General features: G+C 61.0%; 56 protein-coding genes and 1 pseudogene (1 of these 57 cut by a window edge). 18 read left to right on the forward strand and 39 right to left on the reverse strand.

Annotated elements, in window-relative coordinates:
- The 3 genes from AC0WRY_RS20545 to AC0WRY_RS20555 form a co-directional block, all read left to right on the forward strand.
- Window position 1, forward strand: a 1-nt sliver of a protein-coding gene (locus AC0WRY_RS20545; RefSeq protein WP_194402602.1) for a hypothetical protein. It extends 215 nt beyond the left edge of the window; just 1 of its 216 coding nucleotides falls inside the window; the start codon falls outside the window, past its left edge; the stop codon is cut by the window's left edge — 1 of its three bases falls inside, at window position 1.
- 1953 nt (window positions 2–1954) lie between these two features.
- A complete protein-coding gene (locus tag AC0WRY_RS20550; protein WP_194402603.1) occupies window positions 1955–2497 on the forward strand; it encodes a hypothetical protein in 543 nt (180 codons plus the stop codon).
- 180 nt (window positions 2498–2677) lie between these two features.
- On the forward strand, window positions 2678–3172 hold the full coding sequence (locus AC0WRY_RS20555) for a hypothetical protein (protein ID WP_194402604.1): 495 nt from the start codon (window positions 2678–2680) through the stop codon (window positions 3170–3172).
- 498 nt (window positions 3173–3670) lie between these two features.
- Here AC0WRY_RS20555 and AC0WRY_RS20560 read toward each other — a convergent pair whose 3' ends face one another.
- Window positions 3671–4132: a GFA family protein gene (locus AC0WRY_RS20560; protein WP_194402605.1), complete on the reverse strand. Its 462-nt coding sequence runs from the start codon at window positions 4130–4132 to the stop codon at window positions 3671–3673.
- A 254-nt stretch (window positions 4133–4386) separates the two neighbouring features.
- Window positions 4387–4806, reverse strand: coding sequence for a PaaI family thioesterase (locus tag AC0WRY_RS20565; RefSeq protein ID WP_194402606.1), 420 nt, complete (start codon window positions 4804–4806; stop codon window positions 4387–4389).
- 431 nt (window positions 4807–5237) lie between these two features.
- Between AC0WRY_RS20565 and AC0WRY_RS20570 the strand changes: the two genes are divergently transcribed.
- On the forward strand, window positions 5238–6431 hold the full coding sequence (locus AC0WRY_RS20570; protein WP_194402607.1) for an NAD(P)/FAD-dependent oxidoreductase: 1194 nt from the start codon (window positions 5238–5240) through the stop codon (window positions 6429–6431).
- A gap of 253 nt (window positions 6432–6684) precedes the next feature.
- On the opposite strand, the gene AC0WRY_RS20575 is transcribed toward AC0WRY_RS20570, so the two are convergent.
- From AC0WRY_RS20575 to AC0WRY_RS20615, 9 genes and pseudogenes are all read right to left on the reverse strand, one after another.
- Window positions 6685–7386 carry a DUF4336 domain-containing protein gene (locus AC0WRY_RS20575; RefSeq protein WP_194402608.1) on the reverse strand — a complete coding sequence of 234 codons (702 nt, stop codon included), beginning with the start codon at window positions 7384–7386 and terminating at the stop codon, window positions 6685–6687.
- Window positions 7387–7405: 19 nt separating this feature from the next.
- Window positions 7406–8563, reverse strand: a complete 1158-nt coding sequence (locus tag AC0WRY_RS20580) for a DUF3224 domain-containing protein (protein ID WP_194402609.1) — start codon at window positions 8561–8563, stop codon at window positions 7406–7408.
- Between the two features lie 47 nt (window positions 8564–8610).
- The gene (locus AC0WRY_RS20585; RefSeq protein WP_194402610.1) at window positions 8611–9276 is read right to left on the reverse strand and encodes a methyltransferase family protein; all 666 of its coding nucleotides are present in this window, start codon (window positions 9274–9276) and stop codon (window positions 8611–8613) included.
- A 36-nt stretch (window positions 9277–9312) separates the two neighbouring features.
- On the reverse strand, window positions 9313–9819 hold the full coding sequence (locus AC0WRY_RS20590) for a hypothetical protein (protein ID WP_194402611.1): 507 nt from the start codon (window positions 9817–9819) through the stop codon (window positions 9313–9315).
- Window positions 9812–10744 (reverse strand): sigma-70 family RNA polymerase sigma factor, encoded by a 933-nt coding sequence (locus AC0WRY_RS20595; RefSeq protein ID WP_194402612.1) that lies wholly within the window; start codon window positions 10742–10744, stop codon window positions 9812–9814. Before AC0WRY_RS20595 ends, AC0WRY_RS20590 begins: the two co-directional genes overlap by 8 nt.
- A gap of 33 nt (window positions 10745–10777) precedes the next feature.
- Window positions 10778–11229 (reverse strand): annotated as a pseudogene (locus AC0WRY_RS20600) (carboxymuconolactone decarboxylase family protein).
- Window positions 11230–11416: 187 nt separating this feature from the next.
- On the reverse strand, window positions 11417–11848 hold the full coding sequence (locus tag AC0WRY_RS20605) for a flavodoxin family protein (protein ID WP_371746365.1): 432 nt from the start codon (window positions 11846–11848) through the stop codon (window positions 11417–11419).
- Window positions 11849–11885: 37 nt separating this feature from the next.
- On the reverse strand, window positions 11886–12044 hold the full coding sequence (locus AC0WRY_RS20610) for a hypothetical protein (protein ID WP_371746100.1): 159 nt from the start codon (window positions 12042–12044) through the stop codon (window positions 11886–11888).
- 149 nt (window positions 12045–12193) lie between these two features.
- Window positions 12194–13039, reverse strand: a complete 846-nt coding sequence (locus tag AC0WRY_RS20615; protein ID WP_194402613.1) for a crotonase/enoyl-CoA hydratase family protein — start codon at window positions 13037–13039, stop codon at window positions 12194–12196.
- 424 nt (window positions 13040–13463) lie between these two features.
- Here AC0WRY_RS20615 and AC0WRY_RS20620 point away from each other — a divergent pair, with 424 nt between their 5' ends.
- Genes AC0WRY_RS20620 through AC0WRY_RS20630 form a run of 3 tightly spaced genes read left to right on the forward strand, consistent with a single transcriptional unit; the run spans window position 13464 to window position 14721 of the window.
- Complete coding sequence (locus AC0WRY_RS20620; RefSeq protein ID WP_194402614.1) at window positions 13464–13775, forward strand: ArsR/SmtB family transcription factor; 312 nt, start codon at window positions 13464–13466, stop codon at window positions 13773–13775.
- 1 nt (window position 13776) lies between these two features.
- A complete protein-coding gene (locus AC0WRY_RS20625) occupies window positions 13777–14262 on the forward strand; it encodes an SRPBCC family protein (protein WP_194402615.1) in 486 nt (161 codons plus the stop codon).
- 45 nt (window positions 14263–14307) lie between these two features.
- A complete protein-coding gene (locus tag AC0WRY_RS20630; protein ID WP_194402616.1) occupies window positions 14308–14721 on the forward strand; it encodes an MAPEG family protein in 414 nt (137 codons plus the stop codon).
- Between the two features lie 1158 nt (window positions 14722–15879).
- On the opposite strand, the gene AC0WRY_RS20635 is transcribed toward AC0WRY_RS20630, so the two are convergent.
- The 3 genes from AC0WRY_RS20635 to AC0WRY_RS20645 all read right to left on the reverse strand — a co-directional run bounded on the left by AC0WRY_RS20635 (window position 15880) and on the right by AC0WRY_RS20645 (window position 18594).
- Window positions 15880–16119: a sigma factor gene (locus AC0WRY_RS20635; RefSeq protein WP_246776281.1), complete on the reverse strand. Its 240-nt coding sequence runs from the start codon at window positions 16117–16119 to the stop codon at window positions 15880–15882.
- On the reverse strand, window positions 16116–16685 hold the full coding sequence (locus tag AC0WRY_RS20640) for a hypothetical protein (RefSeq protein ID WP_194402617.1): 570 nt from the start codon (window positions 16683–16685) through the stop codon (window positions 16116–16118). Before AC0WRY_RS20640 ends, AC0WRY_RS20635 begins: the two co-directional genes overlap by 4 nt.
- 793 nt (window positions 16686–17478) lie before the next feature.
- Window positions 17479–18594, reverse strand: a complete 1116-nt coding sequence (locus AC0WRY_RS20645) for a glycosyltransferase family 4 protein (protein ID WP_194402618.1) — start codon at window positions 18592–18594, stop codon at window positions 17479–17481.
- Between the two features lie 666 nt (window positions 18595–19260).
- On the opposite strand from AC0WRY_RS20645, the gene AC0WRY_RS20650 reads away from it, so the two are divergent.
- The 3 genes from AC0WRY_RS20650 (at window position 19261) to AC0WRY_RS20660 (ending at window position 20567) form a co-directional block, all read left to right on the forward strand.
- Entirely contained in the window at window positions 19261–19719 is a 459-nt protein-coding gene (locus AC0WRY_RS20650; protein ID WP_491120718.1) for an Hsp20 family protein, read from the forward strand.
- 81 nt (window positions 19720–19800) lie between these two features.
- Window positions 19801–20298: an Hsp20/alpha crystallin family protein gene (locus AC0WRY_RS20655; protein WP_194402620.1), complete on the forward strand. Its 498-nt coding sequence runs from the start codon at window positions 19801–19803 to the stop codon at window positions 20296–20298.
- Between the two features lie 74 nt (window positions 20299–20372).
- A complete protein-coding gene (locus AC0WRY_RS20660) occupies window positions 20373–20567 on the forward strand; it encodes a hypothetical protein (RefSeq protein ID WP_027562110.1) in 195 nt (64 codons plus the stop codon).
- 47 nt (window positions 20568–20614) lie between these two features.
- On the opposite strand, the gene AC0WRY_RS20665 is transcribed toward AC0WRY_RS20660, so the two are convergent.
- Both AC0WRY_RS20665 and AC0WRY_RS20670 read right to left on the reverse strand, forming a co-directional pair.
- On the reverse strand, window positions 20615–22294 hold the full coding sequence (locus AC0WRY_RS20665; protein WP_194402621.1) for an ATP-binding protein: 1680 nt from the start codon (window positions 22292–22294) through the stop codon (window positions 20615–20617).
- The gene (locus tag AC0WRY_RS20670) at window positions 22281–23795 is read right to left on the reverse strand and encodes an ATPase domain-containing protein (protein WP_194402622.1); all 1515 of its coding nucleotides are present in this window, start codon (window positions 23793–23795) and stop codon (window positions 22281–22283) included. Before AC0WRY_RS20670 ends, AC0WRY_RS20665 begins: the two co-directional genes overlap by 14 nt.
- Window positions 23796–24092: 297 nt before the next feature.
- Between AC0WRY_RS20670 and AC0WRY_RS20675 the strand changes: the two genes are divergently transcribed.
- Entirely contained in the window at window positions 24093–24731 is a 639-nt protein-coding gene (locus AC0WRY_RS20675; protein ID WP_246776282.1) for a MarC family protein, read from the forward strand.
- Window positions 24732–24852: 121 nt separating this feature from the next.
- Here the strand turns inward: AC0WRY_RS20675 and AC0WRY_RS20680 are convergent, their stop codons facing one another.
- Both AC0WRY_RS20680 and AC0WRY_RS20685 read right to left on the reverse strand, forming a co-directional pair.
- Window positions 24853–25092, reverse strand: coding sequence for a hypothetical protein (locus AC0WRY_RS20680; RefSeq protein ID WP_194402623.1), 240 nt, complete (start codon window positions 25090–25092; stop codon window positions 24853–24855).
- A gap of 24 nt (window positions 25093–25116) precedes the next feature.
- Window positions 25117–25299, reverse strand: a complete 183-nt coding sequence (locus tag AC0WRY_RS20685) for a hypothetical protein (protein ID WP_194408506.1) — start codon at window positions 25297–25299, stop codon at window positions 25117–25119.
- Window positions 25300–25622: 323 nt separating this feature from the next.
- On the opposite strand from AC0WRY_RS20685, the gene greA reads away from it, so the two are divergent.
- The gene (gene greA / locus AC0WRY_RS20690; protein ID WP_491120723.1) at window positions 25623–26117 is read left to right on the forward strand and encodes a transcription elongation factor GreA; all 495 of its coding nucleotides are present in this window, start codon (window positions 25623–25625) and stop codon (window positions 26115–26117) included.
- A 79-nt stretch (window positions 26118–26196) separates the two neighbouring features.
- Here greA and AC0WRY_RS20695 read toward each other — a convergent pair whose 3' ends face one another.
- From AC0WRY_RS20695 to groES, 6 genes are all read right to left on the reverse strand, one after another.
- Window positions 26197–27291 carry a trypsin-like peptidase domain-containing protein gene (locus AC0WRY_RS20695; protein ID WP_491120725.1) on the reverse strand — a complete coding sequence of 365 codons (1095 nt, stop codon included), beginning with the start codon at window positions 27289–27291 and terminating at the stop codon, window positions 26197–26199.
- Window positions 27292–27424: 133 nt separating this feature from the next.
- On the reverse strand, window positions 27425–27760 hold the full coding sequence (locus AC0WRY_RS20700; RefSeq protein ID WP_194402626.1) for a hypothetical protein: 336 nt from the start codon (window positions 27758–27760) through the stop codon (window positions 27425–27427).
- A gap of 143 nt (window positions 27761–27903) precedes the next feature.
- A complete protein-coding gene (locus AC0WRY_RS20705; RefSeq protein ID WP_194402627.1) occupies window positions 27904–28362 on the reverse strand; it encodes an Hsp20 family protein in 459 nt (152 codons plus the stop codon).
- A 532-nt stretch (window positions 28363–28894) separates the two neighbouring features.
- Window positions 28895–29227, reverse strand: coding sequence for a hypothetical protein (locus AC0WRY_RS20710; protein ID WP_194402628.1), 333 nt, complete (start codon window positions 29225–29227; stop codon window positions 28895–28897).
- A 197-nt stretch (window positions 29228–29424) separates the two neighbouring features.
- Complete coding sequence (gene groL, locus AC0WRY_RS20715) at window positions 29425–31047, reverse strand: chaperonin GroEL (protein WP_194402629.1); 1623 nt, start codon at window positions 31045–31047, stop codon at window positions 29425–29427.
- A 35-nt stretch (window positions 31048–31082) separates the two neighbouring features.
- Window positions 31083–31397, reverse strand: coding sequence for a co-chaperone GroES (groES, locus tag AC0WRY_RS20720; protein WP_194402630.1), 315 nt, complete (start codon window positions 31395–31397; stop codon window positions 31083–31085).
- Window positions 31398–31693: 296 nt separating this feature from the next.
- Here groES and AC0WRY_RS20725 point away from each other — a divergent pair, with 296 nt between their 5' ends.
- Window positions 31694–31924 carry a hypothetical protein gene (locus tag AC0WRY_RS20725; RefSeq protein ID WP_194402631.1) on the forward strand — a complete coding sequence of 77 codons (231 nt, stop codon included), beginning with the start codon at window positions 31694–31696 and terminating at the stop codon, window positions 31922–31924.
- Window positions 31925–31967: 43 nt separating this feature from the next.
- Here the strand turns inward: AC0WRY_RS20725 and rpoH are convergent, their stop codons facing one another.
- Complete coding sequence (rpoH, locus tag AC0WRY_RS20730; protein ID WP_246776283.1) at window positions 31968–32861, reverse strand: RNA polymerase sigma factor RpoH; 894 nt, start codon at window positions 32859–32861, stop codon at window positions 31968–31970.
- A 264-nt stretch (window positions 32862–33125) separates the two neighbouring features.
- Window positions 33126–33986: an NAD(P)H-dependent oxidoreductase gene (locus tag AC0WRY_RS20735; RefSeq protein ID WP_491120732.1), complete on the reverse strand. Its 861-nt coding sequence runs from the start codon at window positions 33984–33986 to the stop codon at window positions 33126–33128.
- Window positions 33987–34085: 99 nt separating this feature from the next.
- Here AC0WRY_RS20735 and AC0WRY_RS20740 point away from each other — a divergent pair, with 99 nt between their 5' ends.
- Together AC0WRY_RS20740 and AC0WRY_RS20745 are read left to right on the forward strand one after the other, a co-directional pair.
- A complete protein-coding gene (locus AC0WRY_RS20740) occupies window positions 34086–35018 on the forward strand; it encodes a LysR family transcriptional regulator (protein WP_194402634.1) in 933 nt (310 codons plus the stop codon).
- 488 nt (window positions 35019–35506) lie between these two features.
- Window positions 35507–36616, forward strand: a complete 1110-nt coding sequence (locus AC0WRY_RS20745) for an IS630 family transposase (RefSeq protein ID WP_194402635.1) — start codon at window positions 35507–35509, stop codon at window positions 36614–36616.
- A gap of 412 nt (window positions 36617–37028) precedes the next feature.
- On the opposite strand, the gene ftsH is transcribed toward AC0WRY_RS20745, so the two are convergent.
- Window positions 37029–38870 carry an ATP-dependent zinc metalloprotease FtsH gene (gene ftsH / locus AC0WRY_RS20750; protein ID WP_194402636.1) on the reverse strand — a complete coding sequence of 614 codons (1842 nt, stop codon included), beginning with the start codon at window positions 38868–38870 and terminating at the stop codon, window positions 37029–37031.
- 508 nt (window positions 38871–39378) lie between these two features.
- Between ftsH and AC0WRY_RS20755 the strand changes: the two genes are divergently transcribed.
- From AC0WRY_RS20755 to AC0WRY_RS20765, 3 genes are all read left to right on the forward strand, one after another.
- A complete protein-coding gene (locus AC0WRY_RS20755) occupies window positions 39379–39831 on the forward strand; it encodes an Hsp20 family protein (protein ID WP_194402637.1) in 453 nt (150 codons plus the stop codon).
- 117 nt (window positions 39832–39948) lie between these two features.
- Window positions 39949–40356 carry a hypothetical protein gene (locus tag AC0WRY_RS20760; protein WP_491120735.1) on the forward strand — a complete coding sequence of 136 codons (408 nt, stop codon included), beginning with the start codon at window positions 39949–39951 and terminating at the stop codon, window positions 40354–40356.
- Between the two features lie 7 nt (window positions 40357–40363).
- Entirely contained in the window at window positions 40364–40561 is a 198-nt protein-coding gene (locus AC0WRY_RS20765; protein ID WP_194402639.1) for a hypothetical protein, read from the forward strand.
- A gap of 1085 nt (window positions 40562–41646) precedes the next feature.
- On the opposite strand, the gene ggt is transcribed toward AC0WRY_RS20765, so the two are convergent.
- The 12 genes from ggt to AC0WRY_RS20825 all read right to left on the reverse strand — a co-directional run bounded on the left by ggt (window position 41647) and on the right by AC0WRY_RS20825 (window position 55952).
- Window positions 41647–43269 carry a gamma-glutamyltransferase gene (gene ggt / locus AC0WRY_RS20770; RefSeq protein ID WP_194402640.1) on the reverse strand — a complete coding sequence of 541 codons (1623 nt, stop codon included), beginning with the start codon at window positions 43267–43269 and terminating at the stop codon, window positions 41647–41649.
- An 18-nt stretch (window positions 43270–43287) separates the two neighbouring features.
- On the reverse strand, window positions 43288–44772 hold the full coding sequence (locus tag AC0WRY_RS20775; protein WP_491120738.1) for an amidase: 1485 nt from the start codon (window positions 44770–44772) through the stop codon (window positions 43288–43290).
- A 5-nt stretch (window positions 44773–44777) separates the two neighbouring features.
- Complete coding sequence (locus AC0WRY_RS20780) at window positions 44778–45788, reverse strand: branched-chain amino acid ABC transporter permease (protein ID WP_194402641.1); 1011 nt, start codon at window positions 45786–45788, stop codon at window positions 44778–44780.
- Window positions 45789–45791: 3 nt separating this feature from the next.
- Window positions 45792–46658 carry a branched-chain amino acid ABC transporter permease gene (locus tag AC0WRY_RS20785; protein WP_194402642.1) on the reverse strand — a complete coding sequence of 289 codons (867 nt, stop codon included), beginning with the start codon at window positions 46656–46658 and terminating at the stop codon, window positions 45792–45794.
- A 10-nt stretch (window positions 46659–46668) separates the two neighbouring features.
- Window positions 46669–47367 carry an ABC transporter ATP-binding protein gene (locus AC0WRY_RS20790; protein ID WP_194402643.1) on the reverse strand — a complete coding sequence of 233 codons (699 nt, stop codon included), beginning with the start codon at window positions 47365–47367 and terminating at the stop codon, window positions 46669–46671.
- Window positions 47354–48082, reverse strand: a complete 729-nt coding sequence (locus AC0WRY_RS20795) for an ABC transporter ATP-binding protein (protein ID WP_194408342.1) — start codon at window positions 48080–48082, stop codon at window positions 47354–47356. The genes AC0WRY_RS20790 and AC0WRY_RS20795 overlap by 14 nt, the downstream gene beginning before the upstream one ends.
- Window positions 48083–48113: 31 nt before the next feature.
- Window positions 48114–49439, reverse strand: a complete 1326-nt coding sequence (locus AC0WRY_RS20800) for an ABC transporter substrate-binding protein (protein WP_246776285.1) — start codon at window positions 49437–49439, stop codon at window positions 48114–48116.
- Window positions 49440–49484: 45 nt separating this feature from the next.
- A complete protein-coding gene (locus AC0WRY_RS20805) occupies window positions 49485–50537 on the reverse strand; it encodes a CobW family GTP-binding protein (protein WP_194402644.1) in 1053 nt (350 codons plus the stop codon).
- Window positions 50534–52207 carry an amidohydrolase gene (locus tag AC0WRY_RS20810; protein WP_194402645.1) on the reverse strand — a complete coding sequence of 558 codons (1674 nt, stop codon included), beginning with the start codon at window positions 52205–52207 and terminating at the stop codon, window positions 50534–50536. The genes AC0WRY_RS20805 and AC0WRY_RS20810 overlap by 4 nt, the downstream gene beginning before the upstream one ends.
- Before the next feature lie 87 nt (window positions 52208–52294).
- The gene (locus AC0WRY_RS20815) at window positions 52295–53083 is read right to left on the reverse strand and encodes an SDR family oxidoreductase (protein WP_194402646.1); all 789 of its coding nucleotides are present in this window, start codon (window positions 53081–53083) and stop codon (window positions 52295–52297) included.
- A 2-nt stretch (window positions 53084–53085) separates the two neighbouring features.
- Window positions 53086–54474: a transaminase gene (locus AC0WRY_RS20820; protein WP_194402647.1), complete on the reverse strand. Its 1389-nt coding sequence runs from the start codon at window positions 54472–54474 to the stop codon at window positions 53086–53088.
- Entirely contained in the window at window positions 54471–55952 is a 1482-nt protein-coding gene (locus AC0WRY_RS20825) for an aldehyde dehydrogenase family protein (RefSeq protein ID WP_210347021.1), read from the reverse strand. Before AC0WRY_RS20825 ends, AC0WRY_RS20820 begins: the two co-directional genes overlap by 4 nt.
- Window positions 55953–56110: the final 158 nt, after the last annotated feature.

The following is a 56110-nucleotide window of genomic DNA, read 5'->3' on the forward strand; positions in this document are numbered from 1 at the left end:
ACGCAAATGGCGAGGGCGCTTCCGCGACTCCATGCAGCGGATTCGCAACTCAAGGCATTTCTGATCACTTCGCTGCCTGGATAGAAGACTAACGCGGATGCGCGGCCTGTTCTCTGGGACTCCGCGAACTGCTGGAGCACACTTCCTTGCGACATCACGCTTGATGGCTCGCCATTCTCTATTCCGCCAATTCGATCGCAACGATTGGTGTCCAAAGCATCCGTCGCTCGGTGGACGTCGCTTCTTTGAACGTGACCGATCAAATCTTCCATCTTGAAAATGAAGTCGCGAGCCGCTGCCCATTGCGCACGATGGTAGATTCGACATGTCGGCGCGCGCAGATCGCGCTGGTCTTCGGATGAGTTCCGCGCGCGCCATCGTGACCACAAGCGCGCTGGTGGCTCGGTACGTCGGGCGCACCACTTAGGAACGATCCCCTCGAACTCTCGGTTGCACTTATGCTGGTCCACGTTGGACCCGCGGGGCGGCCCCGGGCAATGTCCCTCCCTCCAGTGCCGTACCGGGGCCGCACTCCCGCCATCGGCATCGCACTGACCATTTTCTGAGTAAAAGCCCCAAACTATGCGAGGTGCGGCTCGGATCGATGCCACATGTCTTCCAAGCTTCTTGGCTATTTCTGCCGACTTAGCGGGGTCGCTCTCCGATTCGAATTCCAATCATGCAAAGCGGAAGCACGATTTCGCGTGCCGCAGATTTGCGGATCCCGCACAACGTTTGCGATAGGAAATGGCAAATGAGCGGCCTCAGCTTCGACGGCTCAGGCCGCCGGATGTGCTGCCGCCTCAGGCGCACATCGACGCGGGGGCACAGAAACAATCGTCAAAATTGCCGATTATTCCCGATTTCTAAGACGCGGCACGAAGAATGATCTTCGCCGTGCGTTTGGCGTACGAATGCTGCTTGGCTATCCCAGCCAGTGAAGAACCGGCAGAAGCGCTCGAAGAAATTAGGTAACGAGTGCTTACTGTTAGGTTTAATCGCGATTTAATCTCGATCAGGGCACAATTTGATGAAGGTATAAGGATTCACTTTTTTACTAGCTTTTCCCGCCCGAAGGATTCAGACTTGCTTTCATTGAGAATCGTTTTTTTCGGGGAAATTCAGATGGGAAAACCTGCTGTTTCCCGTGATGCCTTCCGTGGGCTATTCGCTTTCTATGCGGCAAGGGCCCATCACGACCACGACTCCAAGGGCGAACATTGCCTCTTAAGGCTGTTCAGATCTGCAGAAGATATACCAGAAACTTTACTGCTGCAGTGGTCGGACAGAACTGAGCTACTCGGCTCCGAAACCGTCGGTCGGTTAATGGATCCGCTCGTTCGTCAAATCACAAGAGGCAACGCTCAATACGACCATGCCAGCGACTTTCTCCACACGCTACTGAGAGACCTCGGGCAAAAAGTGCAGTAATCGAGATTCGCTTCGCTATCGTCGCTGCAATCGTCAGGCGCGCGAGTTCTCCGCGCTAGCTACCTGCGCCCTCTTCGCGTGCCGCGAAATCTTCATTTTGGGATTATCGAAGTAAGGATAATTCAGTTGCTTGCTGCGAAAGTCTTCACGGACGATTTTTACTGAGCATTCGATGCCTTAGCCGCGGATCACTCGAAGGCAATCGCGGATCACAGCTGATCACTCAGCTCAGGCCGGGGCTCGTCCTGAATTTCAACATACCTGTGACTATTGCGAGCCGGAGTCTGACGTCCGTTTACGACCACCACGGAAGGGCTGCAGCGTCGCAGTGCCTGGTGGATGAGGCCTCATCAATGCGAAAGGTTCAAGGCGCACCCCCTCAACGAGTTAATCGATAGAGCGCAACGTAAGGCCGTGAGGATTGACCAAGAGCGTCAAGCAATTCCTGTCATTTTAGCCTCTTTTCAGCCAAAAAAAGTTCGTTGCTTGGCGCGGGGCAGGATCTCAGCTCGGAGTTCCTGCAATGTTCAAGCAAGTATTTTCTGCGTGTTTCCTCGTTGTCATCGGCCCAATCTGTTCAGAAGCAAGACCTTATCGCATCGTCCAAGCGCCCGAATGCAACGTCATCATGCCATGTGACTTCTCGGCCACCCAGGCGCGCCGCGAACGAACTTCGCACTACTCACTGCAGGCGTATCGCCCCAAGCAACTCGCGTTAGCCACGCCCGACAGCGTAGGCGCGGTGAGTGACCGTACTCACGGCCGGATTGTCGGCGGTCGGCCGCCCGGTTGCCCGTCTTCATTCTGTGGTTGTGGCGCAGCCCTGCGAGTGTTTGGTCGTGTCGTGCCTGAATTGAACCTTGCGGCCAACTGGCTACGCTTCCCGCGGACTTCGCCCGCGCCGGGAATGGTCGCGGCGCGGCGCGGGCATGTCTTCGTTCTGGAACAGCACCTCGAAGGCGACATGTGGATGGCGTATGACGCCAACTCAGGCGGACACGCGACGCGGATGCACCCGCGATCATTGCGTGGCTACACGGTTGTCAATCCTCGCGGTGCGGGTTGAACGGTCCCAACGACCGTTGGCCTAACGGTTGGTCGCCGCTCTAACGCCAGCCAGCAGCCATGAACGTGGGCCAGATGTTGCAATATCTGGCCCCCGAGCCCAGCCGGTGACCCGTTGCGGTCCTGGGCCGCTGCCGCTGCTTGGGCCGCTAGGACTCTGACAAGCAGCTCAATTGCAAGCGTGTCGAAGGTGAAGCAGAACTTCGCCTTCGGCCTGACGCTCAACGCCAACCATGTCTCGACCGCAGAGCGCGATGCGATCCGCGGCCGTTACATCAAGGGCCGGGCCGAGGCGAACGACTCAATCATGGCAAGAGCGCGGAAGCGATGGAGAATCTTCAGAAAGGGTCACTACAAACAGACGCCGATGGCCGACATCAATGAGTCGTTCAAGGCTCAGAAGATGCTTCACGTCCAAGGACTGGAAACGCATGTATTCAGGTGGGACCGTCACGAACTGAACTGGCTACACAATCGACAGATTTCTTCATGGCCAACGCAGGCATCAAGGACTTCACGCTGGCGAGCGAGTACTTTGATCCAGGCCTCCATTCAATGCCCATCACCTAGATATCACGAGCCTGAAGGGATGTTCGCGCCGAACACCAGTTGTGCGGCGCGCCCCAATTTCATGGACTCTGCTGTCCTATCCGGCTTGTGTTGCGCCCGCCGCTGAACACACTGTCCCTTCTGCACGCTCGACCGCGCTGCCGCACTCTGTTGTCCAGATAGCAATGGCTTGCCAATCTCAGGTGGGCTACGCCAATCTAACTATCTCGGCCAGAGCATCTGGAATGCGAGAGAAGCTCCCAAGACTACGCCAAACTACGCGATAACTGCCCGCAGCCCTACTCCCACTCAATCATTTGGGATGATCTTTCGTCGTTGATCCAAAAGCACAAATCCTCACATCTGACGGACAAATCCCGACGCTATACCCGCCGAAAATTCTCGGTCTTGAATTCACAGAATAATTTGTGCCGATCGGGATACTGGCGATATCGCTACCTATCGGAGTCAATCGGCTGAGCGACTCTGCAGGCGTTGTGGAAACGCTAACGCTAGCACCGCCGCGGCATAGTTTCATATACCGTCAGATATCGGGAAAGCGCTGGTTCGCTACGTGCTATGAGCTGCCTTTCGCCGATAACCAGTTTGACCCGAAGCAAACAGACTAAGACTGGGTGCGTCGGGCAAAATATGCCTCAATCCTCTCCTTCACTCCTTCGGCGGGTGCCTCCCTGAATTTGACGGTGCTGGGATGAAGAGGGTGCCATGAAGGTACGCGTGCGAGCCAAGTTTCAGCAGTGGGTTCAAACTTCGATGGATCATCGAGGCTGCCGACGGTAAGCAGCAGCAATTGCGGCCTTGTCGGCCAATGTGCAGAAATTTGACTGCCACAATGATTGCAGAACCCTCTCCGAAACAGACGTCCACTTTCTGCAACGGTTTCGAAGAAGGCTGGCTCTGACTTCAGATAGCGAAACCTGTCGCTCGCCACCATAATGAAGGCCGAGAATGCAGTGCCGCTTGATCGTTGGCAATCTCGGCAGTGACACATCAACTGAACAATCGGAACGTCTGTGCATTCATAGCGAACCTTTTCACACGCGCATCCGCCGGTCAGCATTTTCATCTTTCCGTACACTGAAGGAGTTGATGTAACATAGGTAAGAAGGGATCGGTCAAATGACGAGCTCCGGTTTTACTCCGGCAGACCCATCCCGTCCCATGACGCCGAGAGCCGCTTCTCGACCTTCTCCGGCTTGGGTCTCACACCTGAATGCGTTTTGCACCAAAAGGCTGCGTGTGGCTTGCTTTCGACGCCTGCCCTTCTGTCCATCGGATGCGCCGCGCATTGCGATCGATAATCGATCGCTCTACGGCGGCCTAACCGAGCGCGACTAAAAGCGTTTCGCCCGTCGCAACGAGCGACCGTTTGCCGGAACCATCCTCCGCAAACAATTCTGCCCGAGCAAAGGTCTGCTTGCGTCCGGCGCGAACCGTCGCGCCTTTCGCGATAAAACCGCGACCGACCGCGGGCCTCAAACAGTTCATGGAGAAATGCGATGCTGTCACGGGCCCGATGAGAGTCGCGGCGGCAAATCCGCAGGCCGTGTCGAGCAACGCCGCGATCGCCCCAGCATGAAGATGACCGGCATATTGTGTGAGATCATCGCTCCATGGCATTTGGAGCTCCGCCTCTCCGTCGGCGGCCAACACGACTTCGAACCTGAAGAGCCGATTTAAGTTTGCCGCAGCGTTCGCTGCCGTGAGTTCTTGGAGGTTCATTGCCGGGCCGCCTGTCATCAGTGTCTCCTTTACCAACATATCTCTTGCTCGAATTGACGAGCCCGGTGGGGGGGTCCTGCTCATCGGCAAAACCGATCTGTTCTTTGCTCGAGCGCGCATCTCCCAAAGCGGCAAGACGTCCGACGGGCCGCTGTCTCCTCCGGCTAATTCACCTCGAGACGATCGCGAGCCCCCAGTGTGACATGCACCTGCAACTACCTACGATGCAAATTTGCTCTGGCAGCAGGTACCGCCGGCACGAACAAGGTTGCCACGCTCCGTCTTTTTGATCCCGTCTGTGGAGGCCTGCGATGTCGTGTCTGCGCAGGCATCGGCCGGCGGCGCCGACGCCGTGAGGACCAAAATCAGCCGGATGAAGTGTCACAACCAGCTGCTTTAAATCGTCCTGCCTTGAGAAATGCCCGACCAAGGTCAGAAAGGGAACGAGCATGTCGAGGAATATTCTTGTCATTGGCGGAGGTTTTGCCGGCTTTTGGGCCGCGATGGCAGCCCGGCGAGTTGCGAAATCGGCAGCGGATATCACTGTTGTTTCGAGAGAGCCAAGGCTGGAAATAAGGCCGCGACTGTACGAAGCCAGGCCAGACACTCTCGCGGTCGATGTTCTTCCGTACCTGGACAAGGTCGACGTGAACTTCGTTCGTGGAGAGGCGGTCGGGCTGGACACGACTGCGAAGATCGTATCGCTCGATGACGCCACCTGCCTCACCTACGATCGCCTGATTGTCGCCACAGGCAGTCGAATGTGTCGTCCGCCAGTGCCTGGCGCCGCAGAGGCTTATTCCGTCGACACTCAAGCAGAAGCAATCGCTTTCGATCGGCGTCTGAACGAGCTCGCCCGCGACAAGAAAGACCCCACCCTCGTCGTCGTTGGTGCGGGCTTTACGGGCATCGAACTTTCGCTCGAGCTGCGCGACCGATTCGTGGCGCACGGCGCAGCCGAGGCTGCTGAACTGATGCATATTGTCTTGGTCGACCGCTCGGACGTGGTCGGACCAGAGCTTGGGCCTGGGCCGCGTTCGGAGATCGAGCGTGCCTTGCAGTCTGCGCGTATCGAGCTCCGACTTGGCGCGACAATCACGGCGCTGGCCTCAAACCGTGTAAGCTTCGCGGACGGCAGCGCTCTTTCAGCGGATGCCGTCGTGCTCGCGACGGGCATGAGAGCCTCGCCCTTCACGGGTAATGTTCCCGGCGAGCGAGATGAGCTCGGCCGGATCGTCGTCGACGCAGAGCTCCGGGCTCCCGCCGCGCCGGAAGTATTCGTCGCAGGCGACGCTGCGGCGGCCGACACTGGAGATGGACACCGGGCTCTGCAATCCTGCCAACACGCGCTGCAGATTGGACGGGTTGCCGGCGAGAACGCCGCGCGGGACCTGCTTGGGATGACCGCTGTGCCGTATTCTCAACTTAACTATGTCACCTGTCTGGACCTCGGTCGATGGGGCGCGATCAGGACACAGGGCTGGGATCGACGAGTTGAGCTGACTGGAACTGAAGGCAAGGCCCTGAAGCGAAAAATCAATACCAAGCTCATCTATCCACCAGCTAATGGCGGGACTGAAGCTTTGCTTGCAAGCTCGACCATCGATATCGTCAAACGATATGCGATCGACGGGTCGCGATAACTTACGGACGCTTTCAAAGTCGAGTTCCGCCGGGATCCAGATTCCAGGCCATAAAGAGGCCGCCACCTGAGGCGGCCTTGGCTTGTATGGGTGGCGGCCTCCGAAAACGGCTTGGTCGGGCTCTTCTTTTCATCTCCTCGGGCATCGCACCGATATATTGGTCGTTGTATCCGCAACCATTATTCATGCGACCAGTGGCGGCGGTCATGACCATCTACTCACAACGGGCGGCATTGCAGGTAACAGGATCACCTCAACCCATCCAAGAAAGGGATTGCGCGAGGAACACAGATCCGCCACTGCGCTGCCACTGCCCGTGTGCCATCACGACGCGCTCTGGCTGCCAGTTCAACACCGTCGCACGCGCTTTGCGCGCCAAACGGCGGTCGAGAAATGATAGACGGAGGTCCAGCGGCGCATGCGCACCGGTAAGTGCAGTGATGCCCGACAGACGCGCCAAGCATCGTTGCCATGGCTTCCATTTGGTCCTGAGATAATCCTCGCCAAAGGCCTGGACGAGGTCGCCGAAAATCGCCGTACCGGATGCTCTATGGAAGAATGCGACCTCGTCCAGCAGCGGCGAGCCGCGAAACCAGGCTTGATCGATGTCACGGCTCCAGGCGGCCGGCGGTTCATCTGTCAGGCCGCGTTCGAAGGTCAGGTCGGGTCGCTTGCCAATGATCGATGCCGGCCCCCACAGATGGGCCTGTGGGAAGCATTCGTGCCAACGTGACAGGAAGAGGTGGTGAAGCTTGTTCGGGCTGACGAGATGGTGCACGGGACCGAGGCTGATCAGTTTCCCGCGCAGCTCCTCGTTGAGGTCGATCGGTGACCAGATCCAGAGGTCACCACCCGAAAGTCTGACGATCACCATGCGGGTGGGATACGGAAATCCGTGGAAGCTCACGTCCGCCCCATCCGCTATCCAGATATTGTCGGCTATCGATTGAAGCATCGCCGTGCTTCCAGAAGCATTAAACGGTGAGTGAGGTCTCGAGCCAGTATGTCAAGGACGTGCTGGCACGCCATCCCGTGGGAGAGCTCTCGTCCCGCTCAGCCGAGAACTCCGCATAGCCATTCAGTCGTTCGAGCTCTCCTGTTCCCGAACCGCCCACGATCTCCCAACGGCCGCGCACGACCGGGCCCCGCTCCATGGCCCCCTCGGCCTTTAGCAGAAATGATCCCTTCAGGCCCCCGATTGAGCCTGCGATGCGCTCATAGCAGATCAAGGTGCCCGTGCCGTCGGGACGTTCGAGCCTCAAGTGCGTGGCCCTCCCTTCGCCGACGATACCGCCGATAAACTTTTCCACCAGGCGTGTCTCGACTATGGCAAGGCCGCTCGCGTCCGCCTCGCTGAGAACTGACCTGTCGTACTTCTCGACCTCGACCTTGCTCGCTACAGTGCGAGGCGCGCAGCTCCCCTCTCCGGGGGCCACCAGGCCGCCCTGAGACCTTGGAGCGGATCGCAACTCACTTTCAAGAGCAATCGTCCCTTGCCAGGCTCTCACCGTCGAGTACTCGGCGAGCACACGCAAAGCCTCGTGCATCTCGGCTGCTGTGATGCCTGCCCGAAGCGCCATACAAACGTGCGCTGCAAAGGCCTGTCCGAGAGTTCCGCTCACAACATCGATCGCAAAACTGGCAAACAGGCGCTCGCGGTGGTCCAGGCCGGGTCGTGCCCAAAGCTCAGACGATTGTTTTTCGATTGCAAGGGCAAGCTTGGGATCGGCAGATCTGAGTGCTTCAAGAGCATGTGCCGGGTATGGCGTTGCGGGATGAGGCGATGGACGGCGTGCTGCATGGCTGTCGGGGCTATGGCCGAGTTCTGCAACCACCTCCGCCAGTCGCTCGAATGCCCGCGAGACCGGATTGAGACCGGCCGCTGGCGCCACATGACGCAACAGCTCGCGCAGGTCTTCAACACACATCTCGGCCTTGCTCAAGGCCATGGCTACATGCAGCTCGAACGGGAGACCAAGCTCGTGCACCGCAACATCTCCAGCAATAAGCAGGCACGCCTTTTCACGCATTGAGAGCTGCGACAGCGACCAGATGCTGCGAGCGGCCTCAAGCCCCATGGATCCGAAAACAGGGTCAAGCCGCAGGACACGGTCGGGGGACACTAGCTCCATAACGCACTCCTTGTCGTTGATGTGACGGGGTTCGCAACGGTCTTCGATTAGTAGATGCCCGGCAACAGTCGGGCCGTGCGAACTCGATAGGTCCGGTATTGCTCACCAAACGCGCCGATCAGCAGGGCTTCTTCGGCATCCATCCGCGCGATCACCGGCACGACTGTCGCCGCTGCCAGCAACACGCCCGCAAGTGAGCGGAAGGCAAGGGCCCAGCCCAGGACACATAGAAGCATGCCGAGATAACTTGGATGACGGATCCAGCGATAGGGCCCGGTGGTGACGAGACGGTGTTCTGGCTGGATCGCGACAAGTCCACTGAAGCGATTCCCAAGGACGAATACGGGCCACAGTCTCAGCACTCCGCCCATCGTATAGATAACCACGCCACACCAGCGCGTTGTGTCGCCATCAATCGTACCCCAGTCCAATCGGTCCGTGAGAGCCGGTAGCCAGCCGATCAGAATGCCGAAGGCCGCGAAAACGGCAAGGACCCAGCGGTTTGACCGATCCTCACGCACGCCAGGGCTTAAATTGCCGGCGGTGAACATGGATGCGATCGTCAGCACGACCGTGACCACTGTCAGCACGGTGAGGGGTGCATGGGAAAAGAACGGGCGCAGCCCACCGCGCCCCAGAATGGCCAGGGCGATAAACGCGGCAGTCCCCAGCCCTGCCGTGATGAGGAGGAGCAGCGAGTGCAAATTGCTCATCTGGATCCGCTGTGAGGACGATCGAGCCTGCATTCGTCAGACTTTCCTCGTGGGTTGACTGCTCCCCCGGACTCCCGACAGGACTGCGCACAGCGCCAGCACCAACGCCAACAATGTCAGCGTCGCACTCGCCGCGTGCCCATATTCCCATTGCAGGCGGGCCACGCCGAGATTTGCCGGTATTTCGGTCCAATTCCGTGTGAGGGCGTTCATCGGATAGATAAAGCACCAGAAGATGACCTGGGCACCAATGAGTAAGGCAAGCGCTCCCAGCGAAAGCCAGCGCGCGACGGGAATGTCCCACATAGCGATGGCGTGGCCGAGCGTGCAGCCAACCGCGATGACGATCGCGACACCAAAGAAGGCCCAGCCATCATAAGCCCTTTGCATCGTCATGTAGTCGACCGACGACATCTTCAATTTGTTGAACATTTCAAAGAAGTGGGCGCCTTCCGGGATGAGGTAGATGGCAACCGAGATAACGGTCGTGATTCGAAGCAGGTCGGTCCCATATCTCCCTTGGCCGTTGGCACCCTCAGGCATCGTGGGGCCCTTTACTGTTGGCAACATGCGTCAGCTTGTCCGGATTCCGAACGACGTAAACCCTGCCGATCCTGCCGGTCACGATCTCGAGGGCGATGGTGAGAAGTTCTCCATTTGCTAAAGTTGCCACGCATCCAGGGAGCCCGTTGATCATCGCAGGACGCAGGTCGACAACAGGTTGCACGCGCTTGCGCGCCAGACCGGCGAAAAGCGCAATGATCCTGGGGCGTCCGACGATCGGATTGAGAGCGGCTCGTCGCTTGCCGCCACCGTCCGTGTACAGCACGGCGTCGTTTGAGAGGATATTCGCCAGGCCATCGACGTTGCCGGTCCGATAGGCCGTCATGAACGCCTCGAGGATTTCATTTCCTTTGTCAGGTTCAACCTCGAATCGTGGTCGCGACTCCCGGATGTGCGCACGCGCTCGCGCGGCGAGTTGCCGGCACGTTACCTGATTGCGTCCGAGCAGCCGGGCAACCTCCTCGAACTCGACATCAAAGACGTCATGCAACAGAAAGGCGGCCCGCTCGAGGGGTGAAAGCCGTTCCAGGGCCAACATCAATCCGATGGACAAATCGGAGGCATAGTCGCTCGCCGTCCCCGCGCCCAAGGTCTCGGCATCCAGCACGGGCTCCGGCAACCATGGGCCGACATAGGTCTCACGCTTTACGCGGGCGGATTTCATCTGATCAAGACAGATGCGAGTGACGACCTTTGCCAGGAACGCTCGCGGCGACTCGACCCTCGCCCTGTCGGTACCGTGCCATCGAAGGTAGGCTTCCTGCACAGCATCCTCGGCTTCAGTCAACGAGCCAAGCATCCGGTACGCCAAACCGGTCAAATAGCGACGGTGCTTTTCGAACTGGTCTGCCGCCCTGCGCCCGCTCTCTTCAGGCGAGCTTTGCTCCTGTAAGGGGTCCGTCATGGTGCACTCCCGAGGAAGTGATCGAGCTGAAACTCAGTTGGCTTGGGGTTCGTCTGGATGGTGAGCGCGCGCTCCTATGGCAAGGCGGTTGAAGGCATTGATGAGCGCGATTGCAACGGAGAGCGCGATGATCTCGTCCTGGGAGAAGCATCGCTGCACTTCTTCGAACAACTTCATCGGGCGCGTGAGTTTCTGCAATCCGCGTCAAGCTCTCCGTGCAACGCAAGCGCCGCCCGCTCCAGGTCCGAGAACAGCGCCGACTCGCACCAGGCGTCCAGCAGGAGAAGCCGGGTAGGACTCTCGCCGTGCTTGAGCGCCTCGCCGCTGTGCATGTGCAGACAGAAATTGCACCCGTTGATCTGGGAAGCTCTCACCTTAACCAGTGCGATCAGCTTCGGATCGAGAAGGCTCGCCGCCCATTGATTGGCGGCGCGCATAGCCTCAATCCCCTCATTCGGGCTTGCAAGATTGATGCGGGGTTTCATTTGGCGGCCTCCTTGACTGTCTAATGACAAAGAGACGACCGACGGCATCGATCGTGACATGTGCATTGCCTGGAAAAACAGGGCTGCTTTGCAAAACGTTCCAGGCTCATGCGGATTGCCAGGAGCCGCTTCCCTTCTCCCTCCGGCAACGCCGTCATCTTTGCCAGCGAAGCTCGATTGCAGGGTGTTAACGGATATCGTGCCGGGATCCAGCCCGTTCGGGGATCGATCTTCCCCTGGCCAATTGCCAGGCCGTTTCGGCCACCCGCCGGCCAAGGAACCTGGCCGTGTCCAAGTCTGATCGGGGCGGAGCCAGATCCGGACCCTGATCCACGTTGGATTGGGCTCCTGCTCCAAGCCAGATTCCAAGCCGGTTCCGCTCTTCGTCGGATCCCTGAGATGAGTTGTTGGCGGGAGGAAGCCCCAGATTGATCCAATGCATCCCATGCTGGGCGGCAAATAGCGATAGCTGTACAAGAGTCGAGAGCTTGTCTCCGGAACGGGCTCCAGAATTGGTAAAACCTGCAGCAAGCTTTCCGGACCAGGCGAAGCCCTTGGCCAGGACCGGCCGGGACGTGGCTTCCTGAAACGCCTTAAATTCCGCCGACGCACTTCCCATATAGGTCGGCGCACCGAATATGATGGCTTCGCACACCTCAAGGTCGATCCACCGCTGCTGCGGCTTCGATTACGTCCATGAGCAGTGCGTTGACACCCCGCACTTCCGCAGCTCCGTCTCGTACTGCTTCCGCTTGTTTTTTCGTGTGGCCGAAGCCGCTGTGATAGACGACAGCGACATTGATTGTCGATTCCATTACAGTCACCTCTTCCTGCATACTGACTGTTCAAGTACGCCGCCTTGCCGCTCTGCTTTCGTTCATCGTCATCTACGAGCTTCGGCGGATGACATTCGGCGGCGAAACTGACCAGACCGTCGGTTCTGGGCACGATCGCGCGACATGATCTATTTGCCGGGTGAAGAACCGCGTGAGGCGAGCAACTCTTCGGGATCGGCAAATTTCGCCGGCCGAACAGCCAGATTCGCAGCAACAGCCTCGATGTGATCCGGCGAGCCGATCAGGGCGTGTTGCTCCCGTCTCTCGCTCGCAAGACCCGCGCCTGCATCACAAGTAACGGCTTCGTTCAGGAGCCGCTTCGCGGCGCGGATTGCGAACGGGCTCCGGGTGGCGATTTCACGTGCGGTCTTCATAGCGGCCGCGTGGGGATTATCGACCACACGCGTGACGAGCCTGTAAGAAACAGCCTCTTCAGGACTGAAGATTCGACCGGTATAGGTCAGCTCCCTGACGACATCTTCCGCAGCAAGGTGACGCATCAGTTGCGTGCCCGACATGTCGGGCACCAAGCCCCACTTCGACTCGAGCACCGCCAGTTTGGTTCCCGGCGCCACGTAACGAATATCCGCACCGAGAGCGATCTGGAAGCCGCCACCGAACGCCAGGCCATGAACCGCCGCGATCACCGGCACGGGAAGCTGCCGCCATAACCAGACGACATGTTGAGCCCAACTAGCGATGCCGTGGGACGCTTGAGTAAGATCCGCAAACGGCAGCAAGCTTTCGCCTCGAGAAATTGCATCGAGCCGTTCGACATCCAGACCGGCGCAGAAGGCACGGCCTTCGCCGGACAGCACGACTGCTCGAACTGTTCTGTCGCGACTGAGCCGCTCACCCGCCTCTGCGAGGGCCATGAACATGGAGGGATCCAGAGCATTCATCTTTTCGGGACGATTCATGCGCACGTCAGCAACACTCTCTTCTACGACGATGGTCACGCGATCGTCCGTCATTGGGGCATCTCCGCGCTGGTACAACTCGAGCTAACTTCCTCGATGGACGAAACGATCGCGACAAGGGAACCGCCCGACCAACAAAGGGGAACAACCCGGTGAGGATGCCCTCACCGAATGCTCTCCCTCGACCGCTGTTGACCCGTCTTATCCATCAAAAACACTGACGAGGTGGACGCAGGTGCTGTGACACGCCCGCGCAAAATTTTGTCAGGCAGCGAACCCAAAAGCGCGCTCTGTCAGCACCAATCCTACAGTGAAAGGAGGGACCATCGACCCAAGGCTGTTGGCGCGTGCAATTCAGCCCCTTTGACCAGATAATTAGTCTATGCTAATCATTAGTCCCAACTTATTATCTCCTTGTATGCGGTTTGGCGGGCGGACAAGGTCCCCCTCCCCAGACTGCAGGCGTCAGAGCTTAGCCATGGTCAAAGATAGTGCGCAGCTTGCCGCCCTGGGGGATCCCACGCGAAGGCGAATATTCGAACTCGTGGGAACGCGGCCTCGCACTGTCGCTGAAATCACTCGAGAACTAACGGTCTCCCAGTCAGCCGTCTCCCAGCACCTCAAGGTTCTGCGCGAATCCCGTCTGGTTCGTGCCGAGCCGAAAGGTGCCAGCAACGTTTATCACATTGACCCGGCCGGGCTCGGCCAGATGCGCGCCTGGCTCGACCGGTTCTGGAGCAACACGTTGGCGGCTTACAAGGTAGCTGTCGAGAAATCACGAGAGGACTAGCATGAGCAGACACATATCGGCCGCACCCATCAAACAATCAATCGTGGTTGATGTCCCTATCGAGCGTGCGTTCAAGGTTTTCACTGAAGACTTCGGCAGCTTCAAACCACGCGAGCACAATCTGCTTTCTGTTCCCATAGCAGAGACGGTATTCGAGCCACGTGTGGGCGGTCACGTTTATGATCGTGGTATCGATGGCAGCGAGTGCCGCTGGGCGCGTGTGTTGGCTTTCGAGCCGCCTAATCGTGTGCTTCTGAGTTGGGACATCAGCCCACGCTGGCAACTCGAGACCAATCCCGACAAGACCAGTGAGTGGGAGGTGCGGTTCATCGCCGAGACGCAAAACCGGACCCGCCTGGAGCTTGAGCATCGTCACCTCGAACGCCATGGCGAAGGTTGGGAAGGCGTCCGCGAAGGCGTCAAGGGCGATCAGGGTTGGCCCCTCTATCTGAAAAGGTACCGCCAGCGGATCGCCGGTGAGGCTTGATGCTCGCCTTCTCCCTGCGTCCCTATCGTAATTGCGGAGGCCCTCATGGCAACTTATTCGTTGAGTGTTATCGGAGTACTTCTCCTCTGCCTCATATCCATTTTGCTGGCGATTCATTCGGGATCGTCCAAAGGCAGGGCGGGCGTCCTCTCCGGACCTGTCCTGCCGGCCGACGACGAAAACTTGTTGTACCGGATTGATCGCGTGCACATGAACGCGGTGGAGGCGCTGCCACCTTTTGTGGTCCCAGCCGTTCTGGCCATGATGGTAGGAGTCAGACCCGGCACACTTGCGACGCTCGTATGGATCTACGTTGCGATTCGTCTGATACACGTTGTGGTCTATTTGCGCGGCGGCAAAGCTGCCAAAGGCGGCAGCATCAGAACCATTCTCTATGTTTCAGGAGCGGCTGTGACTGTTATTCTAATTGCGACCACCGCCGTGGCAGCGATCGGCTGACATACCAAACAAAGCGACAGCTGAGCCCCCGAGAAATGCGGCTGCTTGCGAGCTCTCGTGGTCCAGTTGTCCCTTTTGCGCTAACAGCTGCTAATCTGTTGGCGAATGCTCGTACATGGAGTTCTAAGCGGCACCACCAGAAGTGCGAAATCGTGGAGGATCGTAAACTGGCGTACCAAATCGTACGATTGATGGCGGAGGAGTCCCCCGATTCAACTGCTCCGTTGCGAGGTGGACGGGTCAAGCTGCGCAATGAGGGAGTGACGATCTTCATCTCCGACAACTGAGTCAGCCCGTCCCTACTCTCCTGTCCCCAGACCCCGGAAATTTCTGTCTTCCAAAGCGCCAACCGAAGGGTCCCACCTTCCCATAGAAGGACTGCTGACATTGGCTTCGCAGGATTTTCTTTGATCTGCCGGTGCACACGTCGTGCACACGTCGCCTTCTAACCGTATGAAAGACTTAAACTCTCGCTCCAATCCATCATGCGGTCGCGGTGCCCCTCGGCGTGGACGATCAGGTCGGCGCCGTCAGCACGGTATAAAGCGGCTTGCCGGCCACCAAATGGTCCTGGCTGTCCTGAACCGCGCGGCGCACGCAATTCCTTTGATACGACACGGTTCGTGCTGCAAGCGTGGCATCCTAGATTCGACAATGATCGCCGACATCAGTGGCTTGGGCAGCAACTCGAGGAGTGCGCCACGGGCTGGTCATGCGAGCGGATCATCACCCATTGCTCGCCGGTCCGACATATCGATCCGCCGTGGCTTCAGAAGCCTCTCCTTCAAAAGCTCGACCTCAAGCTCAAGCGTAGTCTCCTAGACGCAACAGTAGCCAGTTTCCAACTCCGACAATTCTGTGCCCACCGTATCAGGTGCGATCCGGGGGGCAGAATTGAACGTGCTGCAACTTTGTCAGGGTTTCGGGTCAGGTAAATGGCGACGATCTTGCCGTCGCTGTGTTCGATGGCCATGGTGTCGATCGACCCGTCGCTCTCGCGCATCACAAATCCGGGGGAGCCATTGACCATAGCATCCCGCGCCGTGATGGCGGCAAGGGCCGGATTCTTGCGGGCGAGACCGTGGAGAAAACGCAGTATTCTGTCCGCCTCGAATGGGATTGAGAGCTGCAGCGCGTTTGCCGCCACTGGCCGATATACTACGACTCGCATCGTGCTCGCGCCGACTTCATGCGGTCCAGGCAAAACCGCGTCACGACTGTCGCAAGATAGCGATAGGGTTCCTTGACCTCGGTACGGTCGATGGCGTGCCACCGCAGATAGGCATCCTGCACGTCATCCTCGGCCTCGGCGCGCAACGCGAGCATGCGGTAGGCAAGCTTCGTCAGCGCGCGCCGAAGCGTCTCGAGAGCCGCGGCACCGTGGTCGCGGGTTGTCATGCGGCCGATGCCCGTCTAGGCGGCGTCACGTCTCGCATTACAGGAACTGTTTCGCCGCCGATCTCCAAACGCGTGCAAGTCCGGCCATGACCGAGTGCATATTTGATCGTCGGATACATCCGGCCTGAGAGGATGGCGAAAGAGAGAGCGACCAGCGCTCGTCTTCCGAAGTTCCGCACGACCTCTTCGCGCAACTCGTCGGCTTCCGGCGCGTGCCGCAAGGTCGCCTCTGCAAAGCGGGTAGCTAGGACCGCTTCCGGCGGCATGGCCGCGAAATCACGGGTGACGATGGCACGCAGCACCTTCGGGTCGACCCCCTCCTTCTCGGCCATGATGATGCCGAGTTGCGTGCAGGGTCCGCAGTCCTCCGCCATGACTGCGACCAAGCCGGCAGCGGTATAGGCGTTGACCGGGGCGCCGCCGCGATAGCGGCCTAGCGCCTGAAGCTTGCCGAATGCCAACATCGCCCACGGATCGATGTCGATGAGCTCGCGCATATAGCTGGCGTCGTAGTTCCACTTGCGTTCAAAGGCAGCGATCTGCCGCTTCAAAAGCCAACGCAACATACCTCTCCTCCTACGTTCGGTCCAAGCGGAAAGCCTAGGCGAGCGGTTCCAATACGCTAACTGGCCGCCATGGGCTTTCGCGTCTACGACGATGCAGGCGTTCGGTCTGTGACATGCTATCTGAAATATTTTGGCCTGTCGGGGGCTTCGCAGAGCGTCCAAGGCAGGGCCGACCCTATTCGGAGATCGCCTCGGCACGGGTCTCGTCGTGCTGATACTCGTAGACGGGGCACGAAGTCGTTAGACGAAAGTCGAGGCGCGAGACAGGAAGGAAACATCGGACCCCGCTAGGAATGGGCATTCTGATGATCGTGCAATAGCGCCGACGCGGGGCGGGTTAAGCTTCAGAGCCGATGCGGGTCACATTGGGCGCCGAATAACACCAGCGCGCTGAGCGCGGTATGCACGATCGCCGAATCGATGGACGAGGAAAACATCAGCTCGCCGATCAAGTCGTGGATGGCGTCCGCCGAATGAGAACTTCATCGGCCCGATCGCAGGCGTTCGGGAACGGCACGGCCTTCTCCACGTTGGCGCCTTCTGGCGGCCCGAAGCAACCTGCGATGGGGTCGAACGCGCACTCAATGTTTTTTGCGGAATCTTTTTGAAGCAAGTGGGCTCACTACGTGAACGAGCAATCGATATTGCTGCTTTGCGCATAGGCACCTTCAACCGCAGGCTCCAGAGCCGCTGCAACTAAGTCGGCGACCGGTAGCGTGCGCACTCGTAGAGCCTCTGTAGCTTAGAACAAACGCTCGGCAACAGCTGCAACAGATCTGCCCCGTTGGCGTCCTCAATTAACGTCATTTGCAACTGCGGCTCTCGCATGAGAATGGGGGGCCGAATGCCCAACCATACTCAACAGATGATGCTCGGATGCACGCATTCGCAGCATTTTCTGGTAAAGCTTCACGTACTCGGCTGCCATGCGCGTTGCGGAGAACCGCTCCTCGAAGCGGGCGCGGACGGCCTTTCGATCCAGCGAAAGCACTTTTGGCATTCTCTGTACGGCTTCGTCTGCGCTTTCGACGATGGATCCGGTGATGCCCTCTTCCACGATCTCGGCGACCGATCCTCCGCGGAACGCCAAGACGGGTGTGCCGCATGCCATGGCCTCGATCATGACGAGACCAAACGGCTCTGGCCAATCGATCGGAAACAGCAGTGCTGCGGCGTTTCCCAGAAATTCCGTTTTTTCGCTCTCATTGATTTCGCCGATGAACTCCACCCCCGGGCCGTCGAGCAACGGCGCAATGGTATCGCGGAAGTAGACCTCATCGGCATGATCGATCTTCGCGGCAATCTTCAACGGCAGTCCTGCTGCACGCGCGATTGCGATGGCGCGGTCTGGCCGCTTCTCGGGTGAAATTCGCCCGAGGAAGGCGAGATAGTTATCGCGCGGGTCATAGGCCGGCTTGTGCAGATCGAGCGGCAGCCCGTGGTATACAGTTGAGATGAAATTGGCTCGCGGCAGGGGCGCGCGCTGCGCGTTGGAGATCGACACCAACGGCATCTCAGGAAAATGGGCATAGAACGGCAGGTGGTCTGGCAGGTCCTGCCGCCCGTGGAGGGTCGTTAATGTCCGTCCCGCCTCGGTCCGAAACAGCGGAAAGTGCAAGTAGTCGACGTGGAAGTGGAGGACGTCGAACTCCACAGAGCGCTCCCGCACCTTGTCGAGCAGCACCATTTGATGCGGGGTGGAATTTGCAACATCCGGGTCGAGGCGCAGGGCCCGCGGCGTGCAGGGAACGAGCTCGGCGGAAGTGATGGAGTCCCCGCTCGCGAACAGGGTGATCTTGTGACCCTGTCTGACCAATTCTTCCGTCAGGTAGTGCACGGCCCGCTCAGTACCGCCATAGAGCCGGGGCGGCACGCTCTCGAATAGCGGGGCAATCTGCGCGATCTTCATTCGGTCCTCCGCATTTCCAATTCGGGACATTACTCGTCCAACATCAGGCCTGGGCGCCGCCAGCATGGCCATGCCGGCGCGCGGCAGCGCTATGAACCTCAGAAGGCATCACCCGTTCCGCGAGGGCACCATCCACTGCTATCATGGAGCGACGCCGCCTTGAGAATGGCTGTCCGCGACCAGCGGCGGTTATCTTCCGCCCGGCCCGCTCCGCAGCCGAGCGCCCGGGACTAAGCTCAAGGGGCCCGCGCGCGAGATCCCAAGCCGGCTAGGAGATCCGATGTTGACACCGAGCGCGGCGAAGCACGGCGGATCACTCGCAGGAAAGGATTCCAGAAGCGCTGTCTCGATCACAACGTCGGGGGCTGCTTGGGCCATGGTCAGTCTCACCTCAGGTAAGCTTCGAGGGACCGGCCGAGGCGCAGCAGGACGACAGGAACCCCTTCCAGATTCGTCTCAGCCGGACCCAACAAAGACATGGGTGCGACACTACAATTTTCGCAAGTCCTGGAAGGCCTTGAAACGATACGACCCGCTTCTAATTTCATGGGTAGCCGCGCAGCGATTGCACGGCAGGATCGGGCGCCTGGTACAGGGCCCGGTCAGCGGGCACCCGGCAGGTGTCCGGGGTGCTCTTATCCATGTTGCTCAATGGAGGATATGGCTATGACCACGCTTGATCTTGCCCCCCTGTGGCGATCGACGATCGGGTTCGATCGTCTGTTTGACCTTCTCGAGGACGACTCCGGCCGATGGACCGGCGGGGACAATTACCCGCCCTACGACATCGAACGTGTCGGTGAGGACCACTACCAAATCTCGCTGGCTCTTGCCGGCTTCACCCCTCACGAGGTCTCCATCACGGCCGAGCAGAACACGCTGACTGTCGAGGGTCGCAAAGCCGAAAAGGGCAGCCATCAATATCTCTATCAAGGCATCTCTTCGCGCCCGTTCCGACGGACCTTCAATCTGGCCGAGTACGTGCAAGTGAAGGGCGCCTCGTTCGAGGATGGCATGCTCAAGATCGATCTGGTTCGGGAGGTTCCCGAGGCGATGAAGCCGGGCCAGATTGCGATCGGCACACGTGATGATCACCAGCAAGGTGAGAACAAGCAAGCGGCATAACACCGCCTGCTCGCAATTGACTTTAGCGGCGTGGCTTCGCCGCGTCGCGAAGCTTAGGAACAAAAGAAAAGGAGAAGCTCTATGGCTATCACTGATCTGATCCCCTGGGGCCGCGGTCGTGATCTGACCACCCGTCGCTCCGAAAACTACAATCCGGTTCTAACCCTGCACCGGGAGATGAACCGACTATTCGACGACGTCTTCCGCGGCTTCGATGTCGCGCCATTTGGCGGCAGCTTTCTCGAGCAGTCGATGAATTGGCCGAGCATCGAGGTCAACGAGACCGACAAGGACGTGAAGGTCACGGCGGAATTGCCAGGTCTCGAGGAGAAAGACGTCCAGATCGAACTCGCTCATGGCGTTCTCTCGATCAAGGGAGAGAAGAAGACTGAGACGGAAGACAAGGATCGCCGGTTCAGCGAGCGGTATTACGGCAGATTTGAACGCCGCATCCCGATCGAAGACGTAGACCAGGACAAGATTTCTGCTGCGTTCAAGAACGGAGTGCTGACTGTCACCATGCCAAAGCTGCCGCAAGCAGACTCCAAGGTGAAGCGTATCGCGATCAACTCGAAATGACAAACTCGACGGGAGCGGCCTCCGCTCCCGTCGTGCTTCTACTAGAGCAACCGTCCCGGGGGATGTGCCCGACCATGGACACAAAGCGGAAATCGAGTTTTGCAGGCGCTTCGGATGTCGTTGCACATGCGGAGATCGCGGCTCAGCACATCAAGGAATTGAAAGTGGCCTGTGCGAATGGGGATAAGGACGGAGCCCGTCGATCGCTGCGCCAAGCGATCAGCGAACTTGAGTTGGCTCGCGCGATGGTGCGGACCGGTCTCGACTGAGAGCGAGCGGAGCTAAGTTGCGTTCGCATGCGCCCGGCTTGAGTAGACTATTGGCTGGCTTTTGTGTGTAGCATCGCTTCGATCTTGGCTGAGAGTTCCCGCGAGGAAAACGGCTTGCTGAGGAGCATACTGCCGTTCATACGTTTGCCGGTTTCTTCGATGAGATCTGGATAGCCGCTGCAGTACACGACGGGCAGGCCGGGCTGCTGCCGTTGAAGTTCAAGCCCGACGTCCAGCCCTGAGACGCCAGGCATCGCGAGGTCGATAAGCGCCAAATCGATGGCTTGATGCGAAAGGGTTGCCAGCGCAGCATCCAGATTGTCAGCCGCGATCGCCTGGTACCCGAGATCGTCAAGCATGCTCCGGGTCGTTTCGAGCACGCTGGCGTCATCGTCCACAACAAGGATGTGCTCCCTTGCGCCTACAGGTGGAGTACTCAATTGCCGATCTTCGCGTCCCACAAGTACATCGGTCGATCGGGGCAAGAGGATCCGCACAACCGTTCCCCGCCCAACCTGACTGTCAATTTTCGCGGTCCCGCCGGACTGGCGGGCAAATCCGTAGACCTGCGACAATCCGAGTCCCGTTCCTTTACCGGGCTCCTTGGTCGTGAAGAATGGATCGAAGGCTCGGGCCAGGACTTCCGGAGGCATTCCGGTGCCGGTGTCTTTCACTGCGATCGAGACATACTCACCTGGCTTGAGCTCAGTCTGCAGATCCTCCGGGACGCCGTGGAGAACGTCTGTCTCTATCGTAAGAAGGCCACCCTCGGGCATCGCGTCCCGCGCGTTGATCGCGAGGTTGAGCAACATCAGCTCCAGTTGCGTCGCGTCGACCAATGCAGGCCAAAGGTCCTTGTGTGTGACTACGTCAACCCGAATAGAGGCGCCCAAGGTTCTGGACAACATTTCTGCAACGGTGCCCACGAGCTGATTGACGTCCACCGGCTCCGGCGCGAGACGCTGCTTACGGGAGAATGTCAGCAGCTGTCCGACGAGCTTGGCCCCGCGCTGCGCTCCATGCATCGCGTTCCGGACATACCGCTGAATGCGTTCGTCCTCCACTCGGCGGGCAATCAGCTCAAGATTGCCGATGATCGCCATCAAGAGATTGTTGAAGTCGTGTGCAATCCCGCCTGTCAATTGCCCGACTGCCTCCATTTTCTGTGCCTGACGCAGCGCGACTTCAGTGCGCTCTCGTTCCACCATTTCGTCTCTCAGCCGCCTGTTCGCTTCCGAGAGCTGCTGTGTCCGCTCTTCAACACGCCGCTCGAGCGTGTCGGCCAGCTGCTTCAATTGCCTCAGATACTGTTCAGCCTGTCGCTGCCGCCTGCGACCGCGCACTGCTGCGAGCACCGCGCTCTTGAGAGAGGTGGCGGCCAATGGTCGCTCGAGGACCGTGACGTGTCCAAGCAGATCGATGAGTTCGGTAAGAGCCGAGCCATTGTTGCCGGTTCTCAGCGTTAGCAGCACGAAAGGAAAATCCGACCATGGCGGCTGATTGGCGATCCAATCGGCCAAGGCGCCACGATGCTCGTGAACGAGCGCTTCCTCTGCAATGACGGCGGCGGCAGCATCACTCAAGCTGGACACCAGTTCGGAAAGACTCGACTGCTCTAGCGCCTGAATGCCGACGTCGCGCAGAGCCGAACAAACCACCCTGGCGTCACGGCCAAACGGCGCCAGGACGAGTACCGGGCCGCTTTGGCCCTTCTCACGACCGTCCATTGGTAGCTGCCGTAAGTAGCGCGCCGTGCTGGCCGGTGTAGATCGGGGACCCCGACAAGACGCCCTGGAATTCCGCCAGCGGCGGCCCGACGCGAATACCACGGTTATCTAGCCGGTACTCTCTAATCTCGTCTTCGTGGCGTCCGGTGCGTTTCTTCAGGACCGAGATCGCGCGGCGGATTTTTCCAGCAGCTTCGAAGAAGCGCAACAGCAAGACCGCGTCGCTCAGATAGGTGAGGTCGACGCTTGATTGCATCGACCCGACAAGGCCGTGCTGCGCAAGGGTCAGGATGGTCACGACACCGCGGTGGTTCAGATAGGTCAGCATTTCGTGCATGAGGAGCAGCATGAATTGCTCGGCAGGCATGGCGTTTTGATATCCGCTCAAGCTGTCCAGCACCACGACCCGGACATTGTCCGTCTCGACCCGCCGGCGAACCATCCCAGTGAGTTCTCCGGGGGAAAGCTCTGCGGGATCGACTTGCTCGAGCACCAACTGCCCCGATGCGATCGGCTGATCCAAGTACCAGCCCATGCCGGCTGCACGTTTCATCAGGATTGCTTTGGTCTCATCAAAGGTCACAAAGAGAGCGCGCTCACCACGAGCGAGCGCCGCCATGACGAACTGCATGGCGATGGATGATTTGCCGGAGCCGGACGGCCCCATGAGCAGGGTACTCGTGCCGCGGTCCAGACCACTACCCAGCAGTTGATCCAGCTCGCTGATCCCGCTCAGAAGCGGTTCTGCGGGAGGCATGCCGTCGACGTGCTCGGACGCAATCAGACGCGGGAACAGAACTATTCCGCCCTTGCGGATGACGAAATCATGGAAGCCACCGCGGAAGCTGCGCCCCCTCATCTTGAAGATGCGCAGCCTGCGGCGCTCCGCACCATATTGCAGCGCATTATGCTCAAGCCTGACGACGCCATGGACGAGACTGTGCAGATTGAGATCGTCGGCCTGATCGGTAAGGTCGTCCAGAAACAACCCGGTGCAGCCCTCCTGGGCTAGGAAGTGCTTCAGAGCAATGACCTGCCGGCGGTATCGCAGCGGATTTTGCGCCAGGAGCCTAATTTCGGAGAGGCTATCGAAAACGACCCGCTTCGGTGCAACCCGCCTCACCTCGTCGAAGGTCATTTTCGTCGTTTCGCCAAGCTCAAGGTCAGAGGCATAGACGACGGTCTGTTGCTGCTTCGGGTCGAGGCTGAGTTCCGCCGGGACGAGCTCAAAAATCTCGATCCCATCGAGATCCCAGCCGTGGGTTTCGGCTACTTGCCGCAGTTCGTCCTTGCTTTCGGAGAGCGTGATGTACAGACGGCGCTCCCCCCTGGAGACGCCGTCGAGAAGAAACTGCAGGGCCAGGGTGGTCTTGCCGGTTCCCGGCTGGCCCTCGATCAAGTGCACGCGGTGCGATGCGTATCCGCCATCGAGAATGCCATCGAAGCCGGCGATGCCCGTAGACATTGCCTGCGTTTTGGTGCTGCCTTCAGGAATGTTCATTTGTCTTCCGATTTGCCCAAGCGCGCGCTAGCCAGCAGGCGTCGCTCCGCCCGGCCGGCATGGCTGGATGTGATTGGCGTGGTTTTCGCGAAGACAGGGCCAAGGCCCTTGAGCAGGCACCATGACTGCAAACATCTTCCTGAAGCGTATTTTCGTACGAATTTCCCACGTTCTGTCAAGCCGCTGGAACTGCCGCGGGCCGGAACCCGGACGGGAGGTTGGAGTTACCCGGCTCCCACGAAGCATCTCTGAGCACGACCCTGCTCGGCGGGCCAAAGCAAAGGGACTCGGAAGACTGTGGCTTTGAATCAGTTTGTCGGCACTATCATGCTTCTCTACGCCCTGACGAACCCGGTCGGAGCCATCCCGGTTTTCCTGGCAATGACCGGGCGCGCCGGCGCGGTGAAGACCCACCGGATCATCGTTTTGGCCTGCGCAGCGGTAGCTGTTTTCTTCGTTGGGTCTGCAATGTTTGGGAAGGAGATCTTGGCCTTCTTCAATGTGGGGCTCGATGACTTTCGGATCGCGGGTGGACTGCTCGTTCTGGTGATCGCGTTCGAAATGTTTCAGGCACATTATGGAAAGTTCATTCCTCGCACAGATGAGGCGAACTATAGCGAGGTCGACATACATGGTCTGGCCATCACGCCATTTGCATTTCCGTTGCTGGTGGGGCCGGCTGAGTTGAGCATCATGATCACCCTCTCGAACGATAACCCAGGATGGCTTGGCAAGGCCTTCTTGGCCGCCGCAGCCGTTCTCGCGACGTCGCTGATCGGTTTGACATTGTGGATGGCTGCTGCGATCGAACGCTTCCTGGGGCGAACCGGCATCAACATTATGACCCGTGTAATGGCCCTCATCATCGCGGCAATCGCCGTGAATTTCATCATGACGGGAATCAAGAGCCAACTGCCTGGCTTGGTGAGCCGGTAGGACAATCCAGTGACTGCCAACTGCGGCATGATGTCGTTTTATTTGGGCAAGTCTTGGCCACGCTGGCGCGATCGCAGCTCCATCGAAATCAATCCCTCATCTCAAGAAGACGCGCCCGGGACTACGCCGCCGAGTTGAAGTCGCTCCTCTTGGCCCGCTCAGCCGCTGCACGGCTTACCGCAATCGCCATCCAATCTCGCAACAAACCTCTGTCCTCCCTGGAAAAGGACGCTCGCCGTTTGAGATCCTCAAGAGTCTCGCCGGGATGGCATCGCTCGAAGTCCTCGCGGATCAGCGATTCGAGATATGCCGTCTCATCTTGAGCTGCACCGCCCAAATCGGAATCCGGCTCGTTCGGCATAGATGCCCCCCCTTTCCGCGGTTCTCAAAGCCTATCCGGGCTATCAACTGCGTCCAGTTCGGCATCTATTTTTTCGAGAAGACGTTCGATCTCCTCGCGCTCCCTTGGACCTGGATCTTCTTCCAGGCGGCTGATCAGGTGCTGCTTTCGCGTCAGGAGCCTTGCCACGCTCATCATCGGAGGCGTGAGTTCGGGATGCTGGTACATTGGTCGACACCCTATCTTCATTGTCGCAATGCAGCCAAGGCGACACTCCGAAGCGCTCGGCCGGGAGAGTGCCAGAGTCCGCTCTGGATACGCGCAAAACTCCCGATCGGAACGTCAGTTCCTCCAACGCTAAGAGGGATCGCTATGGAGCAGCAATCCATCCAGCGCAGGGTTGATCGCTAAGGGCAAAGGCGCGCCTTGGAACAGGCGATGTTCAGCATAGTTGCCAGCCGAATGGCGCCGAGTGCGGGGCGGCCGGCAAACGACAGCGCGGCCGTTCTTGGCTCTCGGCAGCGCTCTTAGGAAACCCGGTAGCGAATGCGATGCCAACCCTCCCGATGACTGCGGCCGGTTATGCCGCTCTTCAGACCGAATTAGCCAACCGCATACGAATTACGCGGCCCCATCTTGCCGAGCGTATTCAGCAAGCGATCGCGGACGAACCCAATCTCATTGAGAATTCTGAGTATCAGGCTGCGCAGACCGAGCAAGGCCTCAACGAGGCTCGCATAGCCGAGTTGGAAACCAAACTTGCACGTGCAGAGGTCATCGATGTCTCGAAGCTCTCCGGCGAAACCGTCAAATTCGGCGCGACGGTCACGCTGACGGATCTGGATACGGGCGAGGAGCGAATTTGCCACATCGTCGGCGAGCCGGAAGCCGATGCGGCCAGAGGCAAGATTTCAGTCAGCTCACCCCTCGCACGAGCGTTGATAAGCAAGTCCCAAGGCGCAGTCGTAGCTGTCGAGACCCCAGGAGGCGACAAGAGTTACAAGATTGAGCAAGTTAGGTGGAAAATGCAGACGGTCCGGCTTTGAGCCAATAGGGCCTGCCTGGGCATTGCTCACCTTGCGGATCTGGCTGTGGACCGGCCACATTGTCTCGCACCCGTTCGCATTAGCGCGAAAGGCGAGTGGATGTACTGCTTGCCTGGATGGGCGGAGCAACCTTCACGACTGCGGAACTGGTTTGGCCGCCCCGCACGATAGTAAGCTTCACATCCTGACCGACGCGTGAAAGGCCGATTTTGTTACGAAGTTGTGACGCGGTGCGGATCGGACGGTCATCTGCCATGACCACGATATCATCCTTTCGCAAGCCGGCCTTTTCAACCGGAGAGTCTGGCGCGACCTCCGCGATCACTGCCCCTTCGTTGCGGCCTTGGTTCGTCGACGGTTGGAGCTCGCGCAGTGAAACGCCAATGCGGCCACGCTCAACGTGTCCCTGAGCTACAATCTGCTCCATAACCAGCCGGGCCATATTCACGGGAATTGCAAAGCCGATCCCGACATTCCCTCCGCCCGGCGAAATGATCGCGGAGTTGATGCCGACCAACTCGCCGCGAAGATTCACCAATGCGCCGCCGGAATTTCCCGGATTGATCGCAGCGTCGGTCTGGATGAAGTCTTCGTAGCCGTCCTTGCTCAAGCCAGTGCGACCTAGCGCACTGACGAGCCCGGACGTAACGGTCTGGCCGAGACCAAAGGGATTTCCGATCGCGAGCACGAAATCCCCGACCTCAAGCGCATCACTGTCGCCGAAAGGCAGTCCCTGAAGGCCGGCAGGGTTTTGGATCTGCAGCACTGCAACGTCAGTCGGCGGGTCGCGCCCGATCACTTTCGCAGATAACTGCCGGCCGTCCTTGGTCGTGATCTGAACGACTGAAGCGCCTTCGACAACATGATTGTTGGTCAAGACATAGCCGCGCTTGGCATCGACGATGACTCCCGAACCGGTCGAATTGATTTCCTTCTCGACCTGCTTGGGAATGTCGAAAAACTCACGAAAGAACGGATCCCGATAAAGCGGATTGTCCTCACGGACACGGCCGTGCACGGAAATATTCACAACAGCGGGCGTCACCTGTCGAACCACCGGCGCCAATGTTGGCACAGAACCACCCGTCTTCAGGTTCGGCACTTGGGCTATAGCCGGTGAAGCCCCGAATAGCACCACCACCAGAAGCCACAATATTGTTCGCTGCCCCAACATTCCGATCACCCTTGCATGCTTGTGGGATCGTCAATCTGAAGCAGAAGCGCTCCTTCCAATGCTAGGAGCGAAATTGCCCAAGCTGCTGCGGCATGGCCAAGCAGCACGATCGCTAGAACGGCTTCCGTGACCATCACAGCGCCCTGCGCTGAGCGGCGGCAGCCCAGGGCCGCCGCAGCCGCATGGGGACGCCACCGCCACGGGGCGGATCGTCATCGCCGTCTCCGTCGAGTTGGCGCAACGCTGCCAGTATGTCTGCCAACTTCACAGCGTGGCCCGTTCCGGGGACCTCCCGCAGGTCGGGACAGGATTCCACGGCGTACATGTCCGACGCCCACGAGGACAGGATGATCCGCTTCTCAGGCGTCGAGAGCTCCTTGTCCTTCAGGACTTCCGTCGGAGAAACGTAGTGAGCGGCGGAGTGGAAGAATGGGTGAAGACCATCGCCGTCGATTTTTACGTTAGTCATGGCTCGCCTCCCTATTCACTCCTTTCCAAGGGATGGTGCTCGAGATTTGGGTGGCGGCGCAGTCGATGTCGCCACCCATGTTGAGATAAAATAGGACAGAGAACGACTTCCGTTGAGAATCGCCCGTCCATGGATCGAGGCTACTAAGCGGCCTTCTTCTGCTCGATCTGCGGTGAAGCAGCTGCTCCACTTCCGATCTGGATCTTGCGCGGCTTCATCGCTTCCGGAATCTCTCGAACGAGATCAATGACCAAGAGACCGTCCTGGAAGGATGCCTGCTTCACCTGAACGTAGTCGGCCAGACTGAAGACTCTCCGGAACGGTCGCGCCGAAATACCTTGATACAGATACTCGCGCGCAGCACCATCGGATTTCCTGCCCTCGATCGTGAGAGCATTCTGTTCAGCCGTCACCGAGATATCGTTGGCACCGAAGCCTGCCACCGCCAGCGTGATTCGATAGTGGTCCTCGCCGGACCGCTCGATATTGTACGGCGGGTAGTTGTCCTCCGTCGGCTGGCGCGACATGCCGTCGACGAGGTCAGCCAGATGATCGAAGCCGACCGTGGTGCGCCAAAGTGGTGCGAAATCAAGTGTCCTCATAGCCAAGTCCTCCAAAGAGCAATATGGATACGAAGCAAGGCAGGATCGGAGTTTCGATTATCGTCGAACACCCCGGTCCAGCGCCTCGTGCCGAGCCCTGCCTGGCGCTCGACACACCGCAGTCGCGGTCGAGAAACGAACTAGAACTGACACTCGTGAATTCAAGAGGCTGTGCACTTTTTCTGACCGAACCTCGCCTAGCGGCTCAGCGACTACGCGGCCAGGCGATCCGGGTGAGCGCCCCGGCGCAGGCCATCCATGACTCGCTGCTCTCGCTCACTCCGGGCTTGATTGAGCTGCCGCTCTTGCTCGCTCCTCGCGGTTGAGAGCAGGCTCGCGTAGTGACCGATCACCTTCTGACAGCCTCGGATAAGGAAGTCGCGGACGCCAAGCTCGACTGCTGTGCTTGAGGCTGCATCGGAGCTCCCGCGCACGGAATACCTCGCCGAATTCGCTTCAAGCATGATTGTCGCTCGCTCTTGATGACTTTGCATAAGGTAGTGAGCGGCCTTAGCGGGCCGCTCACTGACATTCAGCTAGCTGCCGCCAGTCCGGCGGGATAGGGCGTCGGCTGCGGCCAAATACCCGTCGGCGCGGAGGTCTGCGGCAGCAAGATGTCGATCTTCATCGTTGCCGCCGCAGGCTGCCACTTCAGCCACGGCATCGTGTCGAGATACGGGATTGGCGGCAGTGGCAGTCCAGTGAACGCACCCTGTGTAGCCTCGGCTCCCCGCGGGCTTTCCATGCCGTAAGCACCGAAGGCGGTCAGGGACATTGCGCTGCCCATGACCAGAGCGAGCAGTCGTCGCCGCAAATTGCGGTTGGTCTCCGTCCGGGCGGAGAACGTATGGTGATGGCTCAGCATCTATACTCCTCCCATCGTTCGAAAACAGATCCAGGCAATGGTGACAAAGCTCAGGGAGAACATGAACCAATGGATCGCGTCCTGCCTCATCCTGAGCCGACGACGATTAGACTTGTTCATGGGACACTCCATCTTTGGAAGCGGTCTTCTCTCCTCTCATCGGTGGAGCCCGGCCTTGATCGGCCGGGCTCTCTCGTTCAGAAGTCCATGGCGGGAGCGGCCGGAACTGGTTCAGCTTTCTTCGGCTTTTCCGCCACCAGTGCCTCGGTCGTGATCAGCAGCGAAGCTATCGACGCGGCGTCCTGCAAGGCGGTGCGGACGACTTTGGCGGGATCGATCACACCGGCTTTCACCAAGTCCTCGTACTCGCCAGTCGCCGCGTTGAAGCCCCAGTTGTAGCTCTGGTGCTCCAGAAGCTTGCCGACGACCAATGAACCATCCTCGCCGGCGTTCTGCACGATTTGGCGAGCCGGCACCTGGATTGCACGGCGGATGATATCGATACCGGCCTTTTGGTCGGCATTTGACGTCTTGATACCGCCAAGCGCCTTGAGAGACCGCAGAAGCGCTACCCCGCCGCCGGGGAGAATGCCTTCCTCCACCGCTGCGCGGGTAGCATGCATCGCATCGTCGACACGGTCTTTGCGCTCCTTGACTTCGACCTCCGTCGCACCACCCACCCGGATCACGGCGACGCCTCCGGCAAGTTTGGCGAGGCGCTCTTGCAGTTTTTCACGATCATAGTCGGAGGTCGTTTCCTCGATCTGAAGCCTGATTTGCTGGGCGCGCGCCTCGATATCCTTCTTGGCGCCCGCGCCTCCGACGATGGTGGTATTGTCCTTGTCAATGACCACCTTCTTGGCGCGCCCGAGCATCTTCACCGTCACGTTTTCCAGCTTGATGCCGAGGTCCTCGCTGATGACATTGCCGCCGGTCAGGATCGCGATGTCCTCCAGCATGGCCTTGCGACGATCGCCGAAGCCAGGCGCCTTGACGGCCGCGACCTTCAATCCGCCGCGCAGCCTGTTGACGACCAATGTCGCAAGCGCTTCACCTTCGATGTCCTCTGCGATGATCAGGAGTGGCTTACCGGACTGAACGACCTGCTCCAACAGCGGCAGCATGGTCTGCAAGCCGGACAGCTTCTTCTCGTGAATCAGAACGTAAGGATCCTCGAGTTCGACGCGCATCTTCTCAGGGTTCGTGACGAAATATGGCGAGATATAGCCGCGGTCAAACTGCATACCCTCAACCACTTCGAGTTCGGTATGCAGGCTCTTGGCCTCCTCGACGGTAATCACGCCCTCATTGCCGACCTTATTCATGGCGTCGGCCAGGAAGCGGCCGATCTCGGTATCACCATTGGCGGAGATTGTGCCGACCTGCGCGATTTCGTCATTGGCGGTGATTTTCTTGGCGTGGGATTTCAGATCGGTCACGATGGCCTCGACAGCGAGGTCGATCCCCCGCTTCAGGTCCATCGGGTTCATGCCGGCGGCGACGGATTTGCTGCCCTCCTTGAAGATGGCCTGAGCGAGCACGGTCGCCGTTGTGGTGCCGTCACCGGCGGCATCGCTCGTCTTTGAGGCGACCTCGCGCACCATCTGCGCGCCCATGTTCTCGAACTTGTCCTCCAGTTCGACCTCTTTGGCGACGGTTACGCCATCTTTGGTGATGCGCGGCGCACCGAACGATTTCTCGATCACGACGTTACGCCCCTTCGGACCGAGTGTGACCTTCACCGCGTTTGCCAGTGTGTCGACGCCCCGCAGCATGCGCTCTCGGGCCTCGGTTGCGAACTTCACGTCCTTGGCAGCCATTTGATCTCTCCTTTCCTCCTATGACTGTCAGCGCGCTAAGCTGCCTTCTTGACGGTCGCTGTCGTGTCGACAACACCTAGAAGGTCGCTCTCCTTCATGATCAGGAATTCTTCGCCGTCAATCTTGACCTCCGTGCCAGACCACTTGCCGAACAGGACACGGTCACCGGGCTTGACGTCGAGTTGAACGAGCTGGCCATGCTCGTTGCGTGCGCCTGGGCCAGTGGCGACAATCTCGCCCTGCTGCGGCTTCTCCTTTGCTGTGTCTGGAATGATGATGCCGCCGGCGGTTTTCTCCTCGGCGTCGAGACGTCGCACGAGCACGCGATCGTGCAAGGGACGGAAATGCATGCACATCCTCCTTGGGTAGGTTCAGCGATGTCCAAAATCCGGGTCCGTAACGGCCCCCGGGCGAAAAAGCACGTAGGAGCGAGGGATCTACTTTCAAGGGGAAGGAAGAAAATTTTTGGCGGCGAAGGCCGGCTCGTCGCTATCGCTCGCGGCTCGCATCCGGAGAGTCTTCCCCAGCGTCCAGAATCGCTCGCCGCGCGTTGAAAACTGAGATCATCAAACCGAGATGTTTTCTCGGCTGCGGAGCAAACTCTGCGCAGCAAATTGGAGCATCTTCGAAAGGAGGATAACCAGAGATGCGGACTTTATTGGTACTTGCTGCTCTACTCGGGATGGTGGTTTCGCTGCAGGCGAAAGAAGCGGATTCGTCGCGAGCGGTGCGAAGCTCCGACGCCGCGGTTAAGCAGTTTGTCAGCAATCAAAGCGGCCAGCCGCGCGGCAAGCCCGCAAGAACAAGGTCCGAGGGCGGCAAGGACCGTGAATTCTCGGCGGAAGCCATCGTGCCTGATATCTGCACCGGCTGCTGATCCATCGATCAGCAGCCGGCCAGCGGTCTTTTGTGTTCTGCTTCTAGTATGCGCTTGCTGAAGCAGCCTCAAAATCCGGAAGGCGTACGCACATCATCGTCTTGATGCGCTTCAACGCACGCTGCTCGATCTGGCGGATACGCTCACGAGAAATCCCGAAGGTATTGGCAAGATCGTCAAGCGTGCTTTGCTCTTCCGCCATGTAACGGGCTTCGACGATGGTGCGTTCTCGCGGAGAGAGCGCACTCAGCGCCTCCGAGAGTGCGGCCTTCTGCCGTTCACGGTCTCCGGCATCCACAAGCTGGGTTTCAGGATCAGGAGATGAATCGGCGAGCCTGTCTTGCCATTGCTCGCCTTCTTCGTCACTGAGCTGAACGTTCAGCGTCATGTCGCCACGGATCCGTCCGTTCATCTCGACGACGTCGGTTTCCCTAACTTGAAGATGTTCCGAGATCTGCTTCACCTGCTCCGGCGAAAGCTCGCCATCGTCCGGCGCACCAAGGCGTCTCTTCAACTTTCGAAGGTTGAAGAACAGCTTTTTTTGCGCTGCAGTTGTGCCGAGCTTGACGAGTGACCACGATCTCAGGACGAACTCCTGCACGGACGCCCTGATCCACCAGGCGGCATAGGTCGCCAGGCGAAATCCCTTCTCAGGGTCGAACCGCTTGACGGCCAGCATCAATCCGACGTTGGCTTCCGAGATGAGATCGGCGATGGGCAATCCATAGCGCCGATATTTCAGCGCGATCTTGGCAGCCAATCGTAGATGGCTCGTCACCAGACGGTAGGCAGCTTCGCGATCCCCGGAATCGCGAAGACGCCTTGCATACATCACTTCTTCGGATGCATCGAGCAGCGGGAAGCTACGGATCTCCTGCAGATACCGCGACAACCCGGCTTCCGAATGGATGGCAGGGAGGGCTGACTTGATTGACATGACCTGCCCTCCTTCAGAAGCCATCGCCGCTCTTGAGCTCTAACGAGCGGCCAGAGGGAAGACGCAGCCGCGCGGACCCACCGAGGTGAGTGGGGCTGATCGACTGCCATGCGACGATACAGGTAGCTTTCATATCCAAATCCTCCATGGAGCAAAATGGTACGAGCCGCCGTGTCGCCTGGCTTAGCTGGGCCCTGAGGCGCCCAACGGCACTCAGGCCGGCGGCGCCAAAAGAACTGCGAACCCAATGGGTTGTTCCCAGTATCAGCTAGCTAATTCGTCGGAAGCCAAGCTGCCGCGGCCCGATAAGGCGGAGGACGCGTGCGGCCTACTCTCCTGCCTGCCATGACCTTCTCGATCGAGGTGAAGTGCGAATCCGCTTGTGCCGGGAGCCTCTAGCCCGGCGCGGAGTTGCATGCTCGGGATCAGGTAATCGCCACCATTCTGTCGCCGGTACGGAATGGGCGCGGTGGTCGCGAGCGCGCGCATCCGCTCACGCAATTCTTCGGCAATAGGCGCAAAACCGGCGTCGTCCAGCCGGTCCACGCGATAGACCACGAAGGGCGGAAGGACTTCATAGCCGGGATAGTAGAGAATGCCGTGATTGATGGGGAACAGCAGGTCGTCGATCGGCCCGTTGACGCCGCGATCGGAATAGTGCTCCTCCCATCCACCGGCAGTCACGACCAGCATCGCGCGCTTGCCCTTCAAAGTCCCGTCGCCATAGCGATCGCCCCACCGCTTGTCGCTGTGTTCGCCGACCCCATACGCGAACCCGTAGGCGAACACCCGGTCGACCCAGCCCTTGAGGATCGCCGGCATCGAAAACCACCACAGCGGAAACTGCAGAATCAGGACATCCGCCCATAACAGCTTTTCGATCTCGGCTTTCACGTCGCTGGTCAACGAGCCCGCCTCGAAAGCCTGCTTGGAGGCCGCGGCCGGCTTGAGCCGTTCACCTTGCCCGAGCGACGGAAAGTCCCCCCTGCCGACCTCCGACTTCCAGCCCTGGCCATAGAGATCCGACACCTGCACGTCGTGCCCGAGCCGCTCGAGTTCCCTCACAGCGACGTCTAGCAGCGCGCCGTTCAGCGAGCGCGGCTCCGGATGGGCGAAGACAATCAATACTTTCCTGACAGCACCTCCTGATGAGTGACGTTGATCAGGTGGCGCGCAAGGCGGCGATCTAGTAGATGTCAGTAATGGATATGATTATGCCGAAAAATGGATAAATCAGAAGTCACGCTTGAGCGCATGCGCACCTTCGTCCGGGTCGCCGAGCGGGGCAATCTGTCCGCGGTCGCGCGCGAGCTGGAAGTCGGGCAGTCAACGGTGACGCGCCATTTGCGGGAGCTAGAGGACGCGGTCGGCGTGCCGCTGCTCAGCAGAACCACGCGCCGGGTGACGATGACTGAAGAGGGGGCGCGCTATTATCGCCACTGCGTCCAGATCCTCCGCCAGGTTGATTTGGCCGGCGAGGAAGCGCGCAGCACACGCGGCGCGGCAGCGGGTACGGTACGCATCTCGTGTACCGCGGCCTTCGGAGTACTGCACGTCAGCCGATTCATCTTCGCTTTTCAGGACCGCCATCCGGACATCCTGGTTGATCTCAGCCTCACGGATGAGCGCATCGACCTCGTGCAGGAAGGCGTCGATATTGCCCTCCGGCTTGGGCCACTTGGTGACAGCTCGATGAAGCTGAAGGCGCTGGGCCAATCCCGCCGAATGCTCGTCGCCGCACCGAGCTATCTAGCCGAACGCGGCAAGCCGGCGCGGCCGCAAGACTTGGCAGATCACGAAGGCGTCAGGATGTCTAATATCGCAGGCAGCGATCTACTCGTACTGCATGGTCAGCGCGGCGGGCGCCATGTGGTGCCATTCGGGGGGCGCTTGCGCGTTGATCATGGACTTGCAGCAAGAGAGGCCCTCGTAGCCGGACGCGGGATAGCGCCTGCACATCTCTGGCTGGTCGAGGATCTCCTCGCCGCTAACAAGCTCGAAGTGGTGCTTCCCGAATTTTCGCCACCGTCCGTTCCGCTGAACATGCTGATCGTACCGGAACGGTTGGGCATCGCCCGAGTGCGCTTGTTGGCCGATTTTCTCTCGGCACAAATCGCGCAAACACCTGGGATCAAAAAGCCGTCGCATGGAGCCTAGCGATCGGTCGATAGCGCAGCCGAACCTGCGAGGGTGCTTCACCAGTCGTGTGCCCTGCCTGCCCTGCTTTTCCGGTAACGAAGAGACCGGGCCACGATGGAAGCCGGAGCGGCGGCCCAGCCCCCACCGATTCTGCGAAATACAGCAACCACTCCGAGACTTTCGCCGGCTCATCATCAACGTTGTTCTGCTATTCTGATTCTCTCGACCTCCATTTTCTCCGTCCCACAACTGATGACAGCGCGAGCAAGCAAGTCGCGCGCCCTGAACGAAGGCCCGGCGGGAACCGGGCCTTCTTTTCATCACCAGTACCAGTACGGATAAACCGGAGGATAATAGCGGACTACCCGGTACGGACGGCCATAGTAGTAGGGCGGGCCATAGACCGGTCCATAATAGACTGGTGGTGCAGTGGCGGCCGCTAGTCATCTGGAACGCAAGTTCGTCACATTAGTTGATAGCTCGAAGCTCTACAGAGGAGAGTGCTCGTGGCGAATGCGGGTGTGCGAGGCCGGCCGATTGCGCCGTTGGTGCTGAGTCAGCAGGAGCGGACGTACCTGGAGAGGCAAGTTCGTCGTCATCGTGTTGCCCGGTCGCTATCTGAGCGATGCCGCGCGATCCTGCGATGCGCGGATGGATTGCCTAGCAAGTCTGTGGCTGCCGAACTCGGCCTCCACGAACACACCGTTGGCAAGTGGCGTCGCCGATTTTTGAAGGACCGCTGTGATGGCCTGCTTGACGAGGCACGCCCTGGCCGCCCTCGAACCATCAACGATGATCAGGTTGCCGCGGTGATCGAGCGGACGTTGCGGACGACGCCAGCCGATGCGACGCACTGGTCGATCCGCTCGATGGCTGCGGAAACCGGCTTTTCCCACACCACGATCCGCCGAATGTGGGCGGCGTTCGGCTTGCAGCCGCACCGTAGCCAGACATTCAAGCTATCGAGCGATCCGCTGTTCGTCGACAAGGTACGCGACATCGTCGGCCTTTACCTGTCCCCACCGAACCGAGCCCTTGTTCTGAGCATCGATGAGAAAAGCCAGATTCAGGCACTCGATCGCGAGCAGCCGGTCTTGCCGATGATGCCCGGCATACCGGAGCGTCGTACGCACAGCTATGTGCGGCATGGTACGACCACGCTGTTTGCCGCGCTCGATGTCGCCTCGGGGTTCGTCATCGGCAAATGCTACAAGCGCCACCGGGCAGTCGAGTTCTTGAAGTTTCTAAAAGAGATCGATGCTCAAGTCCCTGAAGGCCTCGATGTCCATATCGTCATGGACAACTACGCCACCCACAAGACACCCAGGATCAAAGCGTGGCTCGCCCGTCGGCCGCATTATCATGTCCACTTCACGCCGACTTCCGCGTCATGGATCAATCAGGTCGAACGCTGGTTCGCTGAGCTCACCAGAAAGCAGATCCAGCGAGGTGTTCACACCTCCGTCAGGCAGCTCGAGGCCGATATCCGTACCTTCATCGACCTGCACAACAAAAATCCCAAGCCCTTCAAATGGACCAAGTCCGCAGACCAGATTTTGGCTTCCGTCAAACGCTTCTGCCACAAAGCCCAGCAGACTTTATGTGGCGAACTTTAGATTCACGTGACTAGTGTTCCAGCAAACAATCCGAGAGCAAGCCCGGGACCGATACCTGGACCGCCCCAGCCATGATGACGCCAATGGGCCGAAGCCGGCGCAACTGATCCGATGAGGAGCGTTGCCGCCGCGACGACTGCAAGAGCAAGCTTTCTCATGTCGTTTTCCTCAAGTTACTACGCGCTCTGCGCACTTGTCTCCTTGTCATGGTCCACTTCGCCGAACCTCGGTTCGGCTATACAGTGAATTAGAACTGTCCGGGACGAGTTCAAGTAACTCATTGATGAGACCTGTCGATCTTTCCAGCGATTTGGCGGAGCCAAAAACCAGCATCAGGAGTTCTTCACCTGCTCCGGCGTTCTCAACGCGCTGGTGGACCAGCTCTAGCTGGGGCGCGAAAATGAGCGCGCCGTTAAACCGCCCGGAGGCCTTCCTTCGGCATCTCCCGGATCAGCAGGTCAATATCGCTCTGCTCCAGCGTCTCCTTCTCAAGGAGCTTCTTTGCCGCGCGGTCCAGGATCGGACGCCGCGTGTTCAGTATGCCTTGGGTGCGCTGAAAGACCTGATCCACAATATCCTTTACCTCGCGGTCGATGGCTGCGGCGGTCTCCTCCGCGTAGCCACGCTCGCGAACTGGATAGGGCTGCTCAGGGCCTGCGAGGAAATTGCCGGGCTCGCGGTCATAGGCAACGCTGCCGAGCTTCTCCGACATCCCATAGCGTGTCACCATGCTCCGTGCGATGTCGGTCACCCGGCGCAGATCGTCGGCTGCTCCCGTCGATAGATGACCGAACACGATGAGCTCAGCTGCACGGCCGCCGAGCAGAACGGCCATTTTGTTTTCCAGCTCCTCCTTGGTCATCAAAAATCGGTCCTCGATCGGCCGCTGAATGGTGTAGCCGAGTGCACCGACCCCACGGGGTATAATCGAGACCTTGTGCACGGGATCGACACCAGGCAAGGAAAGCGCGACCAGCGCGTGGCCCATCTCATGAAAAGCGACGATCTCACGTTCCTTGGGATTGAGCAGCCGGTTACGTTTTTCCAGGCCAGCTACCATGCGCTCCACCGCGTTATTGAAGTCGCTCATGCTTACCGCGTCGGCGCCGCGGCGGGTTGCCAGGAGTGCGGCCTCATTGACGAGGTTAGCCAGGTCGGCGCCGGTAAATCCCGGAGTCAAAGCTGCAACCGACTCCGGCTCGACGTTGCCGGCCAGTTGCACCTTTTTCATATGGACCTTGAGTATCTCGATGCGTCCCTTTTTGTCGGGACGATCGACCAACACCTGACGATCGAAGCGGCCGGCGCGCAACAGCGCAGGATCAAGAATTTCAGGCCGGTTGGTTGCCGCAAGAATGACCAGACCCGATCGTGAGTCAAAACCGTCAAGTTCGACCAGAAGTTGGTTGAGCGTTTGCTCCTTCTCGTCGTGCCCTCCAGCAAACGGGCCGATGCCACGCGCTCGGCCAAGCGCGTCGAGCTCGTCAATAAAGATAATTGCCGGTGCCTTTTCGTGTGCCTGCCGGAACAGGTCGCGCACCCGTGCCGCGCCGACACCAACAAACATCTCCACGAATTCCGAACCCGAGATCGAGAAGAACGGAACTCGGGCTTCGCCTGCAACCGCCTTCGCCAGCAGGGTTTTGCCCGTGCCCGGCGGACCAACCAGCAGCACACCTTTCGGCATGCGACCGCCAAGCCGACCGTAATCGGTGGGATTCTTCAGGAAATCGACGACCTCGCGAAGCTCGTCCTTCGCTTCGTCGACACCGGCGACATCGGCAAAGGTGACGCCCGTGTTGGACTCGACATAGATCTTGGCCTTGCTCTTGCCGATCGCCATCAGGCCGCCGCCAAGGCCGCCGCCTTCAGCCATGCGACGGCCGATGTACCACCACAGCCCGAAGAATAACAGTACGGGCATCACCCACGAGAGGAGGTCGCGCAGAAATGTGCTCTCGATTTGTCCGGTAAAGCGGACGTTGTATTTCTCCAGTTCCTGCGCCACGTCCTGGTCGACACGCGTGGTCACAAATCTCTTCTGGCCGCCTGGCAGCGGCTCCTTGAGCGTACCCTGCAGGGTGCGATCGGAAATGCCGACGGCATCGATCTTTCCTTGATGCAGTAACTGCAGGTATTCGCTGTAGGGAATGACGGCAATTTGTGTGGCCGTTGCGACAAGATACTGGATGAAGAAGATCGCGAAAATAGCGGCGATGGTATATCCGACATTGAAGCGAGTTTTGTTGGTCATGCAGAAACTCGATGCAAAGGGCCCGGAAGCAGCTTCCCCGAATCGACCGGATAATCGGCGGTTGGCGCGGCACTGCACCAAACACTCTGGCGTGGCATTGGTTTCAACCAGGTCCTGACGGAACCGGACGTAGCCCCGTCGGGCGATCTCGACTGCGGCAGTCCGCCTGGGCAGAGGCTCCGCACCTCGTAAGCCGTCGACTGCCACTTTGACTTCTGCGCGTTCGGCCCGCTCGTAGATCTCAACGTCCAGGGTCGCGTACGCGGGAGGGAATGGCTGCCGCACTCGCGGGGGTGTGGGCGTATCTCCACTGCGGCCGCCGAAAGCGAAGTTGAGCAGGCTTTGCACCAGCGGCGGCGGACCTCTTGAAACCTAACCAGTGGGTTCTAATTCAAAGAGTGCGGTGCGGATCGCGCTGCACCGGACGCCTGTCGAGGGTCCGGTTTTCGGGCGCCGGACGCGGTGTCCGGCGCTCATAAACCATGTTGCTCAAGTGGAGGATGTGGCTATGACTACCTTTGATTTTGCCCCCCTGTGGCGTTCGACGGTTGGTTTCGATCGCGTGTTCGATCTGCTCGAGGATTCCGTCCAATGGACGGGCGACAATTACCCACCTTACAACATTGAGCGGGCCGACCAGGATCACTACCAGATCTCCCTCGCGCTAGCCGGCTTTGCACCGCATGAAATAACCATTACTGCGGAGCAAAACGTACTCACGGTTGAAGGCCGAAAGGCCGATAAGGGCGACCACCAATACTTGTACCAGGGTATCTCCGTGCGTCCATTCCGGCATCAGTTTAACCTCGCCGAGTACGTGCAAGTGAAGCGCGCTTCGTTTGAAGACGGAATGCTCAAGATCGAGCTGGTACGTGAACTCCCCGAAGCTATGAAGCCACGGCAGATACCGATCCAAGCCGGCAACGACAACCAGAAGCTCGTGAACCAGCAAACGGCCTGAGTTCACTCGCCTGCTAGTCAGCGCGGTCTCCTCGCTCAGCTACCAGCGTGCACCGGACTGCGCGTGGACGCCTGATGGCAGAGCGAGCTCGCGTGGCCAGATTCAGCGAGAAAATACATGAAGAACGTAATCTTAAACGATCCGCAGCAGCTCGAGCGCAGGCTGCTCAAGCTCTTCGAACGTCACGGTAGCGACGGTCGCGCGATCACCCTTGAGAGCCTCGCTGCCAATGTTGGCATGCAGCAGCAAGCGAAGGATCTTCTGCTTGCCCTGGGAAACCTCGTCACACGGAGCCTTGTTAAGCGTGCCGGCCACAATCCTATACCGGGCTCTCCTGTTGCATTCCGTCTGGTACGTGCGGCATCGCCGCATGATCTAGCAGCTGCCACGAGCGCGGCAGCCGCGATAGTGGCCCGTCCGTTAAGGGAGTCGACCAAGGGAGTTCGTCAAAGCCGTTCACGAGAGAGCACACAGCTGCCCAAAGGCATGGAGACCCTGTATTCGACTGTTCGGCAAGGTTGGTAGATCAGCGATGGACGATTATCGCGACCTCATGACGGTTGCTCTCGTGCTGTTCTTCGCGGGTCTCATGTTGGTTGTCGGCCAACTCTATCTCGAACACACCACCAGACAGGATCTCGGCACGGAGATCGAGCTACCGTATGTGCCGACTTCATCACCAATCTTGAGTTCGCGTGTGGGCGAGCATTCAGGCCGAACCCTCCGCTAGTGGTCTAGACAGATGTGTATGGTTCAAGGAGCTGGCGTTCATCAGAAACATCGGGGAGCCGAGTCACCTGGAGCGACTCGAACCGCCGACGTCGGTTTTTGTTTTCTCGCTGCGGCCCACGTGACATCTCGGCATTGACGGACGCTGAGCCCTGCTCGCGAGATTACTAGGCATCTTGGACCCTGCGCAGGTGTCCAGCCTGCGCAGCGCACCCGCACCCTATGCGCCAACGCTTTGCGGACGTCGCGCATAGCTCCGACAAAGGACCACCGACGCTAGGCTCCGATGGATCTTTTTTGATCTCCCGGTGCACACGTCGTGCACACGCCCCCTCTAACAATTTCAAAAACCTGGACTCTCGCTCCAATCCATCATGGCCAATTTGGTCTAGCTCCAGCCAACAAGACCGGGAGTGATCAATAATGGTCCGCTTTGCGCCAAAACCCGCCGCTGCGTTTGGCTAAGCTTTGAGCCCCGGCCCTTCTGTACGATACAGCTCGCTCCCATACTCCATGAGTGAAGACGCAATGGATTTCGGACTTCTACCGGGATAAGCCAAGCCCACTGCTTCAGTCAGAATTCTCAGCGCGAAGGAAGCGAGAACAACTCGACCAGACCACGCTAAACTACGCGACGGCGGCACCCCGCACTACTCCCACTCTATCATTTCGAACGACGTTTCGTCGTTGATTTGTAAGCACAAATTTTTCAAGTCTGACGGACAAATCCCGACGGTATACCCGCCGCAATTTCTTGGTCTTGAATTCACAGGAAAATTCACGCAGCTCGAAGAGACGACGCCTTCGGTAAGTATCGGGTGCAATCGACTGAATGGCCGCGTGTGCAAGGCCGGGACGGCCAGCCGCTCATACCCGCACTGCGTCGCTCCGATACCGTCAAGGATCGGGAAAGCGCTGGTTTGGTCTGTATGAGGATCGCTCACGCGCCCTAGACTTTGAGGTTCGCGCAAGAGCAACCCTCAAGACGAAGTCGAGTTCAGGTGGGGGGCTGGACCACCTGATTTGCCTGACGACACCCGATTGACAGCCATTCAAAGGCAGAGGCAAGCCAGGGCGGCCAACAAACTAGTAGCCGATTGCAGCTCCGTCGCTACGCGGATCAGACCCTCCACTCAGCATCCCGCTTTGTCGATCGACGGTAATTCCATGGGCGTGGCCCGCCATCTCGTTCCAAGCGCCCCAGCGGTTGATGATGTGCCCTCTCTGCGCCAGCGCATCCACGGCATCATCGGGAAAGCGTCCCTCCAGGTGCAGGGTGTCCCGCGCCTCGCCCAGGCCGAAACGGCCCGACAGGAAGCGCGGCAGCTCGATTGCTTCCTGAATATCGAGGCGGTGATCGATCATCGCCGAATAGAGCTGCAGCTGGATCTGCGGCTGTCCGTCCGCACCCATGCAGCCGAGCACGCTCCACAGCTTGCCGTCGCGCTTGGCGATCGACGCGATCAAGGTGTGCAGAGGAATCTTGCCTGGCTCGGGGCGATTGGGGTGATCGGGATCGAGCGAGAAATAGGCGCTGCGGTTCTGAAGCACGACGCCGGTACGGCCCGCGACCAGACAGGAGCCAAACGCGCCATACAAGCTCTGGATCAGCGAAACGGCATTCCCCTCCCCGTCGATAGCGGCGACGTAGACCGTATCACCGGCGAGGCTGCCGTAGGACGGGACCTGGTCCCATCTCAGTGCCGAGCGAAAGTCGATCAAGCCGGCGCGGCTGGCCGCATATGATTTGGAGATCAGGCTCTCAACCGGCACGTCGACGAAAGCGGGATCGGCGAGCACTCGGTCGCGGTCGTGATAGGCGATCTGCTTTGCCTGCACCATGAGGTGCACGCGGTCCGGGCCAAGCAAATCCTTCTTGTGCAGTTCATGGGGCTCGAGCAGGTTGAGCATCTCGAGCACCGAAAAACCCTGGGTCGGCGGCGGGGTGTTGTAGATCTCGACATCCCTGTAGCGGCCGACCAGCGGCGCGCCCCAATTCGCCGTCTGCTGCTCCAGGTCGGCCTCTCGAAAGAAACCGCCCCCTTCGCGCGAGAAGCGCGCGAGCTCCTCGGCAACGGCTCCGCGGTAGAAGCCCGCCCAGCCGGCATCCGCGATCGCCTGCAGCGTGCGGGCGAGATCTGGATTTGCGAGCTTCGCGCCCGCCGCCGGGGTGGCGCCACATGGCAAGAACAGCGCGGCAGCTTCGGCCTGCTGTGCAAGCTCGCCCCGCATCAGCTCAATGAAGCTTGCAAGTCGCCCGGTGACGGGAAAGCCCTCTCGCGCGTAGGCGATCGCGCTCTCGAGCACTTTCGCAAGCGGCAGGCGGCCAAGGGCCCGATGGGCTTCGGTCCAGCTTGCGACAGCGCCGGGCACGGTCAGCGTTGCCGGAATGATGCCGCGCAGCGGGATCTCGCTCACGCCCCTCTCGCGCAATGCCGTCAGCGAGGCGGTGGCAGCCGCCTTCCCGCCGCCGTTCAGGAATTTGACGGCGCCGCTGTGCCCCTCATGGATCAGCCAGAACGCGTCACCACCGAGCCCCGTCATGTGCGGGTACACCACCGCCAGCACGGCGCTGGTGGCGATCGCAGCGTCAACCGCAGAGCCCCCTGCGCGCAAGACGTCGACGCCGGCGCTAGAGGCCAGCGCATGCGGCGACGTCACCATTCCCTGTGGGGCAAGCGTGACGGGACGACCGGTGCGAATATCCATTGGCATGTCTCTGGCCGATCAGATGCCGGGCGGGCGAGCGAAGCCGCCCAATGCCTGCTCCGCGAGCTGGGCAAATCTGAGTGTGGTGCGATCGCCGAGATACGGTCCGACCACCTGCACGCCGGCAGGAACGCGACCGACCCTGCGGCCCGTCGGAATAGCGGTGGCCGGCAGGTTGGCGACCGTGACCAGACCGGGCCACGCCAGATTGTCCATGTATGGAATCGTGCCGCCATTCACGAGGAGCCGCCGGGTGAATTGCGCGGCGAGGTCGAGGCGCTCGATGTCGTGCGGGAATGCCACGGTGGGCGTCACCGGGCAAAGCAGCACGTCGTAATCGGCAAAGAAGCGACGCCATGCGCGATAGATCTGGTGCCGCTGTTCCGCCGCCGCAAAATGCTGCGGAAGCGACTGCCGGACCGCGTCGGCGACGCGACGTGGATAGCTGCCGCTCTCGGCCGCATCCCCGGCCGCGAGCAGCTCCTCGCGCGCGGGCGGCGGCAACCCGGCGCCGATGATCCCGAACAGGGTCTGGAGATAGACGTCATGGCTTGCGGCGGGATCGATCGGGGGCCGCGCTGTTCTGTTCACGGCAACGCCAAGACGCGTCAGATCATCGGCCAGCCCGTCGATCGCGGCCGCATAGCCGTCATCCAGCGGATAGGCCTGTCCGTCGTTCCAGATTGCAACGCGGAAGGACCGGAGATCGTCGTGCCGCGCCGCCGGAAGCCACACCTCCGCGCCGGCAGCATCGAGATCGGACATGCCGAGCACCACGTCGAACAACATCTCGAGATCGAACGCGCTGCGGGCCAGTGGTCCGGCGACGCCGAGCTCGGCTGGCGCGATGTGGCCGGGCGGCGGCGGAATGTGACCTTCGGTGCTGACGAGGCCATAACTCGGCTTGTGGCCGTACACGCCGCAGAAATGCGCGGGCACGCGGATCGAGCCGCCGATATCGCTGCCGAGCTCGAGCGTCGTCAGACCGGCCGCGAGCGCCGCGGCGGAGCCTCCGGAGGAGCCGCCGACGGTGCGCTCACCGTCCCATGGATTGCGGGTCAGACCGAACAGCGTGTTGCAGGATTGGTGATCGGCGGCGCCCGCCGGCAGGTTGGTCTTGCCGAAGATCACGGCACCGGCCGCGCGGATCTTTGCAACCGCAACGGCGTCTTCATTCGGGCGATAGCCGCGAAGCTCCTCCAATCCGCAGGTCGCGGCCATGCCGGCGACGGCGAAGGAATCCTTGATGGTCATCGGCAGGCCGTGCAGCGGCGCCATCGCCTCGCCGCGCGCCAGCTTCTCGTCGGCGATGCGCGCCTGACGGCGGGCGGCCTCTTCGTCCAATGTGACCACGGCATTGCAGGATGGATTGAGGCGCTTGACCCGATTGAGCTGCAGATCGAGCAGTTCGAGCGCGCTGATGCGCCGGGAAGCCAGCAGCATTTTCTGTTCGGTCGCGGAGAGAAGGCACATCTCGTCAGCAGACATCTTGCTTGAAGGCATCACGCTCATCCCAATTGTCCGGCCTTGTCGGCGAGCGACGCGAGGTCGGGTGTCACGGGCGCCGTCCTCCCGACGCCGAGAAGCTTGAGGCCGAAGCGGTCGCGCAGCGGCGGCCACAGCCCGCGCGGCGACCAGAGCATGACGATGACGGCGACCAGGCCCAGCGCAACCAGGTACCAGCCGGCGGACAAGCCGAGCTGGTCGGTGATGAGCTCGCGCAGGCCGAAGAAGATCACCGTGCCGATGACTGGGCCTTCGAGCGTCCCGATGCCGCCGATCATCACGATGAACATCATGTAGACGACCCAGTTCACGTCGAAGGCCGCCGCCGGCGAGACATAGAGATTGCCGAGGAAGGAGACCGCGCCGGCCAGGCCGCAGCCGGCCGCCGACAGCACGAAGACGATGAAGCGGTTGCGCTGCACGTCGACGCCGACGCTCATCGCCGCCAGATCGTTGTCACGCACGCTCATGAGACCGAGACCGAAGCCGGATCGCATCAGCAGAAACAGCCCGCCAATCGTGCCCAGCGCCAGCGCGGCCGCGATCCAGAACAGCACCGGCTCGAACCAGTCGAGGTCGATGAGCCGGCTCGATTTCAGCGGCAGGCCGGAGGTGCCGCCGAGCCACCCCGCCTTCATCACCAGCGCCGCAATGATCTCGGAGAAGACCCACATCGCTATCGAGAAATAGGCCTCGCGCAGCCGGAACAGCGGCCGCGCGATCACCGAGGCGACCACCGCGCAGGCGAGCGGCGCGACGGGCAGCACCCAGTAGGGCGACAGGTCGAACGTATCGGAGATCAGGAACAGCCCGTAGGCTCCGATCCCGACGAACACCTGATGGCCGAACGACACGAGGCCGGCATAACCGGCCAGCAGATTCCACATCTGCGCCATGGCGAGGATCAGGAGGCACTCGGTCGCAAAGCGCAAACCGCCCTCGCCCAGCAGCAACGGACCCGCGGCGAAGAGCGCGGCGGCGGCGCAACAGGAGATCGCGATCGTCCTCGACATCGATCAGGCCCTGCTCGCGACAAGACCCGCGGGACGGATCAGCAGCATCACGAAGAACAAGAGGTGCGCGTAGAGCAGACCGGCATTCGCATCCCATTTCAGGCCGGCGAGCTGCGCCATGCCGAGCACAATGCCGCCGAGCAGCGCACCCCAGAACGAGCCGATGCCGCCGAGCACCACGACCTCGAAGGCGATCAGCAGGCGTTCGACGCCGGAGAACGGCGTGAAGCTCGAACGCACCGCGAGCAGCACGCCGCCGATCGCGCCGAGCGCCAGCGACAGGCCCATGACGTAGTTGTAGACGAGGTCCGGCTTGACGCCGAACATCCGGACGATGTCGCGCCGGTCGGCGGTCGCACGTACGATACGGCCGAAGGCCGTGCGCTTGAGCGCCCACTGCAGGAGCAGGAACAGCAGCACCGCCGCGATCAGCGTCAGCAGGGGCATCACGCCGATGCTCAGTCCGAACAGCCTGATGCTCGCGCGCGAGAGCTCGCCGAGCTGGAGGCCCCTGACGTCCGCGCCGAATACCTCGACCATCAGGTTGCGCAGCACGATGGAGACGCCGAAGGTCAATAGCAGCGGCGCGAGCGGATCGGGCGCCCGCGCCACCCGGTTCATGATCACAGCCTGGTAGAGATAGCCGACCGCGAAGGCCGCGATCACGACGGGGATCAGCACGAACAGCGGATGGACCTGCGGAAACAGGGCAACCAGGATCACGGCGAGATAGGCTGCGAGCACCATGAACTCGCCATGCGCGATGTTGACGAGGCGCATCACGCCAAAGACGAGCGCAAGTCCGATCCCGAGCAGGCCATAGAGACCGCCCAGCAGGGCTCCGTTCACCAGCGTCTCGATCCAGGCCATGTCCCCTCGCTCACATCCCGAAATAGGCTTGCGTCAATTCGGCGACGCTGACGTCGCCGGCATTCGCCGTCAGCGACACGCGCCCCTTCAGCAGACAGTAGATGCGATCGCTCGCACTGGCTGCGCGCTTGACGTCCTGCTCGACCAGCACCAGCGCCGTGCCCTCCTTGCGGATATCGTTGAACGCGCCATAGATCTGCTCGACCATCACGGGCGCGAGGCCCAGCGAAATCTCGTCGCAAAGCAGCAGGCGCGGGTTGCACATCAGCGCGCGCCCGATCGCGACCATCTGCTGCTGCCCGCCCGAAAGCTGCCGCGGCATGTGGTTGCGCCGTTCTTCAAGCGCCGGAAACAGGTCGAACACGCGCCGCAGCGTCCATGATCCCGGCCGCTTGCTCACCTGCCCCATCAGGAGATTTTCCTCGACGGTCAGCGTGTCGAACAGCATGCGCCCTTCCGGCACCATGCCGAGACCCAGCCGCGCGATGCGCTCGGCGGGCGTATCCACGATATCGTCGCCGTCGAACCGGACGCTGCCACGTTTGCTGTCGATCAAGCCGACCAGCGCGCGCAAGAACGTGGTCTTTCCGGCGCCGTTGGCGCCGACGAGCGCGACCGCCTCGCGCTCGGCAACCGAGAAGGCTAACGCGAAGATCGCCTGCAGGTCGCCGTGAAAGACATTGAGTCCCTCGACCTCAAGCAAGCTCATCGGTCAATCCCATGTAGATTTCCTTGACCGTGCGACTCTCCATCACCTCTCCCGGCTGGCCGTCGAGCACCTTGCGGCCGAAATTCAGAACGAGGATGCGATCGGCGACGGCGCGCAAGGCATGCGGAATGTGCTCGATCCAGATCATGGCGTGATCGGCCTTCACGCCGGCGATGATCTCGATCAGCCGCTCGACCTCCGGCTCGGTCAGTCCCGCCGCGATCTCGTCGAGCAGGATCAGGCGCGGCTTCGAGGCCAGCGCCTTGGCAAATTCGAGCCGCTTGCGATCGATCAGCGGCAGGGCGCCCGCGATGCGATCGGCCTTGCCGGCGAGCGAGGTGCGGCGCAGTACGTCCATCGCCCAGTCGCTCGCCACAGCGCCATGCAGGCCGCCGCCATAGGTCGCCGCCACCAGCACGTTTTCGTAAGCCGTGAGATGCGGGAACGGTTGCGGGATCTGGAAGGCCCGACCGATGCCGAGACGAACGCGCCGATGCGCAGGCACATGGGTGATGTCCCGGCCATCCAGCATGATCGAACCGCCGTCCGGCTTGATCAATCCCACGATCAGATTCAGCACCGAGCTCTTGCCGGCGCCGTTGGGTCCGATCACACCGAGGCATTCGCCGTGCGCGAGCGCGAAGTCGAGGTCATCGGCAACCCGGATGACCCCGAAACTCTTGCTCAAGCCTGCAACGCGCAGCACTTCGACCATTGTCATGCGTCCGCGTCGGCCTGCCGCCCGCTCAGGCGAGCTTTGACAGCAGGGCGAGATCGGCCTGCTTCGGGATGAACGGCGCGGTGCCGTTGTGCACGATCAGGAGCTCGTAGGGCGACTTTCCGCCCTTGCTCTTGCGCCACTGCCCGCCGGACAGCGAGGTGACCGCGACGTTCTTGATCGGGCTGCCCTTGAACTTGACCTGGCCGACGACCGTCTCGAGGTCGAGGCCGGCGATGGCATCGCGCAGCGAATTCTTGTCCTTGGGATCGCTATTGCGCAGCGCCGCGAAGCCGACCTCCCACAGCGCGTGGGCATAGCCGATCGGCTGCGTCCATTGCCTGCCGGTGGTCTTCTCCCATTCGGCCGCGAGCTCGGCCGCGCTCTGACCGGTGAGCGAGGATTTGAACGGATAGGCCGGCGTCCACCAGACCTCCGTCGACATGCCGTCGCCGCGATCGCCGAGCGCATTGACCGCGCTCGGAAACAGGAAGGCCGCCGCAACCGTGCAGATCTGCGGCTTGAAGCCGGCCTGCGCGGCCTGGTTCCACAGCGTCACCCAGTGATTGCCGTAAGCGAAGCCGGAGACGATCTCCGCGCCCGCGTTCTTGAAGGTGGAGACCTGGTTGGAGAAATCGTCGGTCGCGATCTGGAAGCTGCCGGTCGTGACCTCCTGGAAGCCGGCCTGCCTGATGCCGGCCGGCAGGCCCAGCTTCTGATCGGAAAACGCCGTTCCCGCCGGATTGTCGATATAGAGCGTTCCGACCTTCTTGTTGGTCTCGACCGACTGCCACATCCCGACGAAATTCTTCACGACGTCGTCGGCGCCCCAGAAGAAATGGAAAGTGTAGGGGAAGCCCTTGTCCGGCGTCGACTTGCGCGGGAACATCCAGCCTTGCCAGGGCAGCATGGTCGAGATCGTCGGCACGCCGCGCGCGTCCGCGAGCTCACCGATCGGGATCTCCGCGTCGCCGTCCTCGACCAGGATCAGGTCGCATCTTTCGCGAAGCACGAGCTCGCTGGCGACGACCGAGGAGCGGTTGGCATCGGACTGATTGTCCTTGATGACGAACTCGACCGCATAATTCTTGCCGCCGATCTTCAGGCCGTCCTTGACCAGGCTCTTCATCCGCTCGTGGATCCAGGGATCCGGCTCGGCAAAGGCGGCGCGCACGCCGGACAGGCAGCCGCACCAGCCGATCTTGATGGTGCTCGAAGCCGCGCCCGCGATATTCACCAGCGGCACGTTGCCGGCCGCGGCCAGGCCCGCGGTTCCGGCGGCCTTGAGCAGGCTGCGCCGAGTGATCTTTCCGCCACCGACCTTCGTCGCTGTGAACTTTGTGGTCTCGCTCACGACATCCCTCCTGCAAATCATCCGTTGATTGAAAACCGTTCCATGTCACGCCGCCGGCCGCGTGATGCTCTCGCGGCTGATCTCGCCGAAGCGGGCGAGCGTGCGCTCGATCGCCTCCGCGGCAATGTCGCGGACGATGAAGACGAGGCGCGAGCTGCGGTCGTCCGACGGCCAATTGCCCAGCCCGATCGGCGGGTGCAGCACGTGCTGCACGGCATGGACCACCACCGGCCCCTGCGGCCGGTCGGCGACGTTGACCAGCGCCTTGAAGCGCAAGAGGTCATCACCCTTCAGCGCAGCGACGTAATCGAGCCAGCGCGAGAACGCGGCCCAGCGGATCGGCTCGTTCACGACGAAGCTGAAGGAGGAGATACGCGAGTCGTGCGCATGATGGTCGTGATGGTGGGAGGCATGTGCGTGTGCCGTTGTTGCGGCTGCGAACCAGCTTGCGACCTGATCCGACCGCGCCTCAGGCGCGAACAGCCCCGCTCCAAACAGAGTGTTCGGTGCGATCGATCCGTGATTCACAGGCATAACCGACACGGTCGGATTGATCGTGCGAATGCGCTGTTCCACACCCGCAAGGGAATCGGCTTCGGCGAGGTCGGCCTTGGTCAACAGGATACGGTCCGCGACCGCGATCTGCTTGACCGCCTCGGCATGATGATCGAGCGAGCGGAGCGCGTTGACGGCATCGACGGTGACCACGACACCGTCGATCCGGTAGCGGGCAACAACGCCGGGTGCGGTCATCAGCGTGTGCAGCACCGGCACGGGGTCGGCGAGGCCCGTCGTTTCGATCAGGACGCGCCGAATCGGCGGCAGCGTCCCGGCGGCTTCGCGCGACGACAGGTCTTCGAGGAGAGCGACGAGGTCTTCGCGGACCGAGCAGCAGACGCAGCCATTGTCGAGCAGGGCGAATCGCTCCTCGCTCGTCTCCACCAGGAGATGATCGAGCCCGACCTCGCCGAACTCGTTGATGACGGCGACCGTCCCGTCCATGCCGGGCTGGCGCAGCAGATGGTTGAGGACCGTGGTCTTGCCGCTGCCGAGGAAGCCGGTCAGCACGGTCACGGGAATGAGCGGCGCGCGGGTCATAGGCCTCGCTCGTAGACCTTGCGACCCTCGAAGAAGGTCATCTCCACATTGGTCTCCGCGATCTGGTCGGCAGGAATGTCGAACAGCGCCTGATCCAGCACGATCAGGTCGGCGGACTTGCCGACCTCGATCGATCCCGTGATCTTGCCGAGGCCCGCGGCGCGCGCGGCATTGATGGTGTAGATCTCAATGACGGTTTCGAGGTCGAGCGCCTGTTCCGGCCACAACGAGGCGCCGGGAAAGTCGCCGGCGGGATTGCGCCGCGTCACCATGCCCTCGATACCATGCCAGGGATCGGGATTCGGGATCACCGGCCAGTCGGAGCCGCCGGCCATCAACGCGCCGACGATCTTGAGATCGCGGTTGGGCCAGAAGCGCTGCGCCCGCTCCGCGCCCATCGCGGCCTTGTGCGCCTCGAGGAACACGGTCGGAAACCAGATGATCGGGGAGAGATCGGCGGCGACGCCGAGATCGGCGAAGCGCGGGATGTCGTCGGGCGTGATGTAGCTCGCATGCGCGATGTGATGGATCAGCGCGGTCGGTCCGTTGAACGCGCGCACCACATCGATGGCATCGAGCGCCTGCGTGACCGCCGCATCGCCCGCGCAATGGATCTTGGCCGCGAGCCCGAGCGTCTCGCATTTGCCGAGCCAGCGGATCAGCTCCGGCACCGTCAGCATGGTGGTGCCGCGGAAGCAGCAGCCGCGCACGGGATCGGCGACATAGGGCTCGTGAAACGCGGCCGTCTTGGCGCCGGGCACGCCGTCCAGGAACATCTTTGCGTAGTCGGGCTTCACATGGGCGGAGCGGTACTGGTCGCGCAGCGCGAACAGTTCCTCGCCTGCCGTTCCGAACATGAAGCCGGGCTCGATGATCGGCATGGCGCAGACGGCCCAGGCCGACAGTTCGCCGCGATCGTCGAGGCCCTTCAGCGCGGCCAGGATCGGCTGCATGCTGGCGGCATCGACGAAGCCGGTGACGCCGAAGGAATTCAGCACGCCGATCGACCGCGCAACCGCGGCGCGGTCCATCTCCGGCGTGTAGTGCCCGGCCTTGGCGAGCGCGCGCTCGATGATGCCGGAGGCGGCTTCCACCATCAGCCCGGTCAAGCCGCCGCTCGCGAGGTCCCGGCCGATCTCGCCGTCGACGGGATTTTGCGTCTCCGCACCGACGCCGGCGATCCGCAAGGCCTCGGCGCTGGCCCAGCGATTGTGATAGCTGTCGTCGCGCAGCAGCACGGGATGCCCGAGGCTCGCAGCATTGAGCTCGGCCGCGGCGGCATCGGTGTTGAGCCTGGACAGGAGGTCGTTGCCGAACTGGCCGCCGACGATCCAGCTTCCGGGAGCGGTCTTCGCGGCCGCCTCCTTCACGGCGGCGGCGATCTCGCTGATCGAATGGCTCGACGGGAAGCGCAGCTCGTAGAGATCGGCCTGCCCGCCCATCATGATGTGATTGTGGATGTCGATGATGCCCGGCATGGCGGTGCGACCGCCGAGATCGACCACGTTGGTGTCGCGGCCGACGCAGGATCGGACGTCGCTCTCCTCGCCGACGGCCACGAAGCGTCCGGCCTTCACCGCCGCGCAGCTCGCCCAGGGCTGTTCGCGATCGACGGTGTAGATCCTGCCGTTCCGGAACAGCGTATCGGCGCTGGTCTTGATCTCTCTCATTCCCCGATCCCGATTGCGAGGGGAGCTTGTTCCGCGCGCAGATTGGTCACAATCAGCCGTTCGGTTGATGAGCCGGCACCATGCCCGTCAACCCCATTGCCGTTCGACGGCAAAGCCGGTTTCAGGAAGAGTCGTTCCACCATCGACCACGATGGTCTGGCCGGTGACATAGCTTGCCTGCTCGGAGGCGAGATAGAGCATGGCGTAGGCGACGTCGTCGGCGGTGCCGATCCGACCCATCGGAATGTGGCGCGCGATCCGTGCCAGGTTCTCCGCCGTGCTCAGCGTTCCCCGACCCGGCTTGGCGATGAAGCCGGGCTCGACGGCGTTGGCCGTAATCCCGTCGCGCGCGAGCTCGAAGGCGGCGCCGCGGATGAAGGCGTTGACGCCGGCTTTCGCCGCCGAATAGTGCGCGCCGCCGCCCATCGCCAGCCGCGACGAGATCGACGAGGTCGCCAGGATGCGGCCATAGCGGCGGGCGCGCATATGCGGCACCGCCGCCTGGATCAGCCAGATCGCCGCGGCGAGATTGATCGACAAGGCTTCGTCGAGCTTGTCCTCGTCGAGGTCGTCGAGCGGCGCCCAGGGGCAGCCGCCGGCGTTGTGGACGAGGATATCGAGCCGGCCGAGCCGTTCCGCGACACCGTTGACGAGCTCGGTCAAGGCGGGTCGATCGAGCGCTTCGAAGCGCGTCGTGCTCACGGCGAGACCGCGCCGGCTCAAGCCGGCGGCGAGTTCGTCGGCCACATCCTGCGAGCGATTGGCGATCACGACCCGGGCGCCCGCCTCCGCGAGGCGCGTGACGATCGCAGCACCAATGCCCCGGCCGCCGCCGGTGACCAGCGCGACGCGTTCGGTCAAGTCGAACGGTGCCATGATCAGATCACTCCCGCATCGTTCGCCAGATGAACAAAGCGCTCGAACACCTCGCCATGCCGATCGACATCGGCCGACGATGTCGCCGGACATGTCAGCAACATGCCGTGGAACGGTGTGATCAGGATGCCCTCGTTCATGTAAAAGGCATGCATCAACGTCTCGAGCTCGGGCTGTCGTCCGGCGATCACGTCGGCGCCGTTGCGCGGGGCGTCCGGCATGAACATGATCTCGATGCGGGCGCCGATCTGGGTCACGTGCCAGGGCAGATCGTTTCGCGCGATGATCTCGCGGCCGCGCGCGGCCAGCCGCTCGGCATGCGCGATCATGCCGGCATAGGCCGGCGCCGTCAGCACCTCTTCCAGCACCGCGCGCATGGCGGCAACCGCCAATGCGCCGCCCGCCAGCGTGCCGCCGAAGCCGAGATGCGCCGACTGCCGATGCCGCGGATTGACGGGGGGAACGATCCGCCAGAGCCGTTCGGCGATGGCCTGGTCGAGACCAAAGATGCCGGCAGGGATGCCGCCGGCGATCGCCTTGCCGGCGACGAAGATGTCGGGCTCGAGGCCGTGGAGCGCGGTGTAGCCGCCGGGTCCGCAGGACAACGTATGCGTCTCGTCGATGATCAGCACGGAGCCGGCTACGCGCGTCGCGTCCCGCAAACGTCGATGAAAGCCGTCCGCTACCGGGATCATCCCGAAATTGGTCATCACGGGCTCAGTAAGAACGCATGCGACATCGCCCGCGGCGAGCGCCGCTTCCACCGCCGCGATGTCGTTGAATTCGACGATCCTGGTCACGGCATCGTAATCGACGGCGTTCGGATGGATCATGTTACGCAGGCCGATCCGTCCCTCGCGGATCTCGACATGCGCCTCGTCGACGCCACCATGGTAGCAGCCAGAGAAGACCAGCACCTTGGTCTTTCCGGTGATCATGCGCGCGATGCGGATGGCCGCGCGGTTGGCGTCGGTGGCAGACGTCGTCAGCGTCCAGTAGCGGGGACCGAACCGGCGTGACAGCTCGGCGCCGACCCAGAGGCTGTCCTCGGTCGGCAACATCATGGTGGCGCCGCGCCCGATCTGCCGCGTCACCGCGCGCGTCACGGCTTCGGGCGCGTGGCCGCACATCGCGCCGGTGTCGCCGAGACAGAAATCGACGTAGTCACGATGATCGATATCGCGCAGATGAGCCCCCCACGCTGCGTCGACATAGATCGGAAATCCTCCGGCCCAGCGGCGCATCCAGTGCGACGGCGCGCCGTAGAGGAAGTGGCGCCGGCCTTCCCGCCACGCCGCGGCGGAGCGCGGATGCAGGCGCAGGAAGCGCGCCTGCTCACCGTCGATCAACCGGTCGAGCGCCGTCGTGCGCAATTCTGTTGCCACCGTCACAGCGCAATCCAGGCGGTTTTCCGGTCGGTATATTCGTCGAACGCATGCAGCGACTTGTCGCGGCCGAAGCCGGACTGCTTGAAGCCGCCGAGGGGAACCGTCACATCGGTGCCACCATAGGTGTTGACGTGCACCACACCGGCATTGATCGCGCGCACCATCCGGTGCGCCGTGCGGAGCGACCCGGTCCAGACCGCGGCGGCCAGACCATACGCGCTCGCATTGGCGAGCCGCACCGCCTCCTCCTCATCCTCGAAGCGGATCACCGCGAGCACCGGCCCAAAGACCTCCTCGCGCCACAGGTTCATCCCGGGACCCACGCCGGCAAAGATCGTCGGCGCCATGTAGTAGCCGCCACCCTCCGCGTGCAGTCGCCCGCCACCGCACAGGCGCTCGGCGCCCGCCCCCTCCGCCCGCTGCACGACATCGAGATTCTTGCGCAACTGCGCTTCGCTGTTCACCGCACCGATATCGAAGCTGAGATCGAGGGGGTCACCGATCCTGAGCTTGCCGGTCACCGCAAGCAGCTCGCTCATGAACTGATCGTAGATGCCGGACTGCACCAGCAGCCGCGAGCCAGCGACGCAGACCTGCCCGGAGTTACGGAAGATTCCATTCGCCGACACTTTTGCGGCCTGCTTGATATCAGGGACATCGGAGAACACGACGTTCGGCGATTTGCCGCCCAGCTCGAGATAGACCCGCTTCAGGTTGGAGCGCGCCGAATATTCCAGGAGCCGTCGGCCGACCGGGCCCGATCCCGTGAAGGCGAGCACGTCGACATCCATGTGTAGCGCCAGCGCCTCGCCGGCGGTCGCACCGCGCCCGGTGACGACATTGAGCACGCCATCGGGCAATCCGGCCTCGCTCGCAAGCGCCGCCAGACGGAGCAGCGTCAGCGAGGCGGTTTCCGGCGGCTTCACCACCACGGAATTCCCGGCGGCAAGCGCGGGCGCGATCTTCCAGGCGCCGATCATCAGCGGAAAATTCCAGGGCACGATCACGCCGACCACGCCGAGCGGCTCGCGGTGAATGAGGCCGAGCACGTCGCGACCCGTGGGCGCGATCTCGCCATAGACCTTGTCGATCGCCTCGGCGTAATAGCGAAGGGTCGCGACCGCCGACAACGGCTCGGCCTTGAACGCCATGCCGATCTCGGTGCCGTTGTCGCGCACGCCGAGCACGGCGAGTTCCATCGCATGGCGCTCGACGAGCTCGGCGAACCGCAACAGGATCTTCTTGCGCTCCGCAGGCGCTGCGCGCGACCAGGCACCGTCGTCGTAGACGCGTCGCGCGGCCCGCACGGCAGCATCGATGTCGGCGGCGTCGCCATCGGCGATCGTCGTCAGGCGCTTGCCGTCGATGGGCGAGATCACGTCCAGCCGCCCGCTGCCTGCGCCCTCGACCGTGGCGCCTGCGATGAAGTGTTGCTGCGGGGAAACCGCCGCCGTTCGCAGCGCGTCGATGTCGGATTGCAACATGAGAGAGCCCGGAATGAAACGGTGACTCGACGGCTGCGCAGCCGATCGCGATCATGCCCGTCATTCAGCTTCGATGCGTCGCTTCTCACAATCCACCGATAGGTGGATGTCATGCACCGCAGCAAATCCATAACGTCGGTTGCAACAATCACCCC

The organism is Bradyrhizobium sp. T-12, from assembly GCF_058314695.1.

Coding starts and splice junctions, on each gene's coding strand:
- AC0WRY_RS20550 (WP_194402603.1), top strand. CDS start 1,955: ATGTTCAAGCAAGTATTTTCTGCGTGTTTCCTCGTTGTCATCGGCCCA.
- AC0WRY_RS20560 (WP_194402605.1), bottom strand. CDS start 4,132: ATGAAAATGCTGACCGGCGGATGCGCGTGTGAAAAGGTTCGCTATGAA.
- AC0WRY_RS20565 (WP_194402606.1), bottom strand. CDS start 4,806: ATGACAGGCGGCCCGGCAATGAACCTCCAAGAACTCACGGCAGCGAAC.
- AC0WRY_RS20570 (WP_194402607.1), top strand. CDS start 5,238: ATGTCGAGGAATATTCTTGTCATTGGCGGAGGTTTTGCCGGCTTTTGG.
- AC0WRY_RS20575 (WP_194402608.1), bottom strand. CDS start 7,386: ATGCTTCAATCGATAGCCGACAATATCTGGATAGCGGATGGGGCGGAC.
- AC0WRY_RS20580 (WP_194402609.1), bottom strand. CDS start 8,563: ATGGAGCTAGTGTCCCCCGACCGTGTCCTGCGGCTTGACCCTGTTTTC.
- AC0WRY_RS20585 (WP_194402610.1), bottom strand. CDS start 9,276: ATGAGCAATTTGCACTCGCTGCTCCTCCTCATCACGGCAGGGCTGGGG.
- AC0WRY_RS20590 (WP_194402611.1), bottom strand. CDS start 9,819: ATGCCTGAGGGTGCCAACGGCCAAGGGAGATATGGGACCGACCTGCTT.
- AC0WRY_RS20595 (WP_194402612.1), bottom strand. CDS start 10,744: ATGACGGACCCCTTACAGGAGCAAAGCTCGCCTGAAGAGAGCGGGCGC.
- AC0WRY_RS20605 (WP_371746365.1), bottom strand. CDS start 11,848: ATGGGAAGTGCGTCGGCGGAATTTAAGGCGTTTCAGGAAGCCACGTCC.
- AC0WRY_RS20610 (WP_371746100.1), bottom strand. CDS start 12,044: ATGGAATCGACAATCAATGTCGCTGTCGTCTATCACAGCGGCTTCGGC.
- AC0WRY_RS20615 (WP_194402613.1), bottom strand. CDS start 13,039: ATGACGGACGATCGCGTGACCATCGTCGTAGAAGAGAGTGTTGCTGAC.
- AC0WRY_RS20620 (WP_194402614.1), top strand. CDS start 13,464: ATGGTCAAAGATAGTGCGCAGCTTGCCGCCCTGGGGGATCCCACGCGA.
- AC0WRY_RS20625 (WP_194402615.1), top strand. CDS start 13,777: ATGAGCAGACACATATCGGCCGCACCCATCAAACAATCAATCGTGGTT.
- AC0WRY_RS20630 (WP_194402616.1), top strand. CDS start 14,308: ATGGCAACTTATTCGTTGAGTGTTATCGGAGTACTTCTCCTCTGCCTC.
- AC0WRY_RS20635 (WP_246776281.1), bottom strand. CDS start 16,119: ATGACAACCCGCGACCACGGTGCCGCGGCTCTCGAGACGCTTCGGCGC.
- AC0WRY_RS20640 (WP_194402617.1), bottom strand. CDS start 16,685: ATGTTGCGTTGGCTTTTGAAGCGGCAGATCGCTGCCTTTGAACGCAAG.
- AC0WRY_RS20645 (WP_194402618.1), bottom strand. CDS start 18,594: ATGAAGATCGCGCAGATTGCCCCGCTATTCGAGAGCGTGCCGCCCCGG.
- AC0WRY_RS20650 (WP_491120718.1), top strand. CDS start 19,261: ATGACCACGCTTGATCTTGCCCCCCTGTGGCGATCGACGATCGGGTTC.
- AC0WRY_RS20655 (WP_194402620.1), top strand. CDS start 19,801: ATGGCTATCACTGATCTGATCCCCTGGGGCCGCGGTCGTGATCTGACC.
- AC0WRY_RS20660 (WP_027562110.1), top strand. CDS start 20,373: ATGGACACAAAGCGGAAATCGAGTTTTGCAGGCGCTTCGGATGTCGTT.
- AC0WRY_RS20665 (WP_194402621.1), bottom strand. CDS start 22,294: ATGGACGGTCGTGAGAAGGGCCAAAGCGGCCCGGTACTCGTCCTGGCG.
- AC0WRY_RS20670 (WP_194402622.1), bottom strand. CDS start 23,795: ATGAACATTCCTGAAGGCAGCACCAAAACGCAGGCAATGTCTACGGGC.
- AC0WRY_RS20680 (WP_194402623.1), bottom strand. CDS start 25,092: ATGCCGAACGAGCCGGATTCCGATTTGGGCGGTGCAGCTCAAGATGAG.
- AC0WRY_RS20685 (WP_194408506.1), bottom strand. CDS start 25,299: ATGTACCAGCATCCCGAACTCACGCCTCCGATGATGAGCGTGGCAAGG.
- greA (WP_491120723.1), top strand. CDS start 25,623: ATGCCAACCCTCCCGATGACTGCGGCCGGTTATGCCGCTCTTCAGACC.
- AC0WRY_RS20695 (WP_491120725.1), bottom strand. CDS start 27,291: ATGTTGGGGCAGCGAACAATATTGTGGCTTCTGGTGGTGGTGCTATTC.
- AC0WRY_RS20700 (WP_194402626.1), bottom strand. CDS start 27,760: ATGACTAACGTAAAAATCGACGGCGATGGTCTTCACCCATTCTTCCAC.
- AC0WRY_RS20705 (WP_194402627.1), bottom strand. CDS start 28,362: ATGAGGACACTTGATTTCGCACCACTTTGGCGCACCACGGTCGGCTTC.
- AC0WRY_RS20710 (WP_194402628.1), bottom strand. CDS start 29,227: ATGCTGAGCCATCACCATACGTTCTCCGCCCGGACGGAGACCAACCGC.
- groL (WP_194402629.1), bottom strand. CDS start 31,047: ATGGCTGCCAAGGACGTGAAGTTCGCAACCGAGGCCCGAGAGCGCATG.
- groES (WP_194402630.1), bottom strand. CDS start 31,397: ATGCATTTCCGTCCCTTGCACGATCGCGTGCTCGTGCGACGTCTCGAC.
- AC0WRY_RS20725 (WP_194402631.1), top strand. CDS start 31,694: ATGCGGACTTTATTGGTACTTGCTGCTCTACTCGGGATGGTGGTTTCG.
- rpoH (WP_246776283.1), bottom strand. CDS start 32,861: ATGTCAATCAAGTCAGCCCTCCCTGCCATCCATTCGGAAGCCGGGTTG.
- AC0WRY_RS20740 (WP_194402634.1), top strand. CDS start 34,086: ATGGATAAATCAGAAGTCACGCTTGAGCGCATGCGCACCTTCGTCCGG.
- ftsH (WP_194402636.1), bottom strand. CDS start 38,870: ATGACCAACAAAACTCGCTTCAATGTCGGATATACCATCGCCGCTATT.
- AC0WRY_RS20755 (WP_194402637.1), top strand. CDS start 39,379: ATGACTACCTTTGATTTTGCCCCCCTGTGGCGTTCGACGGTTGGTTTC.
- AC0WRY_RS20760 (WP_491120735.1), top strand. CDS start 39,949: ATGAAGAACGTAATCTTAAACGATCCGCAGCAGCTCGAGCGCAGGCTG.
- AC0WRY_RS20765 (WP_194402639.1), top strand. CDS start 40,364: ATGGACGATTATCGCGACCTCATGACGGTTGCTCTCGTGCTGTTCTTC.
- ggt (WP_194402640.1), bottom strand. CDS start 43,269: ATGGATATTCGCACCGGTCGTCCCGTCACGCTTGCCCCACAGGGAATG.
- AC0WRY_RS20775 (WP_491120738.1), bottom strand. CDS start 44,772: ATGCCTTCAAGCAAGATGTCTGCTGACGAGATGTGCCTTCTCTCCGCG.
- AC0WRY_RS20780 (WP_194402641.1), bottom strand. CDS start 45,788: ATGTCGAGGACGATCGCGATCTCCTGTTGCGCCGCCGCCGCGCTCTTC.
- AC0WRY_RS20785 (WP_194402642.1), bottom strand. CDS start 46,658: ATGGCCTGGATCGAGACGCTGGTGAACGGAGCCCTGCTGGGCGGTCTC.
- AC0WRY_RS20790 (WP_194402643.1), bottom strand. CDS start 47,367: ATGAGCTTGCTTGAGGTCGAGGGACTCAATGTCTTTCACGGCGACCTG.
- AC0WRY_RS20795 (WP_194408342.1), bottom strand. CDS start 48,082: ATGGTCGAAGTGCTGCGCGTTGCAGGCTTGAGCAAGAGTTTCGGGGTC.
- AC0WRY_RS20805 (WP_194402644.1), bottom strand. CDS start 50,537: ATGACCCGCGCGCCGCTCATTCCCGTGACCGTGCTGACCGGCTTCCTC.
- AC0WRY_RS20810 (WP_194402645.1), bottom strand. CDS start 52,207: ATGAGAGAGATCAAGACCAGCGCCGATACGCTGTTCCGGAACGGCAGG.
- AC0WRY_RS20815 (WP_194402646.1), bottom strand. CDS start 53,083: ATGGCACCGTTCGACTTGACCGAACGCGTCGCGCTGGTCACCGGCGGC.